The sequence below is a fragment of the Hymenobacter puniceus genome, assembly GCF_014333525.1.
Classification (GTDB): Bacteria; Bacteroidota; Bacteroidia; order Cytophagales; family Hymenobacteraceae; genus Hymenobacter.
Genome location: NZ_JACSCX010000002.1, coordinates 1 through 57,529 on the forward strand (window position 1 = coordinate 1; position 57,529 = coordinate 57,529).

Here is a 57,529-nt window from a genome sequence, read left to right on the forward strand (position 1 = left end):
ACAGAGTCGTTAAGCCCCGGAGCGCCTATGGTACTGCCTTCATCGGTGGGAGAGTCGGTCGCCGCCAACCTTACTGTATTAGTTCGCTGCCCCCGTGCTGCCTCCTTTCTGGGGTCTGGCGCGGGGGCAGCGGCATTTATAATGGATTGGTTAGGCGTGCGCATCGTGAAGGCAACTTGGGCTAGCTGATGAGCAGTGGCCATTTTGATCTGCGGTTGCGTATTGGACTGCTTTATTTTGGAAGTACCAAACGTCTTTTCGAGCGTAACGTTGTTGCGACGTGGATACTTCGGTACAGCTCTGGTTGGAATGTTGTGTTAGCAATGACGCCTGTCACGGAATATCGACTGTTATAAGAAAAAGAAGCCAGCCGCGGTATGCGGCTGGCTTCTTTTTGTATTGGCAGTACAGTTTTACTTCCCGGGCCCAGCTACCGCTTCAATCATGTCGGCGGGCGAAAGGTAGTGCTGAGCTAATATGAGTAGCTCCTCAGCCGTCACTTGGTTCACTTGCTCGATAAAGTTGGAGTAGTAGGTGGCCGGCAGGTTTAGAAAGACAATATTCTTGTATTTATCGCACTGCTCGAACACAGTGCTGAGTTCGTTGGCGAACTTGCCAGTCATATAATTCTTGACAGTCTGGAGTTCGTCTGCCGGGATAAGTTCATTTTGCAATACCTGGAGCTCATGGTGAACTTCCCGGATGGCAGCGTTGGCGCTATCGGCATTGACATCGGTGCCGATGACGAAGGAGATGGCATGCTCGCGAGGCCCGATGCTGGAGTAGATGCCGTAGGTGAAGCCCTTATCCTCGCGGATGTTCTTCATCAGGCGAGAGCCAAAATAGCCACCCAGTACCTTCACGAGCACCTGCAGTTTGTGCGTATCGGGGTGGGTGAAAGCGGGCCACTGCCGGCCAATGCGCAGGGCGGCCTGAATGCTGTCGGGCACCGTGACGTAGTCGTGGGCTGGCTGGCTGGCTAGGGGCAGCGTTTCTCTGGCAGACAGCGGCACTGCAGACGCTTGGGCGCTTCCCAGCAGGTCAGATACCAGATTCTGGTCGGCGGGCGCTACATCACCACACAGAAACACCTCGGCTTTGTCCAGCGAATAGTTGGCGCGATGAAAAGCTTGGAGGGCATCCTGCGCTACTGCGGCGAAAAGCTGCTCGTTGAAGGTGCTGCCGTAGGGGTGCGTGGTGCCGTAGAGGTTGTGGGAGAACCGCTCGGCGGCGAGGTAGCTGGTTTTCTGGCGCTCTACCCGCACGTTCTGGATGGTGCGGTTTTTGAGCAGCTCCAGTTCAGTGACGGGAAAGGTTGGGTTGGTCAGTACATCCTGCACCAACGGCAGCAGGTGGGGCAGATGGCGAGTGAGGCAGTATAGCGTAAGGGTAGCCCGATCGAAACTTTGTTCGCACTCCAGCGAAGCGCCATAGAAAGCGACTTCATCGGCTATCTGGCGGGCGGTGCGGGTGCGGGTGCCTTCGAGCAACATGCGGGCGGTGAGCAGTGATACGCCGGCGGCAGGCTCATACCACTTGCCGGCAGGCAATACCACCTGCAAGCGTACTACGGGTTGCGCATCGTTGCGCATGATGTGCAGGCGTGCTCCATTGGGGAGCAAAAACACGTCAGCCGCTGGCAGCGTTACGCTGGCCAGCGGCTGAACGGGAGGAGCGACTTGGCGGTCGAGCATCGGCAATAGAAAACGGTTAGTTGACAGGAGAGCTGGAGCCGTCGCCAAAGGCTTGCTCAAGCTCGTTGAAATTAAAGTGGAGCGAAATGCGGATGGTTTGCGACAGTGGGTTGGCGCGGGAGTTAGGAACTAAGTAGGCCCCATCGACACCGAATACCTGATAGCGTACACCTAGGCCAAAGCTCAGGTACTGCCGGTCGCCTTTCACGCGGGGTTCGTAGAAATAGCCTACGCGCGCCATCAGCAGATCGTTGTATGTGTATTCGGCACCGGCCGACAGGTTGACTTCGCGCAACTCCTCGCGGAATCCGCCGGGAGCATCGGTGAAGGAGCCTAGAGCGGCGCCTACAATACCTTGGTTGCGACGGCTGGTATTCTCGGCGCGGACGCGGCGGACACGCGCATTGGCACTGGCAGTATCCGTGGGAGTTGGACCATCTTCATAGAAGGGCGTAGGCGTAAGCAGCTTGGCGCCGTCCACGGTAAGCGTGATTTTATTGTAGGCATCCAGTTCCCGGGTAAGGGCGAAACCGAGCTTCAGGCGAGTGGGCAAGAAGTCGGCCTGGGTGGCGCTGGTATAGGTGATTTTGTTGCCAATGTTGGTGATGGTGGCTCCTAAACCCAAGTTATAATCGGCAGCGCCGATGGACAGGTCCTTGTTGTAGTAGGCGCCCAAATCAACGGCGGCGGCATTGCCGGGCCGCGAGTCGGTGCCGCTAGCGTTACCGGTGAGGTTAGAACGGATGTAGCGGGCGGCTACCCCTACACCGAAGTTGTCGGTCAGCTTCTGGCCATACGCCACGCTGAAAGCATATTCTTTCGGATTGTAGTCGCCCCTTGAAACGTTGAAATCATCACGGAAAGAGATGGTGCCAAGGTCAAAATACATCAGCGAGGCCGAAATGGCCGAACGCGCTCCGATTTTGGCAGTGCCCGATAGGTAAGCCAGGCCCATATCGTCGGTGACGTTGCGCAGCCAAGGCGAATAGGATGGGGAGAAGCTGTACTTGGTGGTGACGAAGCCCAGTTTACCGGCATTGTGGTAGCCTGCATTGGCGTCCGGCGACGTGGCTACGCCGGCTTCCCCTAGTGCCGCCGCCCGGGAATCGGGACTGATAGTCAGGATCGGAACAGCCGTGGTGAGCGTATTCGGTTCGGTTTGGGCCGCGCCAATCAACGGCAGGCCAATAAATCCGGAAAGCAGCGCAAAACGCACAGACAGCTTCAATGGGGTCATACAGGAGAAAATGAGGAACGCGGAAAGGTAGGCGAAAATGTCAAAGGGTTAATTCAGAATAACCAGTTTTTCGAACTTGGTGGCGGTGGCCTGGTCTTTTTGCGACCGGACGCTAACCCGGTACACATAGACGCCTCGCGCCAGCTGGTCATTGAATTCGTCGCGGCCATTCCACGACAGCGCAGCATCGGAATAGTTGGCCGGTACGTGAGAAGTGCCCCCGCCCACCGTGGTTTGCAGCGTCCGGACGAGGCGGCCCGAGACGGTGAAAATCTGCACCTGCACATCCAATGGGTCTTCGGGCCGGTTGTGGTCGAAGTGGAAGGTGGTGGTGGTAGAGAAGGGGTTGGGGTAGTTCAGGACGTGTTTCAGGGCCAGCTTATCGGTGGAAGCGGCAATGAACTCCAGGTCGCGGATGGCGGAGTTGTTGTAGGTATCCCAGGCTTTGAGGTGCAGTACGTGCGGGCCGGTAGCCAAGTCCTTGAACAGGTATTCCACCCGGCCCGACTGGAAGCTGTCGACGCTGGCCACGTAGAACGAGTTAAGAATAGTGAGCTTGGTAGGGTCGTTGTCGAGAGTGGCCGTGATTTCGTGGCCGATGCCGGAGCCCGTAGTGTTGATGCCGCTTTCGTCGAAGAGGCGGGCAATGAGCGTGGTGGTATTGCCAGTGAGGCCACCGAACACGAACTTCTCATTGTCCATGAACAACTTGATGCGGGGCGGGATGGTATCAGTGTTAGCCGTGGTAGAAGCACCGCCAACCGGCACCGCCCGGTAGCCATGCGCATCTACGATGGCACCGGAGCGGTTGGAGGCATATAGGCTTACTTTGCCTAAACCTAAGTTATAGTTGATGTCGCGGGGCACGACAAACTGCACCGTAAAGCGGCCGTTCGTGATAGTCGCCTGACCGTCGTAGATGATATTTTCCTGCACCTGAATGGGTAGCGGAATATCCAGCGGCGAAGTAGCCAGCGTGGTGATGGTGTTAGGCTTTTCGTAAACCGTAACCTGAGCCGTACCAGAGAAGGTGGAGTTGATAGAGGAAGTAATGGCGGCCGTATTGCGCACAGAACCTGATAGCCGCACTGTGGATAGGGCGGTAAGCGGCTCATTGAAAGTAGGAGTAAGGGCGACGCCGTTAATGGAATCCAGGGTCATGGCAACGTCAGGGCGGGCCAGCCGGGTGCTGGGGTCGCCGAGGAGCACATAGTTGCGGTTCAGTGGGTCATTGGAACCAATAAATTTGGAATAGCGGGAAGCATCGCCGATGCGGGTAGCTTGGCCACTGCGTACAGACAGCACAGAATCCAGCAGCGGTGTAATCAATAACGTGGAGCCATATACCAAGCGCGTAGTTGTGAATAAGCCCATGGCGCCACCTTCTACATCCGTCAAAGTAAGCTCTCCGGCAGAGGTTTTTTCGGGGTTGTCATAGTAGCTGAAGTCGCAGGTGCCAGTCACCATGAACGTCTGGCGGCTCAGATTCTGCAGACGCAACACTGATTCACGAGTCAGGATTTTCTCGTCAGTGAGGGCATCAGGTCCTCCGTGGCCGTTATAGTTCAGTATCAATGAGCCCTGCTCAAAGGATTCATCCACGGCCCGCTCGGCTTCCGGCGACCGTTCGCCGTTGGCATTGATCTGCGGATACATATCGAGGTAGACCTTGCGGAAATTGAAGGCTGGCTGCTGACGGCTAATTTGGCTGATGAGCGGCTCAGCATAATCGCGCGGGTAAGTACTACCGTCTTGGTCGTCGGCTACAAAAGTGAGGCGGTTGCGCCACTTGCCCAGTGAAGGCCGCAGATCATAGTCCTTGAGCTTCTTCACCATGGCTGCAGCCTGTGTGGTGGAATTAGGCTCTCCAACCGGCGTGCGGACAGGCAAGCGGCCGACAGCAACGTCCATGATGCCGTTGGCCCCAAAACCTTCCAGCCATTCGCCTTCGTTATCATCTAATATTCCAAAGTAGTCATCAGAACAGAATGTCTGGTCGCCGAAGCTATTCACGCGGGGCAAAATCTGGGCGAACGACTCGCGCGACTCGTAAGTAGGCACGTAGTTCTGCGCAATTCGGTCACCGCTGCCGGGCACGCGCTTGGTCCACCAATCGGGCAGGTTGGCAGTATTGGTGAGGTTGGAGGGCTTGGATTTGTAGTCGTAGGAAGCGTCGCCGAACAGCAGCAGGTACTGGTTGCGGCGCGGTGAGTCGCGCTGGTCATACACCATCTTCATCATGTCGCGGATAGCCGACACGTCCTGGCTGCCGCCGCCAAACTCGTTGTACACCTGCGTGGTCGTTACGACGGCTACTTTCAGGCCGTCGTTGGTGCGGCGCCAGTCGGCCAGCTCCTGTGCCTGCGCCCGGAAGGCCGGGTAGGTTACAATCACCATATCCAGGTCGCGAGCCGGATTGAGGGTGCCGTGCAAATCCTGGTTGCTGACGCGGCCGAAGCTGCGGGGCACCGGAAACGAGCCGGCCGGGTCGAAGGCCACAAACTCGCGCAACGAATCGGTAGGGGCTACAAAAGTGCCGGCGCCGTTGAGGGCGCGGGCGCGAGGTCGACGTGGATTAGTAACGTCCCAGACCTGCGTAGTGCTGGTGCTGCCGGCCAGCGTAAACGGGCTGACACTGCCGGCGCGCACGTTTTCAAATGAACGGAATTCCAGAAACGAGCCCGACAGGCGCAACGGCCGGCGGGCATTTACTTCGAGGTAGTCGAGGTAGCCATCGGCTGTGGCATCGGAACTGGTGAAGGACAAGCCGAGCCGCAAGGCCGAACTGGTAGCTGCCGGAACCACTGTCTGCGTCTGGAGGCTGGTAGCCGCGTATTCGGGATAGTCGCTGCGGACAATGGCTGGAATGCCTTGCACCAGTGTGGCGGAACCAACCGTAATGCGAAACGCCTGGCTGGTGGTGGCACGGCCAGCCAGGGAGGCCGTAACCTGCACCGGGGCGCCGGCTACCAGGTCGGTCAGGTCAGTATCGAAGTTTTGCGTTGCGCCGGTGGCGTTAAAACCTTCCCCCAGCCACACCCGGCCCGATTTGGCCAGATTGATCAACTCCCGCTCCCAAAACCACCGGGCAGCATACTGCGTGATGGCCGGAGCATTAGCTGCACCAACAGCCGGAGCAGCCGTTACGCGGCGGCCCGTGCGCGGGGCCGGCGCCACCGTCAGAAAATAGTAAGCAGTATCGGAGTAGATGTTCTGAATGTGCCGGAAGCGCTGGGCGCCGGCCGTGGGGTCGGGTTCCCACACGTGCGGGCCGCGGGCATAAAACAGGAAGTACTCGTTGGCGTCGAGGGTGGCATTGGCGTCGCCGGAAAAGTACACGGCGTTTTCCACTAGGTCGTCGGGGCGGCGGGTGCTGATGGCCTGGGGCAGCAGGCCGGTGGCGTTGCCATACACCTGCAGGCGGCTGGGGTCGAGGTTCTGCACATCGAAGCCCATAGCGGCCAAGGCGGCGCGGTCGAGCTTGAAGATGCCGCTTCTATCGACGCCTATCTTGTACCAGGTACCGGAACGCAGCACCGAGTTGGGCGCGTAGCTGATGCCCTGGCCGCGGCGTACAACAGGTGGTGCCAGCGTGTAGCTATACTCAAACCATACCAGCTTCTCGGGCTGGCCTGACTGCGCACTGCGCCGGATAGTGGGCAGTAAAACCAACGTCACGGGCTGGCCCTGCTCGTTGCCGACAAACGGCGCGGGTGCCGGGCCGGCGTCTTTGAAATTCTTGAGCAGCGCAGCGTCGGAAGCTGAAAACGGCTCATAAACGGCTTTCTGCACTTGCCCTTCGGCTACGGTACCGGGCACTGAAATGACGGCGTAGGCCTGCAGCATACCGCGGCGGGGCTGCATCCCGGCAAACGATGGAATACGGTGCAGCTTGCTATCGGGCCCTACCACTTCGGCCGCTCCCTGCCAGGTGAGCTGCCGCGAAACCGTGCGACGCCCGTCTTGAGCGTACCCTGGCCGCACTAGCCCAAGCAACAAACAGCCGCAGACTACCAGGAAAGTAAAGTAGCGCATAGAGTTTCAGTCAATAGAGGGTTAATGCGTGGTAAGCCGTGGCTCTGCAACAAGCCAAGCCAGGCGCCGGTTCATTGAAGGGCTGCTGAAATGGATTAACTCTCTGAGTATGCAAATATTGTGATGCAGCAGCACAAAAATCAGCGGGTGGCGGGCCGTAGCACCGACAGCAGCACGTACAGCAATACGATGAGCGGAACCGCCGCGGATTGCAGCCCAATCAGCAACGCCACCGACAGCAACAGAAACACGAAACGCAGCGAATTGTCCTGCCAGGTTAGGTTTTTGAACTTGAGAGCAAACAGCGGAATTTCTGCCACCAACAAGGCCGAAAGCAGCACCGTGAGACCCAGCAGCACCCACGGATTCAAAATCAGGGCCGCAACGCCAAACGAGTCGTAGGTGAGAATAAGTGGCAACGAGGCTACTACCAGCGTGCAGGCCGGCGTCGGCAGCCCAATGAAGGAATCTGACTGGCGGGTGTCGTTGTTGAACTTGGCCAGCCGCAGCGCCGAGAAGATGCTCACGGTGAAGGCCAGATACGCCAGCCCAACTGGCAGGCCGTGCATGGGCAGCACCTGCTGGAGCAGCTTGAACAGAATAGCGCCTGGCACCACTCCAAACGACACCATATCGGCCAGTGAATCCAGGTCCTTGCCAATCGGCGATGAAACGTGCAGCGCCCGCGCCACCAGTCCGTCGAGGAAGTCAGCTACGGCCGCAATACCGATCAGGTAGGAAGCTTGCACCAGCGGCTGCCAAATGACCGGCGAGAACATAGCTCCGAAGCTGTTAGACCTGGTCTGGGCTGGGTCCATGCTCAGGATTAAGGTCAGCGCCACGCAGCCGCACAACAGGTTCATGCACGTCAGGGCATTGGGAAGATGTTTTTTCAAGGCGCTTGAGGCTTAGAGTAACTGTCATCCTGAGTTGAGCGAAAGATCTTACCACGTCAGAACGAATACGTTCGATAGCGACTTAGGCGTGCTAGGGTCCTTCGCTCAACTCGGGATGACGGAGAATTTAGGGTAACGGAGGCAGTAAGCCCTCTATTTCAAAAATGGATTGGAACGGCGCTCGGCGCCAATAGTGGTAGCAGGGCCGTGGCCCGGATATACCGTTACCTCATCGGGCAGAGTCAGCAGTTGCGTGCGGATGCTCTCAATCAGGGTAGCATGGTCGCCGCCGGGCAGGTCGGTGCGGCCGATGCTCTGTTGAAACAGCACGTCGCCGCCGATAACCACCTTAGTAGGAGCATGGTAGAACACCACGTGGCCGGGCGCATGACCGGGCGCAAAGCGCACTTCCAGCTCAGTTTCGCCGAAGCGGACGGGCGTACCGGGCGTCAGGAAGCCGGTAGGCTCGGCCGGCGAGTAGTACGGGAAGCCGTAGCTAGGCGCGTAGGCCGGCACGGCCCGCAGCGTGGCCAGGTCGGCCTCATGAATCAGGAACGGCACCTTATAAGTATCCAGCACAAACTGGTTGCCGAATACGTGGTCGATGTGGCAGTGCGTGTTCAGCAGCAATACCACCTGCAGCTGGTGGTCGGTGATGAACGCCTGCAAAGCAGCCTGCTCGGCCCGGTCGTAGCAACCGGGGTCTATTACCACGCACTGGCCGGTGGCATCATGCAGCAGATAGGTATTTTCGGAAAAGGCGTTTAATGTAAACCCTGAAACGGTCATGCAAAAAGGAAAAAAGGACGCGCGTTGGAACTGCGTGGTAAGTTACGAGTCTTATCTGTAGAACGGAGTGGCGCTTCGTTCTACGGCTGAACGGAGCGCCACTCCGTTCTACAGATGCTACCTTGCCCCCCATGACCGACTACGATTACCTGATATTGGGCCACGGCATTGCGGGCGCCACGCTGGCCTGGGAGCTGCGCCGCCGCGGCCGCCGCGTGCTGGTGCTTGATGCGCCCAACCCCAATTCAGCCTCCAACGTGGCGGCCGGCCTCATCAATCCGGTGGCCGGCAAGCGCTTTGCCCTGGCCTGGCGCGCCGACGAAATGATTACGGCCGCCGAGCAGCTCTACGGCAACATGGCTGCTCACTTTGGCGAGCAGTTTTTCGTGCAGCTGCCGGTCTGGAAGCTGTTTTCGTCGGTGGCGGAGCAGAATACCATGCTGGCCCGCAGCGCCGACCACCCGTGGCAGGATTTTGTGGAGAATGCCGGTGCGCCGCTGCCACCGGTACCAGGCATCCGCGACGAATTTGGAGGCCTGCGTATCCAACGTGGCGGCTACGTTCGGCTGCGCGAGCTGCTGACCGCCCTCACCGCCGAAGGCCTCGCTAACGGAACCCTGCAACACGAAACTTTTGATTGGCAACAGCTCGTTATCGGCCCGGCAGGCGTAACGTACGCCGGGCGGATACGGGCACGGCATTTTATTTGCTGTGAAGGTGCCGCCGCGCTGCAAAATCCTTTTTTCAGCTGGCTGCCGCTCACGCCTAACCAAGGGGAAGTACTGGATGTTGATTGTCCGGGCCTCTCGGAGGCGCAGGTGCTCAACAAAGGCGCTTACGTGGTGCCGCTCGGCAACGGGCAGTTCCGGGTGGGCGCCACCTACCGCTGGCCGCCTTTCGCCCAGGGCATCACGCACGAGGCCAGGCAGGAGCTTAGCCAGCGGCTGGCCGCCGCCGTCAGCCTGCCTTTCGAGGTGCGCGGGCAGCGGGCGGGGGTGCGGCCGGCCGTGCGCGACCGGAAACCGCTGCTCGGGCGGCATCCGGAAACGCCGGAAGTGAGTATCTTCAATGGCTTCGGCTCGAAGGGTGTGCTGCTGGCTCCGCGGCTGGCCGTCCTGCTGGCCGACCATCTAGAATCCCCGGAGGCTGAGTTGTGGCCCGAGGTCAATATCCGGCGCTACCAGGCGTTGTATCCAGTAGCTGCTTCGGCGGTTGGTTTTTCTTCCTAGAACCCTCACAACGGACTGCGCACACCGTGGCCCGCCCTCTTACTTACCGATTCTATCTATATGGAGCACAACTTCTTTTTTCGGTGGCTGAAGGTGGCCCGGCAACTGGTGGTAGTAAGTGGTGCGTTGGTGCTGGCAGCAGCTGGCGCCAGCCACGCCCAGACGTCGCAGGAGGCTTTTGGGCGGGTGCGTATTCAGTACAAGGATTTCGACTGGCAGCTGCTCAGCACCCAGAATTTCAATATCTATTACTACGGCGGTGGCGACGTGAGTGCGCGCCGCGCCGCTGAGTATGCCGAGCAGGAGCTGCAACGCATTACGGGGCTGGTAGGATACTACCCGTACTCGAAAACCACCGTGATGCTCTACAACTCGGTGAGTGACCTGCGCCAAAGTAACATCGGCCTCGACCAGGACAAGTACCAGACCGGCGGCGAAACCGATTTGACGCGCATGAGCAAGGTGCAGCTGGCTTTCCAGGGGCAGCAAACGCAGTTCAAGCGCGACCTAAGCTACCAGGTAACACGCGTGCTGCTCAACGACATGATGTATGGCGGCTCGCTGAAGGAAGTCATCCAGAGCACCTATCTGCTGCAGCTGCCCGACTGGTTTGTGGGGGGGGCCTCCGCTTATGCTTCCGAGGGCTGGAGCGTGGAAATGGATGACTATATGCGCGACATGACCCGCCAGTATGAGGGCAACCGCACAGCACCGTTTTTTCTGCGCAACCCGCAGCTGGCTGGCCAAAGTGTCTGGAACTACATTGCCGAGCGCTACGGCTACGCCAGCATCCAGAATATCCTCAACCTCACGCGCATCACCCGCGACGTGGAAGTGGGCATCAGCTCTTCGCTGAATGTGCCCTATAAGCTGTTTCTGAAAGACTGGCTGGCCTACTACCGCCAACTCAACGCTCAGCCTCAAACGGCCTTTGTAGACCTGGATGAGGCCCGCGCCCTCACCGGCAGCAACCGCAAGAACATTCAGTATTCCGAGCCGGTGCTGAGCCCCAACGGCCAGCAGCTGGCTTATGTGAGCAATGACCGGGGCCGCTACCAGGTACTAGTTGCCAACCGCGACGGTTCGGGCCGGCACACGGTGCACCGCGGCGGCTACAAAACGCCCGGCCAACAGGTGGAAACCCGCCTGCCGGTGCTGGCGTGGCGTGGCAACAGCCAGGTAGCCGTGGCCGAAGTAGAGAAAGGCCTGATGAGCTTGCACCTGCGCCCGGCCGATGGCGGGGCCGCCGGGCTGGTGGCGCGCCTGAAAGAGGCATTGCCCTTCGTCGGCGATAAGGGCTCGTCGATTTTCGAGCCTTTTCAGCAAGTGTTGGGACTGAGCTACTCGCCCGATGGCAAGTCGTTGGTGTTTACGGGCGTGGCCAACGGGCAGGGCGACCTGTACGTACTGCGCGCCGGCAGCCGCCGCCCCGAAAAGCTCACCAACGACGTATTCGACGATGTGGAGCCAGTGTTTCTACCGAGCGGCAATGCTATTGCGTTCAGCTCCAACCGCTGGCTGGATTCGGCCGGCACGGCACGGGGCAGCTTCGCGGGCGTCGTCAACAACTATGACCTGTTTCTGTACCACCTAGACGGCCGCACGCAGCCCGTGGAATTGCTGGTGAGCACCATTTCCAATGAGCGCCTGCCCCGGGCCGTTTCCGACGACGAAATCCTGTATCTGGGCGAGGAAAGCGGCATCAGGAGCGTGTACCGGTACTCGCTGCGCACCAAGCAGCGCACGCCGGTCAGCACGTTCCGCACCAACCTCAAAGGCTTCGACTACAACCCGGCCACCACCACGCTGGGCTTCGTGACCACCGACCGCGCCCGCGACTTCGTGTACCTGTATCCGAGCTATGCGCTGCCCGACAACGTGGTGCTCTACAAAACGGCCCGCCAGGAAACGCTGGAGGACCGCTCGAAGCCCGCGCCAACCAAAGCCGTAGCGCCGCCAACTCCGGCCCCGGCAAAAACTTCTGAAACCCAAATTGAGCAGGCGGCCAGCCCGGCCCGCAACACCAATGCGCCCATCAACACCAGCGACTATCAGTTTGATGAGGACCTGCCCGCCAGCCGCACCGGTACTGCCAACCGGAGGCAGCGGACGGCTCCAACCGTAGCAGCGCCCATTGCGCAGGCGCCGCTGGCTGCTGGCCCGCAGACCGCCAACGGTCCGTTCCGCTACGATACGCGCTTCAGCATTGATAATGTGGTGTCGTCGCTGTACTCTGATCCGCTGCTGGGGCTGGGGCTGATTGGACAGGTGAACATGTCGGACCTGTTTGAAAACCACCGCATCCGAGCCGGCATCTTCGCTCTCACGGATTTGCGCACCAGCAACATTTTCGCTGAGTACACCAACCTCAAGCACCGCTACGACTGGAGCATCCGCTACGACAAGCAGGCATACTTCTTCGATATTCAGGCCCTGGGCCGGGTGCGGTTTGGGCGGCACGAAATTGCGCCCACCATTGCCTACCCGCTTACGCACAACCTGAGCGTGCGCGGCGGCCCGCGCTTCGTAAACATCTCCAGCAGCCGCTTCGACGAGCTGTCGGGGGCCAACGACATCAACCGCAACTACTTGGGGGCCAACGGTGAGCTGGTGTTCGACAACGCCGTGTCGACGGGCGTGAACATGCTGGAAGGCACCCGCATGAAAATCGGGGTGCTGAAGCTCAACAGCTTCGATGGCAACAACCAGAATTTCGGCAAAATCTACGTAGACCTGCGCCACTACCAGAAAGTTCACCGCCAGATTATCTGGGCCAACCGCGCCAGCTATGGGCAGTTTTTCGGGCAGAACAAGCAGCAGTTCCGCCTTGGCGGCATGGACAACTGGCTGAATTACGACTACCAGGACCAGCAGCTGTTGCCCACTACGTACTCCACGGCCGAGCCGTCGGACATCTTCTATCAGCAGTTCGTAACTAACCTGCGGGGCTTCAACTACAGCAAGCGGGTGGGCCCGCGTTACGTGCTGTTCAACTCCGAACTGCGGGTACCCATCGTGCAGTATCTGTCGAACAAGCCCATCTACTCCGGTTTCTTCCGCAACCTGCAGCTCACGGCCTTCGGCGACGCCGGCACCGCCTACTCCGGCAACAACCCCTTCAACGAAAACAACTCGTTTAACACGCAGGTGGTCGGCGGCAGTGGCAACGCTTTTTCGGCTACTGTTATCAACTTCCGTAACCCGATGCTGATTGGCTACGGCTTCGGTGTCCGGACCACGCTGCTGGGATTCTACGGCAAAGCCGACCTGGCTTGGGGCCAGGAAGACTACGTGCAGAAAGGGCCCAAGCTGTACCTTACACTCGGCTACGACTTCTAGTATTCTGCTGGTAGCGGGTAGAGAGTATTTGCTACTGAAAAAGCCACCCGGACAATCCGGGTGGCTTTTTTGCGTCGTTTAGTGTACCTTCTTCACTTAATCTCCTGATCGGTACGATGAAAAAAATCTACTTTCTGTTGCTGCTGACTGGCCTGGCTGCTCCGGCCCAAGCCCAATACAGCACTCCGGGCACTGGCCGGCGCTATACGCTCATGCAGCTGGCAGCGGCTTCGGGCGGCTACGTGACGCAAACGGCCGGCACTTGGCTTATCACCGATACCATCCGGCTGGCGGCGCGCGATACGCTCAGCATCACCACCAACGAAACCATTCGGGTGGCCGACCGGGCGCTGGTGAGCGTGGATGGCGTGCTGAACGTTGCGCCGCCTGATTCAGTAGTTTTCACGGCCCAGAGCGCCGCGACGCCCTGGCTGGGCATGCAGCTGAGTGCCACCAGTGCTGGCTCGGTGCTGCGCCGCACCACCATAGAGCGTAGCGGCGGGGTGCGCGTGGTGGATGCGGCCATTGAGGTATCGGACTGCGTGTTTCGGCTGAATGTGTCGACGGTGAGCGGGCGTCTGACCAACAGCAGTGCGCTGGCGCTGTCCGGCAACCGAGCACTGGTGCAGCGCAGCCGCTTTGTGCGCAACGCCCGCGCCGGCATCAACTCGCCCTCCAACCGCCCGACTTCGCCTACTATTCAGAACTGCATTTTCTGGCACAACGACACCGAAAATGGCAACTACCCGCAAATCAACCTCGGCACCGGCGACCCCGCCCAACCCATTCTGATTGAGCGGTGCGTGGTGATTGGCAACCCCGCCACCAACATGGCCGGCGGCATTGGCGTGTCGAATCTGTTGGGTGGTGGCGGCATCACGCGGGCCATTATCCGGCGCAACGTGGTGCGCAACAACCGCTATGGCATTGCCGTGATTGGGTCGAGCATTGCCAGCTACGTGACGGGCAATCTGGTGGAAAACAACAACACCAACCCCAATGCCCAGACCGGCGGCAGCGGCCTCAACTTCCAGGGCAACCAAACCCAGACCGGCGTGGTGAGCCGCAACGTACTGACCGGCAACCTCTGGGGCGTGACGCTGGTGCGCTCGGGCACGGCAGGCGGCCCGGCCATCAGCTTTGGCAACCCCACCGGCCCCGACAGCACTGATGTCGGGCAGAACCGCCTCGTGGGCAACGGCAACGGCGGCCAGATCTACGACTTCTACAACAACGGCCCCGACGCTATTAACGCCAAAAATAACGACTGGGGCTCGGCCTCGGCCACGGTCATCGAAACCCACATCTTTCATCAGCCCGATCAGACCACGCTGGGCGTAGTGACGTTCCAGCCGTTTCGGCAGCCGCTGGCTACCAGGGCCGCTACGCTGGCCGGCGTGCAGGTTTTCCCGAATCCGGCAAATGCCGCGGCCGCTTTCCGCGTGCCTGGCACTGAGTTGGTGCAGCTGGAGTTGCTCGATGCCCTGGGCCGCCCGGTAGCCCAACTAGCCCAGCGCCCAACCAACGGCCAGGTAGTGCTGGACGTACGCGCCATAGCGCCGGGGCTGTATGCGTATCGGCTGCGGCAGGGTGGGGGCGTAGCCACCGGCAAGCTGCTGGTAGACTAGCCAACCAGCCACCGAAAAGCCCTGCGCGCCCCGGCTCTATGAGCCGGGGCGCGCTTGTGTCAGGATGGGGCCTGCTAATCCGGGAGTTGGGTTGTATCTTTGCGGTCCTGTTCACCAGACCCGTTGCCGTGTTGCTCCTGCGTGAGATTTCAACATTGATGATCAAAGACTTCCGCCTGGAATGGCGGCAGCGCGCGGCCCTCAACGGCATGCTGCTCTACGTGGGCAGCACCGTCTTCGTCTGTTACCTGAGCTTTTCGGTGCGCGGCGGCATTCCGCCCGCGCCGGCCTGGAATGCGCTGTTCTGGATCATCCTGCTGTTTTCGGCCGTGAATGCAGTAGCCAAGGGCTTCCTGCAGGAAAGCCGGGGCCGCATGCTCTACTACTACACGCTGGTCCGTCCGCAGGCCGTGATTCTGGCCAAAATAGCCTACAACGCCCTGCTGCTGCTGGGGCTGGGGTTAGCGGGCCTGGGTTTGTATCTGCTGATTCTCGGCAACCCCGTGCAAAATGTGCCGCTGTTTGTGGGCAATGTGGCTCTGGGCGCGTTGGGGTTTGCTTCCACGCTTACGCTGGTGTCAGGTATTGCGGCCAAGGCTTCCAACAGCAATACGCTGATGGCGGTGCTGGGCTTCCCGCTCATGATTCCGATGCTGCTGCTGCTGATTAAGGTTTCCAAGAATGCGCTGGATGGCCTGGAGTTCGAGGCCAGCCAAAGCTCATTGCTCACGCTGGTAGCCCTCAATATGATAGTGGTGGCGGTGTCGTACGTGCTGTTTCCGTTTTTGTGGCGCTCCTGATTTAGTGTTTGGTGCTTAGGCCATGAGCACTAGGCCGAAAAACCATTGTTTGCCCCCAACTGACTGCTCATTTACCTGTTTACTTAGTGCTGCTCTTCACCAATCCTAAGCACTAAGCCCCAAGCACTAAGCTCTGAACAAGCATGAAAAATAACTGGTGGAAAGGTCTGACGGTACTGCTGCTGCTCTATACAGCAGTGGCGGGGCTGCTGGTGCCGGTGCCGCGGCTGGCCATTCTCAACGAAACCATCCGCAACCTCTACTTCCACGTGCCCATGTGGTTCGGGATGACTTTCATCCTGATAGCCTCGGTGTACTACTCCATCCGCTACCTGCGTACGCCTACGCCGGAACTAGATATCAAGTCGCACGAGTCGGCCCGCATTGGCATTCTGATGGGGATAGTAGGGCTGGCGACGGGCAGCATCTGGGCGCGCTACACCTGGGGAACTTGGTGGACCAACGACCCCAAGCTGAACGGCGCGGCCATTGCCATGCTCATCTACGGCGCTTATCTGGTGCTGCGCTCCTCCTTCACCGACGAGCAGCAGCGGGCCCGCATTTCGGCCATCTACAACATCTTCGCCTTTGCCACAGCCATGCCGCTGTTCTACATTCTGCCACGCCTCACCGACTCTCTGCACCCCGGCGCGGGCGGCAACCCGGCCTTCGCCAAATACGACCTCGACAACGCCATGCGCGCCGTGTTTTACCCGGCCGTTATTGGCTGGACGCTGCTGGCCTTCTGGCTGGCGCAGGTGGCCAGCCGCATTTCTCTGCTCAAACTCAAGGTATATGAAAAACAGCTTGCGTAGCTTCCGTACGGGCGTTTTGCTGCTTCTGGCGCTGCTGCTGCCGGTGCTGCACGCCGCCGCCCAAACCGCCGACTCGCCCGAAATGGCCGATACTTTCCGCGCCGATGGCAAGATTTACGTGGTAGTGGCCGTCATAACGGTGGTGCTGGCGGGTTTGCTGGCGCTGCTGGTGTCCCTGGACCGCAAGGTGAGCCGCCTGGAGCGCGAGCTGAAAGACTAGCGGCAGCTGCCTTCGCTGACATAAATCATTGCCGGTCGCGGACATTCTGCGGACTTTTCCGGCTCCTTTTGTTGTTCTGACTGCCCCGGCCCCTAAGGCCATCTGTTGCAACCCATGAAAAAAGCACACATTCTCGTCATTGCTGTCATTGCCGTGGCTATCGGCATCATCATGAGCGCCGCCGGCGACGCCAGCGTGTACGTGTCGTTCAAGGAAGCCCGCGAGCGGGCTTCAGAAGGCAACCTAACCAAGGTGCACGTGGTGGGCCGCCTCCCGCGCGACGGCCAGAAAAACATCCTGGGTTTGGAGTACAACCCCGTGCTTGATCCTAACTATTTCGCCTTCACGCTGGTTGATACCAACCGGATTGCCCAGCGTGTCATCTACTTCAATCCCAAGCCCCAGGACTTTGATAAGTCGGAGCAGGTGGTGATTACGGGGGCTATGCGCAAGGACATCTTCGTGGCCGATAAGATCCTGCTGAAGTGCCCTTCCAAGTACGTGGAGAAGGATATCAAGGGTGCCACGGCGGCGGTGAACTAGAGAGGGAATAGCGCGTCATGCTGAGCTTGCCGAAGCATTTCTCCCGCTGACGTTGCCAGAGTAATTGATTACCACTGCACGCGAGATGCTTCGGCAAGCTCAGCATGACAGTTAGCACTTAGAGTCAAATGCTAAACACTTTCATCGGCGACGCCGGGCACCTGAGCGTAATTGTGGCGTTTGTGGCCGCCACCGTGGCAGCTTACTCGTATTTCATGGCGGCCCGCGGCCGCGCCCTCGGCGACTCCGACGTAGCGTGGCTGCGCCTCGGGCGCGGGGCGTTCATTGTGCACGGCGTGGCCGTAATGGCCGTTATCGGCTGTCTGTTCGGCATCATTCACGGGCACCGCTACGAGTATTACTACGCCTGGAGCCACTCCAGCAACCACCTGCCGGTGTACTACATGATTTCCTGTTTCTGGGAAGGGCAGGAGGGTAGTTTCCTGCTTTGGATATTCTGGCACGTGCTGCTGGGCTTTGCCATCATGCGCTGGAACAAGCTCTGGGAAGCCCCCGTCATGGCCGTATTTGCGGGTGTGCAGCTGTTTTTGACCAGCATGATTCTGGGCGTGGTAACGGGCGGCGTGAAAATCGGCTCTTCACCCTTCATTCTGCTCCGCGACTTCCTCGTAGATCTGCCCGTTTTCAAGCTCAACCCCAACTTCGTGCCCGAAGACGGTACCGGTCTGAACGCCCTGCTGCAGAACTACTGGATGGTGATTCACCCGCCCACGCTGTTCCTGGGCTTTGCCCTGACGCTGGTACCGTTTGCCTTCGCTATTGCTGGGCTCTGGAAAGGTGAGCTGACCCGCTGGGTGAAGCCGGCTTTGCAGTGGAGCCTCTGGGGCGGCCTCGTGCTGGGCGTGGGCATCGTGATGGGCGCCTACTGGGCCTACGAAACGCTGAACTTCGGCGGATACTGGAACTGGGACCCGGTGGAAAACGCCGTGTACATTCCGTGGCTGGTGCTGGTGGCCGGTATTCACGCGCTGGTTCTCTGGGACAAGCGCCGCACCGCGCTGCGCACCAGCTTCGTGCTGGTGGTAGCCACCTTCCTGCTAATTCTCTACGCCACCTTCCTCACCCGCTCGGGCGTGCTCGGCAACGCCTCTGTGCATTCGTTCACTGACTTGGGTTTGTCGGGTCAACTGATGATTTACCTGGGTGCCTTTGTGGTGCTGGCCATCGGGCTGCTGGTGTACCGCTGGAAGTCCATTCCGATTTCCGAGAAGGAGCTGACCACCTACAACCCCGAACTGTGGGTGTTTGTGGGCGCTACGGTGCTGTGCCTGGGTGCCTTCCAGGTGCTCGTGACTACCAGCATTCCGGTGTATAATTCCTTCCTAGGCTTCATCGGTATCAAGTCCAACCTGGCTTTGCCCGCCGACCAGATTGCGCACTACTCGAAAATCCAGCTGTGGATGGGCGTAGGGGTAGCCCTGCTTTCGGGCTTGGCGCAGCTGATGTGGTGGCAGCGCAACGACAAATCCACGGTTATCAATGCCGTGGGCACGCCGCTGGTGCTTACGCTGCTGGGTTCGGCCCTCGTGATTCTGCTGCTCCGCTACAACGGCCATGAGATTCAGCCCGCATACATTGCCTTGCTCACCGCCGGCCTGTTTGGCGTTCTGGCTAACATCAGCACCATTGCGCAGCTGATTCTGCGCCGCGTGAATCTTTCGGGTGGCGCGGTGGCCCACCTGGGCATTGCGCTGATGCTGCTGGGCGTACTTGGCTCGGCTGGCTACTCCAACATCGTATCCAAGAACGTGTCGGGTCTGGTGTACTCCAAGGAGTTTCCTGAAGACCTGAACCGGGACAATGTGCTGCTGTGGCGCAACGACTCGGCCCCGATGGGACCCTACGACGTGAGCTACACCGGCCAGTATATTGATGTGCCCGGCGTGCCCGGCTACGTCAACAAAGACTTGCTGTTCCGTACCGCCGACGAGTACAAAGCCCTGGCCCGCGCCGACATCAAGCGCGCCGACAAGGTGTACTACAAAGCCGGCGATACAGTGGAAATCCTGCCCGAAAACACCTACTACCGCGTCGAGTACAAGGACCGCGAAACCGGTGAAGCTTTCACGCTCTACCCCCGGGCCCAGGTGAACGAGGAAATGGGTGGTTTGCTGGCTTCGCCTGATATCAAGAAGTTCTTCAATCACGATATCTACTCGCACATCAGCTCCGTGCCTGACCCCAGCAAAGAGAAGGATTGGAGTGAGGTGAAGGAAAGCCAGTTGGCCATCGGCGACACGATTTACCTCAACGACTACTTCGCTGTGTTCCGCGGCGTGGAGCCGGCCCAGCAAACCGCCGGCCTCGGCCTGGCCAAAGGCGACCTGGCCATTCAGGCCGACATGATGGTGTACGGCGAGAAAAAGCAGTACCACGTGCATCCGGTGTTTGTGGTGCGCAACAAGATGATTGGCCGCGTGCCCGACGAAATCGAGGACCTTGGTCTGCGGATTTCCATGAATGCCGTAGACCCCACGGCCGGCAAGTTCACCTTCGGGGTGAGCACCACGCAGAAGGACTATATCATCCTGAAAGCGGTAGAAAAGCCATTTATCAACCTGCTGTGGAGTGGTACGCTGCTGATGGCACTGGGCTTTGGGCTAGCGCTGCGCAATGGTATCCGCCGCAAGCAGCCTGCGTCAATTGCCAAACCTGTTCCGAGCCGGGTAACCGCCCGCCAGGCCCGCCCGGAAGCAGTAGCCTAATTGTAACACGACGCAAAAAAGCCCTGACAACGTGCTGTTGTCAGGGCTTTTTTGCGTCGTAGCAGCTAGCCTGTTTCAGAATGCTACATAAGTTATTGTTCTACCACCACTCGCTTCACCACTACTCCGGATGCAGTGCGCAGGTGCAAGGTGTATACTCCCGCTGCCAGTTCGGCCACGGAAAATTGCGCCTTAATGCCGGTAGCAGCGGCCGGCAACGTGCATAGCTGCTGCACCTGCCCGATACTGTTGCGCAACACAGCCTCCACCGATTGCTGGCTGAGCGCAGCCGGCAGCTGCAACGTGAAGCTGTGCCGGGCCGGCGTAGGATAAAGCTCGACGGCCGCCGCCAGAGCAGAAGCACGAACCGGCAGCACTTGGTCGATGACGAGCGTGTAATCTTCGGTTTCGCCGTACTGGCCCGGCGTAGGAGCGCAGGCCCCGGCGGCCGTGAACTGGTTGCCAGCCAGCGCGCTGCGGACCCGCAACCCCACCAGTCCCGGCGTGGCATCAACCGGAACAGTAAAAGAGGCCACACCCGCCGTTACGGGCGACGAAAAGCCTGGCACGGCGGTATACTCGTTGGCGTCGAACACGCCATTGCTATTGAAGTCAATCCAGAACGCCACGTTGCTGTTGTTGCCGCCGGGGTTGCTGCCTGTAATCACCCGCAGCTGGTAGGTTTGGCCCCGCACGAGGGTGGCGGTGCGGCTGGCACTGGTAGCGGCTACGCCTGTGTAGGCGCCATCGGCCGAGCCAAAACAGCCTTCCGAGTGATTGAGCGTGGTATTGACGATCTGCACGTTGCCGATGCTGCTGAACAGACAGTTGCCGCCCAGCGCCGTGGTGCAGTAGCGCGAGGCCAGCGGCGTGCGCAGAACCAGCGGCGCCGCCGGTGATACTGCACCAGTAGCGGTGCAAATATTGGCCAGCGTTGCGCTGTAAACCGTGTTTTCCGTCAGGCCGGTAAGCACAATGGGCGAGCCGGCAAACACACGTGTAGTCTGAACATTACCGGGTGCTGTGAGTACCAACTGGGCCGGAATGTTGGGCAGGTAGCTAATGGTAGCCGAGGTAGGAGTATAGCGAATGGCCGCCTGATTAAGCATAGGCTGTTGCTGGCAGGTAGGAATGGCGGTTTCACGCCGGCAAATAGAAAACGTGCCCCCAGCCGAATTGGCATCGAAGCCTCCCACCCGCACGTACAGCAACGCCCCCGGCACCGGGCGCATGACGATGTCGGGGGCCGCCAGGTTGGGGCCGCTGGCCCGGCTGCAGGCCAGCTGGGCCAAGGTGGTCTGCGAGCAGGACGACTGGTTAAGCACCTGAAACACCCGAACATCACTGGCCGCGCCGCCGAACACCGAAATAGTTACCTCAACGTTGGTCGGCCAGCCGTTGGAGAAGGCCATGGCATACCACACGTCCTTCACCGTCGCAACCGGGTCGCAGGCACCGACGGATGAAGTGACGTTGATACTGCTGCTGGTGGCCCCCAGCGTATTGCCACCAATAGTACTGCAGTCGGGCCCATTATAAGTTAGCGGTAGTGCCTGGCAGGGTTCGTCGTTGGAGGGCGCCTGGGCGTGGGCAACGCTAACCTGGCCGAGCACAGCACCCAGCAACACGCACGCCACGCTGTTGCGCCGCGCCTGCCGTAAACCGGCCATCAGAATTTGCTGACCGAGGCGAAGGAAGAAGAGTAACCGAGGAATCATAAAGCAATGATAAAAAGCTGCAAATCAGCCGAACTGCTCTCCTGCCCATCCAACGGGGCACCGATAATAGCATGCGGCAAAAACAAGAATAGGAAAAATAGTCGTAATGGTTTGTCTGACAGCAATAACCAGCTGAACCATTATGGTAAGTGGGCAAAAATAGTATCAGAGGCTATTGTCAATGAAACAGGGATTTGAAGCACCAAAAAAGGGCAGCCACCAGGGCTGCCCTTTTCAAAAGCTAAACGAGGAGTAGCCCTACTTGGTGATGGTCAGCTGGCGCACGGTGTAGTCGGCGCCGGTCTGCACCTTCAGCAGGTACATGCCGTTGGCGAGGCTGGAGAGGTTCACTTCGTTGGTGAAGTTGTCCTTCAGCGTTGCGGTGTGCACCGTCTGGCCCAGCATATTCGTCACGCTCACCTGCAGGTTGCCCTTGGCGTTGGCACCGCGCACGTCCAGTTTCACCAAGCCCGTGGAAGGGTTAGGATACATGGCAATAGCGCGGTTCAACGCTTCCGAAGTGCCTTGCACGATAGAAGTTTGCGCTTCCATTACGTACGGAATGCCGGCTTCTGCCAAAGTGCCACCGGCAGCTGTGAAGGGCGCAATAGTGTAGAAGGTGGCAGTGCGTGCCGGCGACTCAGCATAAGTAGCTAGTGGGAAATAGCGTGCACCACCCGTTGGGGCTGCCGTTTGCACGACGCCTACATAAAAGTTGCCAGCGGGTGTGGCTACTGCTGTCTGCAGAGGCAGCGTTTTCAGCGTATTAATATCAGCCGTTTGTACTACATAGTCGGCAGAGCGGCCCAATACTGCACCTGCGGCGTTAACCACAATGCTGTATATAGTACGGCCCACTGTGTTGGGGTCAGCTAAGCCAGCGCCTACAGCCGTGATGGTACGCGGAGCAGGCGTATTGAATTTCGTAACGAAAGCACCGGTAGTAGCTGCCGTGAAACCTACACTCTGATTGGGGTCGAACGGCGTATTGTTGGCATAGCTGAACGTGTTTGCCGTTACAACCTGCGTATAAATTTGTGAGTTGTTGGTATTCACTGCATCAGCTGGCACCGATACCACCAGCGTGTTATTGCCGGTGGCATTGGGAGTGAAGGCAGTGAAGGAAACTAGGGTGGAAGTGCCAGGGGCTAGCGTCGTGATGATCTTCGCATCGGAAAACGTGTTAGCACCAGTCACATTCAATGTAACGGGCAAGTTAGTTAGGGCAGTAGAGCCCGTGTTGCTTATTAATGCCTGAACCACCTGCGGGCTACCAACCGGTGCTTTGCCTAGCGAATAAATAATCTGGGCAAAGGCATCATTGGCAATAGCCTGTGTGAAACGGTAGGTGCGGCCAGCATCCGGCAGGAACGTGTTGCGCACAAAATGAGGCGGAATTAGCCCGTTGGATTCGGTTACGAACACCGTAGTAGACCAAGGCGTCGCGCTGGATGCTTTCTGCGCAAACAGGCGGTCAGTTGTGGCAGCGCTGGAGCCTTTCAAGCCTACAAAAAAGCCTGCACCCAAGGGAGCAGCAGTGCCGGCAGTCCAGGTTCCGTATACAAATTCAATTCTGTTGCTGGTCTCGTACAGCTTGATCTGAAATTGCATTGTAGCAAACTGCGAAGCCCCCGCTACTGGCTTATCTGCAACGTTTTTGAACTGAATGGTGCACACCCGGCTGCCAGCACTACCAGTCGTAACCACCCGGTACTCTGTGGGAGAAGCTGTCTGGTTGGAAGCTCCCACAAGGTCGATGCCCGAGGCTGGAGCTATGATGTTCATATCAGACGCCGCAATGTAGTTTGTGGTAGCCGGATCCGAAATGTCTGTGGTGCCAAGCTTAATGAAGCCGTTGGTATTCAAGACAAAGTCGGTAAACGAAGCGCCATTGAAGCTGAACGTGAAACCGATGGGAGTAACAGCCGAATTAGCGTTGTCTGTGTTGGCCGTACTGATTGGGGCGCCAGTTGTGCCCAGGTCGCTGTAAGTGCCTACTGTATTGGTAGCGCCGAACTGATTGTAATTCAGGGCCTGCGCTTGAGCAGCTGTGGTGCCAGCCAGGCCCAGCAGTGCAGCCAGAGCCAGCTTGCGCCAAGGCGCCGTGTACGAATGTGTCATACGGGTAGAGGTGTTGGAAATGGTGGAGGGGTAAAGGGGAAAGAAGATGAATATGACCTCAAAACGATATTGGAGGGCACTTCTTGAGCTTACAAGTTGACTACTTTTTCTGAGAACTACACAAGTCCCATCCGCAAAGCCATGTTCCTGCCCGTACTTTACACCATCCATTCATCTCTGTTTACAATCATGACTTCCGACCCGGCTCTTTCTCTGCGCATTGTGCTGTTGGGGGCAGGCCGGGTGGCCAGCCAGCTGGCGCCAGCGCTCCACCAGGCTGGCCATCAGGTGGCCGGCATCTGGAGCCGCAGCCCCGGCACTGCCGCCGCCTTGGCCGCTACCTTGCCCAATGTCCCTAGCCTGCCCACACTCGACTTAACCAGCCTGCCATCCGCTGATGTATACCTGCTGGCCGTGCCCGATGCCGCTATTCCGGCAGTGCTGGCGCAGGCTCATTTTCCGGCAGGCGCGCTGGTGGCTCACACATCGGGCGCGGTGCCGCTTAGTGTTTTTGAAAGTACGGCAGGTATTGTGGGGGGCGTATTTTACCCGCTGCAGACTTTCAGTGCCGAGCGCACCGTAGACTGGCGCACTGTACCGCTGTGCGTGGAGGGTGCTACGCCCACCGCCCAGCTTACACTGTTGGCGCTGGGCCACACGCTGAGCGGCAGCGTGCAGCCAGTCGGCACGCCGCAGCGGCAAGCCATTCATATCGCAGCTGTGTTTGCCTGCAACTTCACCAATCACCTGCTGGGAATCAGCCACGCCTTGCTGCAGCAACAGCAGTTGCCACTGGCACTACTGGCCCCATTGCTGCAGGAAACAATGGAAAAAGCATTGGCTCACCCGCCTTTTACTGTGCAAACCGGTCCGGCTGCCCGGCACGATGCGCCCACACTGGCTCGGCATCGGGCTGCCCTGGCTTCTCATCCGGCTTGGCTGGATGTATATAACTCTCTGACCAGTAGTATTCAGGAACAACTGGTGCCCTCGCTCATAAACAACCAAGGGGGGGTAGAGCTTTGAATCCGGTAGAGGCGTGCGTACCTTCGTGCCTCCATTTTTTGCCTTGTCAGAAGATTTTTTGTGAAAGCTGTTAACATCACCTTCCAATTTCAAGACGGCCAGCCCGAGCAGACCCATGTGGCCGCCGAAGGCGAGTCGGTGCTGGACGTGGCCTTGAATAACGGCATCCAGCTGCAGCATAACTGCGGCGGCGTCTGCGGCTGCAGCACTTGCCACGTATATGTGCAGCGCGGCGAAGCCTACCTGCCCGAAATCAGCGACAAGGAAGAGGACTTCATTGACCGCGCCGTAAACCCGCGCATCAACTCGCGCCTGGGCTGCCAGTGCGTCGTGCAGGCTTCCAGCCAGGATCTGGTTATCCTCATTCCCGCCCAGGAGTTTCTGGGGCACTAGTTTTAATGTGCCGATTATTGGATGTGCGGATGTGCTGAGCACGTCCGCCTGCTGCGCAGTTTATTTGCGCGGCAACACACCCAACCATCAGCACATAAGTTTACTCAACAATCAGCACATTTCCCTATGGCCCATTTTGAGCCCCCCATCCATTGGAACGACCACGAAGATGTGGCCATTGCGTTGTACGAAAAGTTCGGTGACGATTTCTCCGAAGCCAAAATATACCGCATCCGCTTCACCGAACTGCTGGACTGGGTGTTGGAGCTGCCCAATTTTGAAGGAACCCGTGAGCAGGCCAACGAAGGCCACTTAGAGCAAATCCAGGCCAAGTGGGTGTATGAGTGGCGCGACAATCAAAAATAAGCCGGCCTTTGCCAGCTGGCATCTCCGACTTTATTCTTAGTTTCTGCCTCGAATCCTTCTGCTATGTCGCCGGATTTATCTGTTATTAAGGCGTTTATTCTTGATGTGGATGGTGTGCTCACAGACGGCACACTGCTGGCCTTTAATTCGGGGGAGCAGGCTCGCGCTTTCCACATTCGCGACGGCTACGCCATCCGGCACGCGCTGCGGCAAGGATACCGGATTGCCGTGATTTCGGGCCGCGAAGAAGAAGGAGTTCGTAAGCGGCTGGAGTCGCTGGACGTGCGTGACATGTATCTGGGAGTTGATGATAAGATGAAAATCTTCAACAACTACATCAACACCTACCGCCTCGACCCGGCCAACATTGCCTACATGGGCGACGACATGCCCGATCTGGAAGTAATGCGCCGCTGTGCCCTGGCTGCCTGCCCCGCTGATGCTGCCACCGATGTGCGTGCCATCAGCACCTATGTCTCGGCACTGCCTGGTGGGCATGGGGCCGTGCGCGAGCTGATTGAAGCCGTGATGAAGCAACAGAAGACGTGGTAATTAGTTGCCTGGGTGCGTTTTAGGCTAGTTTTCGTAACAGTGGGGCTCTGCCCAAGCCAAGTTGCGTTTTTCCGAATTACCTCTATCTTTACCCACTCATCCATTCAACATTTTCTTCTTTTTTCATGAAAACAGGAACCGTAAAATTCTTTAATGAGGCAAAAGGCTACGGCTTCATTACGGATGATGTGACGAAGGAAGATTTCTTCGTGCATATTACCGGCCTGAACGGCGGCCAGGTGCAACAAAACGACCGAGTGGAATTTGAAACGCAGGAAGGCCGCAAAGGTGTGAATGCTGTGAATGTGAAGAGGGTATAGATTCCGGTTCCGACTTGCTGTATAAGCATCAGGTAAGCCTCTCCTTAACTGGAGGGGCTTTCTTTTTGGCCAGTGGTATCGGTTTGACACCCACTGTTATTGGATATTATAGTGTGTTGGATGTCAGTAGTTAAAGTCGTGAAGGCCGACATGCCGGGCTGCAGCCAGCGCTGCTTGTAGTGTGTGGCCGGAGGCCCGGTTTCCGTAGCTGCTTCCGGACTTCGTACTTTGCGGCCCTATGGCCGGAGCTGCTCCTTTTTCGTCTGCTGATGCGGCCCCCGAGCCGGCAGAACCGCACGGCGAAGCCGGGCTGTGGCCATTGGCCCAGCTGATCCGGCTGCCCAATCTGCTGATGATGCTGCTGTGCCTGGCGCTGGTGCGCGCGGGGTTGCTGCAGCCCACCCAGCCGCTCCAGGCACTGCTCAACTGGCGCTTCGGGGTGCTGGCACTGGCGGCTCTCTGCGTAGCGGCGGCCGGCTACATCATCAACGACTATTACGACGTTAAGATTGACGCCATCAACCGCCCCAAGCGCTTGGTGGTAGGGCGCGTGGTGAACCGCCGCCGGGCCATGCTGGCGCACATGCTCTTATCTGGAGTAGGCGTGGTGCTCAGTGGGTTACTCTCACCGCTGCTGGGGCTCGTGAATCTGGGCTCGGCATTGCTGCTGTGGGGCTATTCGGTGCGGTTCAAGCGGGTGGCGCTGGTTGGCAATGTCAGTATTGCTACCCTGACGGCGGCGCTGGTGCTGCTGCCGGAACTGCAGCTCCAGACCGGCGTTGTGAGTGTGTGGCAGTATGCGCTGGCAGCGTTTCTGCTAACCGTAGTGCGCGAAATTGTGAAAGACGTGGAAGACATGCGCGGCGACGCTCAGCACGACTGCCGCACGCTGCCCATTGCGTGGGGGGTGGCTCGTACCAAGTGGGTGGCCGGGCTGTTCCTGACGGCATTGGTGGCGCTGGTAGCCGGCGCCAGCGGCTATGCGCTTATCCACGGGCGTGTGGTGCTGGGCGTGTGGTTGCTGGCCACCGTGCTGGGGCCGTCGTTGTGGCTGGGGTATTTGCTGTTTCGGGCCGACCGCCGCCGGCATTTTGCGCACTTGAGCAGCTGGTGCAAAGGCATTATGCTGGCCGGCGTATTGTCGATGTTAATGGTTGAGGTTATCCGGTAACCGTAGATGACTTCATTGCGTTAGTGCAACCAGACAAGCCGCTGGCACCCCGGAATATCCGTTGCCCGGCAGCTGGCTGCCCACTTCTATCTTCTCCCTCACAAAGCTCTTTATGCGCTTTCTCTACATGCCGCTGGCATTATGTCTGCTGGCCCGGGTTGGTAATGCCCAGGTAGTTACCGACAGCGTTTCGGCACCTGCTCCCGGCCTCAGCCGCCCCGCCGATGCGTCACCTAAAAAGTCCATGTTTGCGCCCAGCGACAAGCCTAGCTTTATTCCGGTGCCAATTGCTTTCTATCAGCAGGAAACCGGCTTTGCAGCCGGCGCCGCTATTTTGCCGGTGTGGCGCTTCGGCACCGATACCACAGTGCGTAAGTCCAATGCTCGCCTGATTGCCTGGTACTCGCAGGAAAAGCAAAGCACCATTCAGCTGACGCATACCATCTTCACACCCGGCGAAAACTACTTCTTCACCGGCGAGTTGAGCCGCTACGACCAGAAGCTGTTTTATTACGGCCTTGGTAATGATAACTCCACCGACAACGAGTCAGATCTGGCCTACACGCTCATCATCTTCGATCAGAAGGCCATGAAGCGGGTAGCGCCCAACCTGTTTGCCGGCGTGCGCTACCGTTTCACCAATACCACCGACATCGAGCCGCAGGGTACCGCCGACAATGGCGCCGACAACTACTTCACCCGCGACCCGCGCCTGACGGACCGGGAACGGCAGGACACCCGGATTTCGGGTGTGGGTCCGGCGGTGCTTTTCGATGGCCGCGACAATGTGCTGGCTACCTACCGCGGCTCGTTTGTGGATGCCCACATGCTTTTCAACGGTGACGGTATCGGCTCCGACTACAAGTTCACCCGCTACCAGGTCGATGCCCGTCATTTCCGGCCGCTGTTTGGGTCCAACAATACCATTCTGGCCCTCAACTACCTTGGTTCATTTCACTCCGGCACCGTGCCCTTCCGGGAACTGGGTGGCCTGGGTGCCAACCTGGGCGGCGCGCTCTACAACAACGCCGGCCTAATGCGCGGCCTCTACGAAACCCGCTTCCGCGACCGGCAGATGATGACCTTTCAGGCTGAGCTGCGGCAGAAACTGTTCTGGCGTATTGATGGTGCCGTATTTGCCGGCGCCGGCCAGGTAGGCTACAAACTATCCGACTATGCCTTCGACCAAACCCGCTATGCCGGGGGGGCAGGCCTGCGCTTCCGCTTCAACCGTCGCGACCGGCTCAACATCCGCTTGGACTACGCCGGTGGCACCGATACTCCTCCGAGCATCTATTTTGCGGTGGGCGAAGCCTTCTAGCAAGCATTGCTCCAAGCAGAAAGCGCCGTTCGGACTTCCGTACGGCGCTTTCTGCTTGATAAAACTTTCGCTGGCGCCTGGAAAAAGGTGGTTCAGCTACGAATACGCCAAGCAGCCCATCTTCTGCTTCAGATTTGCGTAAAAGATGGCCTGATGAACCTCGCTACCGCCGTATTATCGCCCCCATTATCCGTTCAGGCCGGTTCTACGGCCAGTTTGTGGAAGCATCTCGCTCCACCAACTGCTACGCTGTCGGTCTGCGTGATTATTCCAGCTAAAGATGAAGCCAGCCAACTGCCCGAAACCCTGGCAGCGCTGGCCAACCAGGTAGATGAGCAAGGCCAGCCGTTGCCATACACCAGCTATGAAGTGCTGGTGCTAGCCAACAACTGCCACGACCATACCGCCGCAGTAGTGCGCAACTTTGCCCACGCCAATCCCCTTATGGCGGTGCAGGTAGTGGAAGCTACACTTGTGGCTCCTGAGGCTCATGTGGGCCGGGCCCGGCGCCTGCTCATGGATGAAGCCTGCCGTCGGCTAGAGCAAACAATTGGTGCCTGTGGCATTATTGCAAGCACCGACGCCGACACGCGTGTGGCCGCCACTTGGCTGGCTGCCATTCAGGAGGAAGTGAAGGCCGGTGCCGACGCAGTAGGCGGGCGAATTTATCCCGAGGCAACTTCTGAAGAGGTCTGCGTACGGCGCACGCATTTGCAGGATGCTCGTTACCGTCTGCTTCGGGCCCGTCTGGAAACGCTCGTTGACCCGGACCCTGCTGACTCGTGGCCACGCCATCATCAGCACTTCGGGGCCAGCCTAGCGCTTACTGTAGCTGCGTATCGCCAGGTTGGCGGGCTGCCGGTGGTGCCTTATCTGGAGGATGAAGCACTCTGGCAAGTGCTGCGCCGCCACGACCTACGCCTGCGCCACAGTCCGAAGGTGTGCGTCAGCACTTCGGGGCGGCACCAGGGGCGGGTGGAAGTAGGGTTGTCGTGGCAGCTACGGGAATGGGCAAGCATGCTGCACCAGCAGCGGCAGCCATACGTGGAAAGTGGTGCCAGCCTGGCCGCTGAGTGGCAGGCGCGCCGGCAGTTGCGGCAGTTATGGGCCAATATTCGGGCGCATGCTGTACGGGTGCCGCATTGCGTGCAGTTGGCAGCGGCGCTAAGCGTGCCAGCCAGTGGCTTAGCGCGGGAGTTGGTTGCCGCGCCCTCTTTCGGAGCGCTGTGGGAATGGGTGATGCACCATCGGGCGCGGTGGCGGCGTCAGCGGCTGGTGCCACTCACGCAGGCCATTGCAGAGCTACGGCAGCTGGTGGAGCGCTACGAGTTGGCAGCAGCAACCCAGTTATCGTCGGTGGCAGCATCTAAACGTTAGGTTCTGCTTAGCAGATCAAGTCGATACTGCTCTGCCCGATGCCCATGCACGTGTGTTAGCGGTAAGCCGGGGCCAGTGTGCGACAAGAAGAACTCATGCACTTCATCGCCGGTAAGTGGGTAATCATGTACGGCTGGTGTCCAGTGCACCAAAAGCAGATGCCCGCCCGGTTGCAAAGCCAGGAACAGGTCTGAGGCCACGCGTTGCAGATCGGGCAGGGCCCAGTAGTAGCCCACTTCCGACAGCACCACCAGATCGAAGTGGCGGTCTGCCGGGAAGTCGTTGGGCAATGTCAGGCGCTGAAATTCCACCTGCGGCAAGTGCGCGCACCGTTGCCGGGCCCGCTCCAATGGTGCCTCTGCCACATCAATTGATAGCAGGTGTTGGCACTTGGGTGCCAGCATTTCGGTTAGCACCCCCAATGAGCATCCCACCTCAAATCCGCTTGCGTAGTGCCGCTCCTGCGGCAGCGCGGCTAGCGTATCAGCATACTTGGCATGTTCGTAGGGGCTGGCCTCAAAATTCCACGGATCAGTATTGGCGCGGTACACGGCTTCGAAATAATCGGGTGGCAGCGTGTTGGGTTGCTGAGAGTTCATGGCGGAAGGCAGCGGCAGAAAGGGTGGGTGGAATCACCAGTGAATGAAGTATGCAGACTAGCTGCTCAATGGCGCATAAGGTGCCAAGTGGCACACTAGCCGGCCATTTCTATGTACGCCTCATAGGGCAGCCGGAAATGGGCGAGCATACTCTCCGCCAGCAAAAAGCCTGTGGGGTCATCATCGAAGATGCCGGGGGCCAGCTGCGAGCGGTGCGCGGCAATGGCTTGTGCCTTCTGCTTCAGTACCGGCTCTATATCGAGGCGCCAACCAGTAGCTTCGTTTGCATGTGGCAGGTCGGCCGGGATGGCACGCTCCCAGGCCCACACCAGGTACTCGATGAGCCGAGGCAGCGGCGTAAGTTCAGCCAATGCAGCCCGCACGAGCAGGTTGGTGGCGCGGTGGTCGGGGTGCGGGTCGCGGCGCCAGGGAACCAATACCGTAGCTGGCCGCGTGCGCCGGAAGAAATCAGTTAAGCGTTTCACGGTTTCAGCACCGGCAGGTGTGTCGGGGGTAGGTACGGCGCCATCGGGCAGTCCTAGCGGCAGCAGCATCTGCGCACCAACCCCCAACTCAGCCAGCGCCATCTGTAGCTCTTGCTCCCGGATGGCTTGCCGGCGCGGGCCCGGAAATTTCTGGGAATTTGGGTGCGACATGGCGCCGTCGCTCACCAGCACGCACCATACCGGCAGGCCAGCCTGGGCCAATAGGGCAAGCAGGCCCCCGCACCCCAGGCTTTCATCGTCGGGGTGGGGCGCTATAACAGCCGTGGAACCAAGCGAAGCCGCGTAACTGGCTGGCCGCAAGGGCAGCGCATGAAAATCAAGAACTGCGGCGTCAGACATTCCAAAGGTGATAAGCGGGTTCCGGCCGGCTCAAAACAAAGCGGCCGACATCAGCCTGAGCAGCATCGGGGGCGGGCTGGCGCAGGTAGTGGGTTAAGTCGCGGTGCAGGCGCTCGAAAGGCTCAGGCTGCAGCAGGCCGCGGGCCCCTACGCAACGCTCAGCGAGCTGCAGTGTGCGCAGGCAAATTTCTTCAATGGCTGTTCGCATCATGTTTGCATATGCTACGGTTGCCTCGGCGTCGGTTTCGGCGGTAGGGCGCGTGGCGTGGTCGGCGGCCCCACGCAGCCACAGGTTGCCAGATTCTATCAATACACTCATTTCGCCGAGCCGCTGGCGTTGGTAGGGGTCGTCGGTACGGCCCAGGCGCTGCAGAAAGCGCCGGGTTTCGTCGTACACGGCCTCGGCTCCACCCAACTGCACCGCAGCAAACCGAATGGCGCCGCCGCTGAAGGCTGGCTGCCGGTAATAGTCACCGGGTTTGCCCACCAGGTCTTCTGCGCCAATCTCCAGGCCCGTGAAGTCAGCCCTGAAGCTGGCCGAAGCCCGCATGCCCAGCGGCCGCCAGAAGCTGGCATCCAGCGCGGGCTGCTGAACATCGGCGGGTAGCATCAGCATCTGCCAGCCACCATCGGGCAGTGCGGCCGTCAGCAGAGGCCGCGTGACGTGGCCCGCGCCGGAAGCAAAGGTTTTGCTGCCCTGCAGCCGGTAACGACCATTGGGTAGCACTTCCAGCTTCACGCCATCGTGCGCCTCGGTGTTCCAGACGCCAAACAAGTGCCCATCCAGTGCATCGGCAGCCCAGCCAGCCACTTGCTCGGGCTCACCAAAACGCTGCATGAGCTGCAACGCATTTACATGGCCCTCATATACGCGGCCCACCGCCAGATTACCGCGGCCAATATGGCGCAATACACGCAGTAGCGGCAGGGTTTGGTTGGCGTCGGCGAGGCCGCTACCGCCCAGGCTGGCCGGGAGTGGCGCCTGCAGCAAGCCCGCTTTGCGCAGCCAGCTGAACTCCTGCTCAGGAAATCCACCCAGCTGGTCGGAGTGAGGTGCCTGAGCTAGCAGGCGGGGCACTAGGGACGCGGCTTCAGCTTCCAGCTTAGACAAGGAAAGTGAGGGGGCTACAGGCGCCGCCGAGGGTGAGTGCTGGAGTGGGGACGGCAACGATGAAACAGCAGAGCAAACAACAGACATGGCAGGTAGTATGAGCTACTACCTACTAGATATAACTGGTTTGTGTTTAAATAAAGGAGGAAAATTGTTGACCTGCAGATAGTTGAGTTCTGCGCATTTGCGAAATCTACGGGCGGCTTGACGTTGCATCGACACTGATGCACGCGTTGTAGCTATTTACCAGATAAATCAAGTTGGCTTGATCAAAGCGGCCGGTAGCAGCCAGTGACGGACAGTTCTGGAACAGCTGCTTGAAAAGTGGTCTGAATGATTTGCTGGTGAGCTCAATAGGAGGGCCTTGGCCTTGTTTGATATAATAAAACACATTTTCGTAACTGCTGCCGCCGAGTGCCGATGCATCTGATACTCTCACGTTGTAGTCTAATCGAAACAAGTGAATAGGCCCTTTGATGGTAAGAGGCTGGAAAAGGACGCGTAACGTGTCTTTGCCGAGAATAGGCTGCAGCTTCTGTATAACATAGGTTTTGTTGCCCAACAATTCTACGCCTTTCAGCTGCTTAAGCGGATACCGTATCTGAGGGGTTTCGATGGTAATCTGCTGCCGGAATATAATTGCCTGCGCCATAGTAGAAGCCGTAGGCGCCCGTACATAGCCCCGGACAGTATCACCCTGCACTGTGATGAGGTACCCTTCTACATATTGAGCCCTGGCAGTTATGGTATTTAGCATTAGTAAGCTCAATGCCAGTACTATTTTGATGGTGCTCATTCGGTAAGACAACGTGTTAAAGACAAAAATCAGGGAAGCAATATACGCTTGCAGCAGGTGGATCTACGCTCAGGCCAAGTCTGCATAATAATTCGGTAACACCGCTGCTTTCGCTGTCCGCCCTACCTTCGCGGTGCGTTTCACCTTTACCAACTCTTCGCCACTATGTCGCAGCCCATTCGCTCCGCCCTCGTTTCTGTATACTATAAGGACCGCCTCGAACCGCTGGTGGCCCTGCTCAAGCAGCACGGCGTGACGCTGTACTCTACGGGCGGCACGCAGCAGTTTATGGAAGAGCAGGGTGCCAAGGTAACGGCGGTGGAAAGCCTGACGGGCTTTCCGGCGGTGTTTGGCGGCCGCGTAAAAACACTGCACCCCAAAGTATTTGGCGGCATTCTGCAGCGCCGCCACGAAGCCGGCGACCAGCAGGAAGCCAGCCAGCACCAGATTCCGCCCATCGACCTGGTGATAGTGGACCTCTACCCGTTCGAGGAAACCGTGGCCTCTGGTGCCGCGGAGGCCGACGTCATCGAAAAGATTGACATCGGCGGCATTTCGCTGCTGCGGGCCGCCGCCAAAAACTTCCGCGACGTGCTGGTAGTCAGCTCCCGCGACCAGTACGCGGCCGTAACGGAGCTGCTGACCCAGAAGAACTGCGCCACCGACCTGGAAGACCGCCGTGCGTATGCTGCTGCTGCCTTCGAGGCCACCTCGCACTACGACACCCGGATTTTCCAATATATGGCCCAGGACACCGCGCTCAGCGGCTCGGCCCTTAAAGTGAGCGAGAAACCGGCCACCGCCCTGCGCTACGGCGAAAACCCCCACCAGGCGGGCACCTTCTACGGCGACCTGAACGCCCTCTTCGATCAGCTCCACGGCAAGCAACTCAGCTACAACAACCTTGTGGACGTGGATGCTGCCGTATTGCTGATGCAGGAATTTGATGCCCAGGGGCCTGCCGCTTGCGCTATTCTCAAGCACACCAACGCCTGTGGCATCGCCCAGGCCGATACGCTGCACACGGCCTACCTGAACGCCCTCAGCTGCGACCCGGTGTCGGCGTTTGGCGGCGTTATCATCGTGAACAAGCCCGTAGATACGGCTACGGCCGAGGAGCTGAGCAAGCTATTCTTCGAGGTGCTGATTGCACCGGAGTTTGAGGCCGACGCGCTGCCCATTTTGCAAAGCAAGAAAAACCGGATTCTGTTGCGTCAGAAGCCCGTGCAGTTTCCGGCCAAACAAGTCAAAACGTTGCTTAATGGCATGATCGAGCAGGACTTCGACCGCCAGGTGGAAGGTGCCGCCGAGTTCCGCACCGTAACGGAGTCGGCGCCGACGGCTGACGAGGTAGCGGCGCTGGAATTCGCCCTCAAAGTGTGCAAGCACACCAAGAGCAACACCATTGTGCTGGCGCGGGCCGGCCAGCTGCTGGCTTCCGGCGTGGGCCAGACCTCGCGAGTGGATGCGCTGCGCCAGGCTATCGAGAAGGCACGCAGCTTCAACTTTGATCTGCAGGGTGCCGTGATGGCCTCCGATGCTTTCTTCCCGTTTCCCGACTGCGTGGAAATTGCCGGCGAGGCTGGTATTCGGGCGGTGGTGCAGCCCGGCGGTTCCATCAAAGACCAGGATTCCATCAACGCCTGCAATACGCTCGGAATGGCTATGGTTCTGACCGGCGTACGGCATTTCAAGCACTAGCAGGCCACAAGCAAGCACAAAAGCCCCGCTTACTCGGCTCTCACAAATGGGGAAGCTGATAAGCGGGGCTTTTAGCTCGCAGAGTTGTGCGCCAACGCTACGGCACGATGGTAACAGGCTTCGTGGTGCTGGAAGATTTGTCGTCTCCTTTAGCCGTGAGTTTGATAGTGAAAGTACCCGCCGCATTGTACTTATGCTTGGTCTTGAGGCCAGTTGTGCTGGCGCCGTCGCCCCATTCCCATACATAGCTGTCGGCGTCGGAGCTGCAGCCAGCATTCACTTCCACTTCGTCGTTGATTTTAGAACTGGGAATACCTTTTTCAATGGTGAAACAAGCTTCCGGCTCTTTGGAACAAGAAGCTAGCATCAAGCCAGCCAGCAGGAATGCGGTGGAAGTGCAAAATGAGAGAAGGTTTTTCATATATAAATGCAAGTTTGCTTGAAAAGATACAATAATTTTATTCTCGACTAGCTAAGTGTCTGCTGCTAGTTGGAAGTGACGCGCACAAATAGGGGGCGCTAAGATTTGTCTAAAAATGCCGCAACGCCCGATGAGGCAGGACGTGCCCGGTAGAGTTAGAATACTTTCCAGATGCCGCCTAGTTGAGTATACGTGCTGCCAGACAGCCCACAGTGGAGCTGCCTTCTGAAAGAGTTATCTATTGTGCTTGCTGAAAGCGCATTCAGCAGAAAATATCATATTTCAGGAGGTGCTTCGTTACAGAGCTTGGCTTGTAGTAGCCTTGAGGTATTGGATGCCTACCTTCGCCGAAACTTGCTTACTTTTGCCCCCACTTTTTGTGCGGGTGCAAATGCCCCGTGCTCATTCACTTGCCGCCGTTAACCAATGGGTTTCTTTAATTTCCTCACCAGCGATATTGCCATCGACCTGGGAACGGCTAATACGCTCATCATCCACAACGACAAAATCGTGGTGGACGAGCCGAGCATCATCGCCAAAGACCGTACAACCAATAAGGTAATTGCCGTGGGCCGGCAAGCGCAGCAGATGCACGAAAAGACCCACGATAATATCAAGACCATCCGCCCGCTCAAGGACGGCGTAATTGCCGACTTCCACGCCGCCGAGGAGATGATCAAAGGCATGATCAAGATGATTGACACGCGTAACCGGTTATTTCAGCCGTCGCACCGCATGGTCATCTGCATTCCGTCGGGCATCACCGAGGTGGAAAAGCGCGCTGTGCGTGACTCCGCCGAGCACGCCGGCGCCAAGGAAGTCTGGATGATTCAGGAGCCCATGGCTGCTGCCATCGGTATCGGCATTGATGTAGAGCAGCCCGTAGGGTCGATGATTATCGACATTGGAGGTGGTACCACTGAAATTGCGGTGATTGCCCTGTCGGGCATTGTCTGTGACCAGAGCATCAAGACGGCCGGTGACGTGTTCAACCAGGATATCCTCGACTACATGCGTCGCCAGCACAACCTGCTGATCGGGGAGCGTTCGGCAGAGCGCATCAAGATTGAAGTAGGAGCGGCCCTCACCGAGCTGGACCAGACGCCGCCCGACTTCGAGGTGCGCGGCCGCGACCTGATGACCGGCATTCCGAAGGTTATCAAAGTAACGTCGTCGGAAATTGCTATTGCCCTCGACAAGTCGGTGGCCAAGATTGAGGAAGCCGTGCTGAAGGCGCTGGAGATTTCGCCGCCCGAATTGTCGGCTGATATCTATGAAAACGGCATTCATCTGACCGGCGGCGGTGCCCTGCTGCGTGGCCTCGACAAGCGCCTGGCCGCCAAAACTAAGCTGCCGATTCACATTGCCGAAGACCCGCTCCGCGCCGTGGTGCGTGGCACCGGCGCCGCCATCAAAAACATCCAGGCCTTCCGCAGCGTGCTGCTGACCTAGCGTCAATTAAGAATTAAGAATTGAGAATTAAGAATTGGCTGTTCGACTGTGTGGCCCTCCGGGTGTTCAGGCAGTTAAAGCAGACAGTCCATAATTCTTGATTCTTGATTCTTAATTTTTAATTGAAATGAGAAACCTGTTCGCCTTTCTGTTTCGCTACCGAGGGATGCTCGTGTTTGCGTTGCTGGAGGTGGCCAGTTTGTATCTGCTGATTCGCAACAGCACCTACCAGCGGGCGGCGTTCTTTAATTCGGCCAACGCCTATGTGGGGCAGGTGCTCGACGTGCGGACGCAGATTTATGATTACTTCCGGCTGGTGAGCATCAACCAGGGTTTGGTGCAGGAAAACGCCGCGCTGCGCCAGCAGCTGTATTTGGCCGATGTAAGCCGCCGCGAAGCGCGCCGCCTGCCGGTGCAGCAGGATAGCGCCTCGCAGGTCCGCCTGGCCGGCCTGGCCTACCCCGATTCGTTGCTGCTGGGGCTGCGCCCGCTGCCCACCCGCGACCCCGACTACCCGCTGATTCCGGCCCGGGTGCTCAATAATACCCTGCGCCGCGTGGACAACTACCTAACCCTGAATGTGGGCACCCGTCAGGGGTTGCGGCCGGGCATGGGCGTGCTGGCGGCGGCCGGTGTGGTGGGGCGGGTGAAAGTAGTGAGTGAAAACTACGCCACCGTCACGTCGGTGCTGCACTCAAAAACGTTCATATCGGCTAAAATTCTGCGCGACAACACGTTCGGCAGTATCCGCTGGCTTGGCGACGACCCCACGCACGCGCTGCTCGACAACATTCCGCGCCAAAACAAGCTGGTGCGCGGCGACACCATCGTGACGTCGGGCTATAATGCCGTGTTTCCGGAGGGCGTGCTGATTGGCACTATCGACGGGTTTGTGAAAGAGCCCGACAAGAACTTCTGGACGGTGCGGGTGCGGCTGGCCGTCAATTTCTCCAACCTAACCTACGTGTACGTGATAAACCCGCGGCCCAAAGCCGAGCGTGATACGCTGGAACTGAAAGCAGGCATGAAGCCGGAAGGGGAGGAGCGGCCATGAAGGGAGTAGGGGCGTTGCTGATTCAGGTGCTGCGGTTCGGGTTCTACCTGGCCGTGCACATGCTGCTGGTTAGCAAGCTGGTGCTGTTTGATCTGGGCTGGTGCTTTTTCTACCTGGGCTTTCTGTTGTTTTTGCCCATCGGCACGCCCATCGTGCTGCAGCTGGTGCTGGGCTTCGTCACGGGTTTGCTCATGGACATGTTCTATGACACCGGCGGTGTGCACGCAGCCTCGGCGGTGCTGCTGTGCTACCTGCGGCCCTGGGTGCTACGCCTGCTCACCCCGCGCGACGGCTACGAAGCCCAGGATTCGGTGAACGTGCATCAGATGGGCGGGCAGTGGTTTGTGGTGTACATGGCGCTGCTGGTAGGGCTGCACCACGCAACCTTCTTCTTGCTGGAGTTGGGCAGCTTCCGGGCTTTTGGCCTTACGCTGGCAAAGATTGTGGTCAGTACTCTGTTTACGGGCCTGACGCTGCTGATCATCCAGCTGATTTTCTTCCCAACCAAGCGGCGCGGGCGGTAATCCTTCCCCAAAAGGCAGGGGCTCTAGCTCTAAAATAGCAATGACTACTTTTTTCTAAAACCAGAGCCTCTGCCTTTTGGGGAGGGGTTGGGGTGGGGGCAATCGGTGTTATCTTTGTGAATCCGGCCCGTTGGCCGTAAGTGCTTTTCTCTCAGAACACACGCTTTGCAATACCTCGAAGGACGCCGGTTTGTGGTGCTGGCTATTTTTCTGGCCGTAGCCATCACCTTCGGCGCCCGGCTTTTCTACATTCAGGTGCTCGATGGCAGCTACAAGCTGGCCGCCGACCGCAACACGCTGCAGCGCATTGTGCAGGTGCCCTACCGCGGCCTCATCTACGACCGTAAAGGCCAGCTGCTGGTGCAGAACATGCCTGTGTACGATTTAATGGTGGTGCCGCGCGAAGTCAAGCAGCTGGATACAGCCCGCTTCTGCCAGCTGCTGCAGCTGCCGCTGGAAGAGGTGCGCCTGGGTTTGCAAACGGCCCGCGCCTACTCCCGCGTAAAGGCTTCGCCGCTGGTGCAGAACCTAAGCACGCCCGAGTTGGCCGCCATCCAGGATAACCTTATCGACTTTCCGGGCTTCAGCATCAAGGCCCGCATGGCGCGCTCCTACCGCACCGAAAACATGGCCCACGCCCTGGGCTACGTGGGCGCCATCACGCCGGCGTTTCTGGAAAAGGAAAAGTACGCCAAGTACCTGCCCGGCGACTTTCTGGGCATTTCAGGGCTGGAATCGTTCTATGAGACGCAGATGATGGGGCGGCGTGGCGTGCAGTACCGCATGGTGAACGTGCGCGGCATCGAGAAAGGCTCGTTCCGCGACGGCGAATACGATACGCTGTCGGTGGCGGGGCAGGATTTGCATACCAGCATCGATATTGAGCTGCAGAAATACGGCGAGATGCTGATGCAGAACAAGCGCGGCTCCATCGTGGCCCTTGACCCTAAAACCGGCGAAATCCTGGCCATGGTGTCGGCGCCGGGCTTCGAGCCGTCGGTGCTGACCGGCAAAGGCATGGGCAACCGCTACATGGAGCTGCTGCAGGACACGGCCAAGCCGCTGTTCAACCGCCCGCTGATGGCCACCTACCCGCCTGGCTCGGTATTCAAGCTGGTGAATGAGTTGGTGGCGCTGCAAATGGGCGTTGTGACGCCCCAGACGCCATTTGACTGCAACTGGAAGCTGGTGCGCTGCACCCACCGCCACGAGTATCCGCGCGACGTCAGCATTGCCATCAAGAACAGCTGCAACCCGTATTTCTACCAGGTGATGCGGGCGGCCGTGCTGCGCGGGCGCTCCACCAACCGTTTTGAGGACGCCCGCCTGGGCTACAGCGAGTGGCGGCGCCAGGTGATGACCTTCGGGCTGGGCGACAAGCTGGGCGTGGACATTTCGCAGGAGAAAAAGGGCCTCATCCCAACTTCCGACTTCTACGACAAAGCCTACGGCTTTCACCGCTGGAATTTCCGCACCATCTATTCACTATCCATCGGGCAGGGCGAAATGGGCGTTACGGGCCTGCAGATGGCCAACATGCTGGCTATTATTGCCAACCGCGGCCATTACTACACGCCGCACTTCGTGAAAGGCATTGGCACGGGCGGGCCGCTGCCGCAGTACCTGCAGCGGCACGTTACGGCCGTCGATCCGCAGTATTTTGAAACCATCGTACCGGGCATGCAGGCCGTAGTGGACGGGCGCGGCGGCACCGGCAACAATGCCTCACTGCTGGATGTGGGTATATCGGTGGCCGGCAAAACGGGCACCGTGCAAAACCGGCACGGCGCCGACCACGCCACTTTCGCTGCTTTCGCGCCCGCCGAAGACCCCAAAATTGCCATTGCGGTGTTCATTGAAAATGCCGGCTTTGGCGGCGCCTCAGCCGCGCCTATGGCTGCGCTGATGATGGAAAAATACCTGCGTGGCAACGTGGCTCCCTGGCGTAAGCGCTGGGAAACTTGGTTGCAAAGCCCCGCCGAGAAGTTTATCCGAAAACGTTGATTCAACACACTGTTAAAAAGAACGTCCTGCTGAGCTTGCCGAAGCATCTCGCCCGCTTCGTTGCACTGGTATATAAATAGTCAGCGGTAGAGATGCTTCGGCAAGCTCAGCATGACATTCTTTTAGTCCTCTCCCATGTCCGCCTCACCCGCCAGATATTCGCGCAGCATTGATTGGGTTACCGTGGGGATTTATTCCCTGATGGTGCTGCTGGGCTGGGTGAGCGTGTACGCGGCCAGCTACTCGCCCGACGCGCCCACCAATGGCAGCCTATTTGGTAACCTAAGCTTTCAGCAGCTTATGGCTTTCGATTGGTTTAAGCAGATTCTGTGGATTGGTACCGCCGTAGTGCTCATTGTGGTGCTGGTCGTCATCGACTATAAAGCCTACGACACGTTTGCCTTCGTGCTCTACGGCGGCATGATTCTGCTGCTGATTGTCACGCCATTTATTGCCCGGCCCATCGGCGGGTCGCGCTCCTGGCTGGAGCTGGGGCCGATGCGGCTGCAACCGGCCGAGTTTGCCAAGTTTGTGACGGCCCTGGCCGTGTCGCGCTACATGGCCAGCATCAACCTGCGCCAGCAAAACTTCCGCGACCAGGCCGTGCTGGCTGGCCTTACGCTGCTGCCCCCGGTGCTTATTCTGGCTGCCAACGAAACCGGGCAGGCGCTGGTGTTTGCCGCCTTCCTGCTGGCGTACTTCCGTGAGGGCATGTCGCCGCTGATTCTGGTGATTCTGGCCGCTGCTGCCGTCATTCTGATTCTGGCGCTGCTGGTGCCCAAGCTGTGGCTGGTAGTGGCCTTCACCGCTATTCTGGGGGCAGTGCTAGCCCTGAACCCCAAGGTGCTGCGCCACCATTTACCGGTGTCGGTGGCGGTGTGGGGTGTCGTGGTTGGAATGGTGTTTGGGGTAGATTTCTTCTTCAATAATGTGCTGCAGCCACACCAGCGCAAGCGTATCGAGGTGCTCATCAATCCCTCGGCCGACCCGCTGGGCGTGGGTTGGAACGTGACGCAAAGCAAGATTGCCATTGGCTCGGGTGGCTTTACTGGCAAGGGCTTTCTGCAGGGCACCCAAACCAAGTTCGACTTTGTGCCGGCTCAAAGCACTGACTTCATTTTCTGCACCATTGGCGAAGAATGGGGCTGGCTAGGTACCACGGTGGTCATTATCTTGTTTATGGCGCTGCTGGGCCGGGTGGTCTACGTGGCGGAGCGCCAGAAATCGGTGTTTGGGCGTACCTACGGCTACTGCGTGGCCAGTATTCTGTTCTTCCACTTCGCCATCAACATCGGCATGACCATCGGGCTGGCGCCGGTCGTAGGCATTCCGCTGCCGTTGTTCAGCTACGGCGGCTCGTCGTTGTGGTCGTTCACCACGTTGCTGTTTATCCTGCTTGGTATTGATGCTTACCGCAAGCAGGATCTGGAGCGGTACTAGCGCTGCCTGTGGCTTTTTCTGGTTGGTGGTTAGCTGATAGTAGCAATAAGCAGTAGCGCGAAGCAGCCGCTGCGCGCTACTTTCGTTTCTAAACCAAGCACATGCGGCACCGCCAACCAGTTCTCAGCAACTCACCAGCAGCCCACTCCGAGTTGGGCGTGGTGCTGCTGCTCACGCTGCTAGCCTTGCTGCTGCCCACCCGCAACTCCACGCCCGACGCCTGGTACTACGCTGCCTGCGTGCGCCACGGCCACGAGCTGCTGCTGCCGCACCATCTGCTCTACAACGTGGTGGGCTGGCTTTGGTGGCAGCTGCTACCAGCTTCGCTGGATACGCTGGCGGCCCTTAAAGTTCTGAACACGCTGGCTTTTGGAGGCTGCCTGCTGGTGTTGCGGAGTCTGCTGCGGCGTATCGGAGGCGTTATGGCGCCGGTGGCTGGTTGGCTGCTGCTGGTGGGTAGCTCGTTTGGGATGCTGCGCTTCGCCACCGAAAACGAAACATACATCCTGCCACTGCTGCTCTCGCTGCTGGCCAGCCGCAGCTGGTGGTACGCCGCCACTGGCGAAACCGGCCGCCGGGGCTGGCTGGCGGCAGGTGCGTGGGCCGCCGGGGCGGCACTGCTGCACCAGATTCATGCGTTCTGGTGGCTGGGGCTGCTGATGGGGGTGCTGTGGGCGCATCCTGCTAGGCGCTGGGTTATGGCCGCGTTGTACTGTCTGCCGGCGTTGCTGGTGCCGGTGGCCTATGCGGCGGCGCTGCCGTCGTGGCAGCTGCCGTTTACACTGTCGGCTTTCTGGCAATTTGTGTTTTATGAGCTTTACCACGGCCATGCTGGCGCCGTGCCCTCGGGCCGGACACTGCTGCTGATGGGCGTGAGCGTAGTGCGCACGTTCGGGCAGCTGCATGGCAGCACGCTGGCGCTGCTGCAGCGCTGGCCGCTGTTAGTGAGTATGGTGCTGCTGTGCATTGGGCTGATGCTAAGGGCAGGCTGGCAAATCTGGCGTAGTTATCGGCCCCGGTCAACTGCCCGCCGCTTGCAGCACGCTGTTGCGGAACCTGAGTTACCAATGCCAGACGGCACCGGCGCTATGCTGCCAACCGGGCCATTTCGCACGTTCCACCGTACGCACCTGCTGATTTTGCTGCTGCATCTGGCCTGTGCGCTGTGGGCAGCCGGCAACGCCGAGTTTCTGGTGATGCTGCCGGCTCTGGTGGCGCTGCTGCTGGTGCGGCAGGTGTGGCCCGGCCGGGCGCTGGTGCTGGCAGGAGCAGCGCTTTTGATCTGGAACCTGACATTTGGTTTGCTGCCGGCACATCTGCTGCGCTTCACCAACACAGCCCCGCTGCTAACCCGAATCCAGCAGGAGCCTACTGCCTTCTGGCTGCTATCCGACCCAAACCTAGTGCTAAACCAATTGCACTACCGCACCGGCCGGCCGGTAGGGCCGCTCAATATCCTGCCGGCTCCAACTCTGCTGTTGCAGCAGCCCGGGCAGTCGGCGGCCAAGCTGCGGGCATGGCTGCGGCAGCGCCAGGCCGCCGGCCAGCCCGTCTACACCGATGCGCTGGATGGCCCGCGCCTGCTCGACCGCGCCCGCCTCACCCAGGGCGACGATGCCACCCAGCGCCAGCTGCTACGGGGCTTTCAGCTCGTACGCGTCGATTCGATAACTACTTCGTTTGGGTGGGTCTATCTGACGCGGGTGCAGTAGCGGGTGTCTCCGGCGGGCTTTGCAGCCACGGCTTCTGGGTGATTATCAACGCAAAGGCTACCGCAAATACCGGTGCGCTCAGGTAGCCCATTCGGCCCAGGTCGCCGGACAGGAACATGTGCACTAGCACTACAGCTACCAGCCCGGCGGCCGGCCAGCCCAGCGGCTGCAGCCACTGCCTCCGCACGGCGCCGCGCCAGCCGCCTACTAGCACCAGCCAGAAGAAACCGAAGATGCTGAACAGCTCCCCGATGCCTTTCACCGACAGCAGCCGTTTCAGCGAGTATACCAGGTTGTGCACGTGGTCTAGGGCATTGCCCACGCTCTCCGCGGGCGGCGCCCCAATCTGCGCGTCAATCCAGAGCCGGACCCCGAAGGCCACGGCCCCGCCCACAGCCAATGCGCCCAACTGTTTCGGCCAGCTGAGCGCCGGACGCCCGAACACCAGCAGCCACGGCACCAGAAACACAAACGACTCCTTGGCCAGCGGCCCCAGCAGCAGCACCGCCGCCAGTGCCCCCGCCGACTTCGCCCGGGGCGCATAAAATGCCAGCGCAACTACCAGCATGTACAGGCTATCCACGAGCGGTAGGCCGGCTATATACACGGCCCAGCGGCTGCACAGCACCGCCACCACGGCCAGCGCGGCGGCGGCTGGCGTGGCTCCGTAGAGCCGGCAGGTTTCGAAAATCACCAGTCCTGTTGCGGCTAGCAAGGCCATATTCACCACGTAAAACGCCAGCTGCAGCGGCCAGTCGGAGGTGGCGCGCTGGGGCCACACGCGGGCATACACCTGCTGCAGCGGCCACGCCACTGCGGCGGCCACGGCCGGCACCAGCACCCGGTAGCGCCGCGTTACGCTTACGCCCTCAAACTGCCCGCGTGCCATGCTCAGGTAGCTGCGCGTGTCCAGAGAGTGCGAAAAATCATAGTGCACGTACATCGTGTATGCCGGCCCGGCCAGCACCCCCAGCGCCAGCAGATACACCAGGGTCATTCGTCGCCAGCGCGAAAGAAGCGGGGAGAAGTTGGGCATAAGGTTGAGAGTGGTTAGCAGGATAAAAAGAACGTCATTCCGAGCGGAGCGAGGAATCTTGCCAGCGTGGTATGGTTACTACACTAGCAAGATTCCTCGCTCCGCTCGGAATGACGTTCTTCTTGGGAATGATGGTCGGATGCTCTGTAAGCCGTTCTAACTCAGGCAAACTTCCGGTCAATCAGCTTGAGCAGCTTGCTGACGTGCTCGTCTTTGCGGGTCCAGTCGTGGGTGTTGGCCAGGTCCTGAGTTACATAGCGCTTGGCGCTGTCGGCATCGGGCAGCGTATCGAGGTGCTGAATGGCGGCGTGATATTCCATGTTTTCGCCGCTAAACAGCTCATTGATGAAGCTGAACCGCTGATTGATGGATATGGCCTCGCGCAACGTTTCCACCTTGGGAGCCTGGTCGGCGAGGGTGGAAGCGGGCCGCTCGGGGCGTAGCGTCTCGCTGAGCGAAGTAGCGGCCGGCTGGCCGGCTTTCAGCTTCTCGTAGAGCGGTACCGCAGTCGGCTCGGCACTGGCCGGAGCTGCATTGATAAACGCCTGAGCAGCCTCTACAGGCGCCACAATGCGGGCAACCGCCGGTTCTGGAGTTGCTACCGGCGCGGCAGCCGCTACCGCCATGGTGGGGGCAGCCGGAGCAGGCACCACCGGCGCTGCGGCCGCTACTGGCACTGCTTCCGGAACTGGCGGGGGAGTGCTGGCAGCTACCCCGCGCAGCTCGTCTTCGGTCAGCGGCAGCAGCTCGTTGAATTCCGCCACCAGCTTTTCCAGCGGCTGATGATGCTTGTAGTTGGCTTCCTGATAGAGCGCAAACCGTGTGAGCAGCGCGGCCCGGTCCTGCGAAGTGTCAGCCGGCAACGAGTCCAGAAAGTCCTGGTAGAAAACCTTGTCCAGGTCGAGGTAGCGCAGCGGCTCCTTGAGCTGCGCGGCTGTAGCGGCTGGCTGGGCTCCCAGTAGCTTGTCCTCGAACGTGCCGGCCGGGTCCAGCAGTATGGCCAGCGTATCGGTAATGGCGCGGGCCAGCAGCGGCTCGAAAACGGGCCGGGCCAGCTTGATGCGCCTGGATAGCGTGTTCATAAACTGCGTGAGAGCCTGGCGCACATCGTCGGCCTCGAAATCGAAGTAGGGGCTGCGCAGGCGCGCCATTTCCTGGGTCCATTGCGCCAGTAGCTGCTGCACCACAAACAGGTTCACCTGCCGGATGGGCGTGAAGCGCAGCACCGCGGGCCCGTCGAGGGTGGCCGTGGGGCGGGCGCCGAAGTGCTGGTCGCAGAGCTGGGCGGCCAAACGGCGGCCGTATTGTTCGCGGAAGGTCGCGCTATCTTTGTCGTTCATCGAAAACACCTGATTCAGGCCAGAAAGTTAAGGAAAATGCCTACGCTCACCGTGCAAAACCTACCTGCGGCTTCGGCCGTACCCGTGCCAGCCGGCGCCACGCTGCTCGCGGCCCTGCAAGCCGCCGGCCACGACTGGATGCATGCCTGCGGCGCCAAAGGCCGCTGCACTACCTGCCGGCTCCTCGTCACCAGCGGCCTCGAGGCCCTAACGCCACCTACTGCCGCTGAGTTGCGCTACCGGGCTGCTGGCCGTCTGCTCGAAACCGAGCGTCTCACCTGCCAGGCCCGGTTGCCGGAAGGGCATATAACGGGCCGGGTGCCCGAAGAATTGCAGCTGCCGCACGTGCAGTACGTGGAAGATGGTCAGTAAGCCCGAGTTTAAACCCAAGCCTGAGCACTGGGCACTCTATAGCCAAGTGGCTTTTATGGAGCCGGCCATAAGTGTGGTACAAGGCATGAAACGGCTGTTAGGCATTGGCCTAATAACGCTTGCCATTGTGCTGCTTGTACCTTTTCTGCCTTCCCGTCGGCCGGCTGATCATCTGCCGTCTACAGTTGAGGAGTATGGGCAGAAGCTGCCGGTTAGCATATTTTTAGGGATAGTTGTCTTCTGCTTTGGCGTGTCCGAATGGTTGGTGAAGCCGCGCTACAACCAGCGCATGGGCTATCGATTGGTCGGTCAGTTTCAGGTGCGGATCAAAATGAAGGTATTGGGCTTTACATGGCTGGAACTTGCCCCTGATGAAACCCATAGAGTTGGGGTGACCAATGAGTTGTATGATGCAATAGAAAATGGTGATGTGGTGGAGGTAACCTATTCGGCTTCGAAGGACTTTATCAGTGTCCGCAAAATAAGTCAGCCTTCGCCAACCGATTGATTATGTGATGGTAGATGTGAAATATGGTATTTCCGGTTTGAGCCTACCCAGCGAAACCCGTACTTTAGATGTTACGATACCTGCCGGACCTCTGGCAATTGGCAACCTGCAACCAACAACTCTGTGTTTATTGAACCCCGTGTCGGCAATGGCCGCGACGCCGCCCGCCGCGGCTGGATTGAAGTGGTGTGCGGCTCGATGTTTTCGGGCAAAACCGAGGAGCTGATCCGGCGGCTGAACCGGGCCAAAATTGCCCGCCAGCAGGTGGAAATCTTCAAGCCGGCCCTCGATACCCGCTACCACCAGGAGGATGTGGTGTCGCATAATGCCAATAGCATCCGCTCTACGCCGGTGCCTGTGGCCCAGGAAATTCTGCTGCTGGCCAGCGGCTGCGACGTGGTGGGCATCGACGAAGCGCAGTTCTTCGACGACAGCCTCGTGGACGTGTGCGTGCAGCTGGCCAACCGCGGCTCCCGCGTTATCGTGGCCGGCCTCGACATGGACTTTCTGGGCAAGCCCTTCGGCCCTATGCCCGCCCTGATGGCCGTGGCCGAATACGTGACCAAAGTGCACGCCGTGTGTGTGTGCTGCGGCGAAATTGCCTCGTACTCGTTCCGCATGGCCGCTTCCGAAGACAAGATTCTGCTCGGTGAAACCGACGTGTATGAAGCCCGCTGCCGGCCCTGTTTTCTGGAGGGAATGCAGGACAAAGCCCTGCACGAAACCTCAACCGCGCACAAGCACTAATTGCGGGCGGCAGGCGTTATGCAGCCGGTCGTTTTCTTACTCTGCTATCCTTGAGCCCATGATTCGTTTGCTACGCACGTTAGGTTCCGGCGCCTTATTCCTGACCGGGCTTTTGCTGGCCGCTCCGGCCGCTACCCGGGCGCAGGGCGTAGGCTACGGCGACTGGCAGCTGCACCTGCCCACCAGCAGCTCGCGGGTACTGGCCGACACCGGGCCGCGCATCTATGTAGCCGCCGAAAATGCCTTTTACTACTTCGATAAGGAAACCAGCACCACCACGCTGCTTTCGCGCCGCGACGAGCTCAATGGTGTGGGCGTGCAGAACATAGCCTACGACTCGGTGAGCCAGCAGCTGCTGGTGGCGTACCGCGACGCCAACCTCGACCTGCTCAGCCCCGATGGCAGCCGGGTGCGCAACGTCAGTGACATTCAGCGCAAGCAGCTGGCCGGCGCCAAAAACATCAACCACATCCATTTTAACGGTGGCCGCGGCTACTTGGCCTGCGACTTTGGGCTGCTGGTGCTCGACATGAACCGCCTAGAGGTGCGCGACACCTACGCCAACATCGGGCCGCTGGGCGTGGTGGTGAAGGTGTACGCCAGCACCACCGTGGGCGGCTTCGTATTTGCCGCCACCGACAAGGGCCTGCTGCGGGCCAGCCTCAGCGCCAACCTCGCCGATTACCGCTCCTGGAACCTCGATGTGCCGGCGCCGGATGGCACGTTCCGCACGCTTGTCACGCACAACGGGCAGGTGCTGGCCGGCCGCAACTTCGGCAACCTGCTGCGCTACCGTTCCGGTACCACCTGGGAGCCGGTGTTTTCCGTGTACGCCGACCAATACCGCAGCCTCACTTCCACCCGGGCCGGCCTGCTCATCACCGACGGCCGCCAGGTATCCTTGCTGAACACCACTACCAACGCGCTGACGGTGCTGCGCAACGCGGCCGTGCCAATACCCATTAATGCCCTGCGCAGCCGCGACGGCGCCCTCTACGTGGCCGATGAGCAACGCGGCCTGCTCCGCACCACCGACCGCACTACGTTCGAGCAGTTCATGCCGAACTCCCCGCAAAGCAAGGAGGCCTTCGGGCTGCTGGCTGATGCTCGTTCCGGTACCGTGGACGTATTTACGGGAGGCTTCAATACATCTTCCTACGTGCAGAGTGAGCTATTCCAGGGCTTCTACGAGTTCAGGGATGGCCGCTGGACCAATATCACCAAGGAAAACTACCCCAACCGCGCTGACTATCCTAATCTTAAAGACCTGACCCGCGGCGCCCGCACTTCCGACGGCACGCTCTATATCGGGAGTTATGGCGACGGGCTGCTGCGCTGGAAAGGCCCCGGTGACTTCAAGCAATACACGCCCGGCAACAGTCCGCTGGTAAGCGCCATTCCTGGTGCACCCTACACCCGCGTCACCGACGTGGCAGTGTCGGCGGAAGGCAATGTGTGGGTAGCTTCGCGCCACCCCGAGCAGCCGGGCCGCTCGGGCCTGCACGTGCTCAACCCCACTACCGACACCTGGCGCACCATCCCGTTCTATCCCGGCTTCGACAACCTCGACCGGCTGGCGCTCGACGACTTTGGCGGGGTGTGGGTGGCGCAGGCCCGCAAAAGTGGCACCGGCCTGATGGCCTACGACGATGTGAACAAGGGCGTGCCCGTATATTTCTCGCAGGGCAATGGGCTGCCTTCCAACACGGTATTTGCGCTGGCCAAAGACCGGCGCGGGGCCATCTGGGTTACCACCGACAAAGGCGTGGCCTTCATTGATGATCCTAGTGCAGCATTTTCCACTCCCAACCCGGTTTTTGCCACACCGTTTCTGAATGGCTTTCCTACCCTGAACGAGGAGGTGGTGCGTGCCATAGCCATCGACGGCGCCAACCGCAAGTGGTTTGGCACCGACCGGGGCCTGTGGCTGTTCGATGAAAATGCCACTAAAATGCTGCTGCACTTCACCACCGACAACAGCCCGCTGCCCAGCAACCAGATTACAGACGTGGCCGTGAACGACAAAACCGGCGAGGTGTTCGTGGCGACGCCGGGCGGCGTGGTATCGTACCGCGGCTCGGCCACCATCACGGAAGGTGCGCCCAAGGACTGCGCCAAGGTGTCGCCAAATCCGGTACGCACCAACTTCACGGGGCAAGTAGGTGTGTCGGGGCTGGCCAACAACGGCATCGTCAAAATCACGGATGTAACGGGCAAACTGGTTTACCAGACCACGGCCACCGGCGGCACTGTCATCTGGAATCTGGCCGATTACAACGGCCGTAAGGTGCAGTCGGGTGTGTATCTGGTGCTTTCGTCGGATGCCGACGGTAAGAACGGCTGCGTCAGTAAGATTGCCGTAGTGGAGCAATAGAAACGAAAGGACAGAGCTGCGGAAAGGCCGTCATGCTGAGCGAAGGCGCAGCCGCAGTCGAAGCATCTATCTCGTAGTACCAACCAAATTACATTCTCAGCGAAGCGGTAGAGATGCTTCGACTGCGGCTGCGCCTTCGCTCAGCACGACGTTCTAATAGACGAACTACCTATGCTCATCAAAACCCGCGGCATCGTTCTGAGCTACATCAAATACCGCGAAACCAGCATCATTGCGCGGGTGTACACCGAGCGGCTGGGCGTGCAGAGCTACGTGGTGAACGGGGTGCGCAAAGCCAAGCCGCCCGGCCGGATTGCGTTGTTTCAGCCGCTCACGCAGCTGGAGCTGGTGGCCTACACCTCGCGCACCGGCGGCCTCACGCGCCTCTCCGAGTTCCGCTGCGCCGAGCCTTACCGTAGCATTCCGTATGATGTGCAGAAAAGCAGTGTGGGGCTGGTGCTGTCCGAGATTTTGAGCCACACGGTGCAGGAAGAAGAGGAAAACGAGCCGCTGTTCCAATTTCTGCACGACAGTCTGCTAGCGTTTGATCAGCAGGAAAGCGGCACTGAAAACTTCACGCTCACCTTCCTGCTCGATCTGGCGCGCTACCTGGGGTTTGGGGCCGAGCGGGGTGAGGAAATTACCACGCAGGTGGCTTTTGCGGCCACCGTACCCACCAGCCAGAGCAGTGGCCCGGCCGTACTGCGCCTGCAGGAGTTCGACCATTACTTTGACGAGCTGCTGCGCGACCCGGCACAGGCCGCTATTCCTAATGGCCGCATTCGGCGCGAGCTGCTGGCTGTGCTCATCCGCTACTACCAGCTGCACGTCGAGCACTTGGGCGAAGTCCGGTCCCTGGCTATCCTGTCAGAAGTGCTGGCGGAATAAACGGTTGTCATTGCGAGGAGGCACGACGAAGCACCCGTAGGACAGCGCAGCTAATCCTTCCTCTCGCTGAGCCGAGCCTGAATTGAGAAGAAAGCCCTCCGGACCTAGGTTCATAACCTGCTGCCGGAGGGCTTCTCTGTTAGGAAATTATCTGCCACGAGAGGAAGGATTAGCTGCGCTGTCCTGCGGGTGCTTCGCTTTACTCGCAATGACACCGTATACTACTTCACATCCACCAGCTCCACGTCGAAGCGCAGGATGGCGTGGGCCGGAATGTCGGGGCCGGCGCCGCGGGAGCCGTAGGCCTGGCTCGACGGAATAAGCAGGATGGCTTTGCTGCCTTTGGGCAGCAGCGGAATGGCCTGGTCCCAGCCCGGAATCACTTGGCCGGTACCAATCGGAAACTCAATCGGCTGGCCACCATTCTTTTCCGACGAGTCGAATACTTTGCCGCTCAGCAGCGCGCCTTTGTAGAGCACCGAAACCGTCTGGCCTTTCAGGGGCTTGGCGCCGGTGCCGCGCTTCGTGATGACGTAGTGCGTGCCGGCGGGCGTTTTCAGCAGCACCAGCTTGTTGCGCGTGGCATAGGCCTGGATGGTAGCAATGTCCTTGGTGAGGCGCTGGCCGGCTTCGGCCGCTTCTTTCTTCTTGGCTTCCTCGGCCATCCGAATCTGCTCGGCGCGGGCGCCTTCGGCCGTCAGAATCTTGTTGGCTTTCACCAGCATTACCAGCACGTTGCCCCCGGCCCGCACGGGCGGCGGAACCGGCTGCCGGAACGACTTGCGAAACACCGAATCGGCCTGGAACCGGAACGTGGCCGAGTCGCCGGGCTGCAGCAGCGCCATGGCTTCTTCCATGCCGCCCTTGGTTTTCACTTCGGGCAGCGGGAGCAGAATGGCCGTGCGGAGCTGCTTGCGTGAGCTGAACAGCACCGAATCCTTGCCGGTACGGTACTGAATGTGCGCCGACAGCACCTTGCCGATGCGGCGCGCGTAGGCGGTGTCGCCGGCGGCTACTACGTCGGTGCGGAGCGTGTAGCGGCCATTTTGCTGGCGGTAGATGCGGTACTCGATGCCCGAAGCCGTGCGGCCAAACGGCGCCGGCGTGCCCTGCTGAGGGGCGGCAGCGGCCAGACCCGGCAACAGCAGTAGCAAGCAATAAATCAAATGAGACATAAGAACGAGGAGGAAGGTAAGGAGTATGGCCCGGATTTTAGTCCGTAGCCCGGCGGTACTGCAGCGCTGGGCTACGGGCTGAAGTCCGGGCCACGGCTACTTAGCTGGCAGCAGTTCAATATCAAACCGCAAATCAGTATTGGGCGGAATCAGGTACTGCGTATCGTCGTCGGGGTGGCGCACACCTTGGGCACCGTAGGCGAGGCGGGCCGGAGTCCAGGCTCGCACGCGGCTGCCGGGGGGTAGCAAGCCCAGCAGCTCGTCCCAGCCCCGTATAACCTCGCCGCGGCCTACGCGCAGGCGTAGCGGTTTGGCCGGCACCAGCGTACTGTCGAAAACCCGGCCATCGGGCAGAAAGCCGCGGTAGTACACGGCTACGCGCGTGGAGGGCACGCCACTGCCGGGATGCAACACCACGTAGCGCACGCCACCGGTGGTAGTAAGGCTGCTGGCTGGCGGAATGGCGAGGCTGGAAAGCGAATCGGCGGTAGCCGGGCCGGTTTGGGCCCACGCTACCGCCGAAATCAGCCAGCAACTCAGCAGCAGAATGCTTCGAATTGGGCGCATGTCAAAGGGAAAACTACCGTACGTCCAGCACTTCCATATCGAAGAGCAAAGGCTCATCGCCAGGTATGGTGCCACGGCCGGCCTGGCCGTAGCCTAGGTAAGATGGTATCAAAAGCAGTTTCCGGTCGCCCTTACGCATCTTCAGCAAACCTTGGTCCCAACCTTTGATTACCTGGCCGGCACCTACCGTTACGCTGAAGCAGCCGCAGGGTACACGCTGGTCGGTGGAGTTGTCGAATACGGTCGTCTCGTTGGTTTCGCGCAGGAAACGGCCGATGTATTTGATATCCGCCTGCTTGCCGTTGGTGATAAGAGGATTGGTGGCTGGGCCGTCGCTCAGCTTCACCAGGTACAAGCCATCATTCTCGGCGTCATTGAGGCGAACGTACTGGTTCACACCGTCGCCGGCCGTGATGCCCTTGCGGGTCAGGTACGCCTGAATCAAGGCGTCATCTTTCACCTTGTACTCGTTCTGGCGGTCCTGCTGCTGCTGGGCAAAATCCGTATTGTCGCAGCCCGACAAGGCGGGAGCGGCTACGGCCAGCAACAGGGCGGCCATGCGCACCAGCACCGAGTTTTTGAATCCGAGTTTCATATGCGTACGCAACTAAAAAGGGGTAAAAAGCCGCGGCCGAAAGAGGCCGCGGCCGGAAACTTTACTTCACGTCCACCAGCTCCACGTCGAAGCGCAGAGGCGCGTCGGCAGGAATGTCGGCACCGGCGCCGCGCTGGCCGTACGCCAACGACGACGGAATCAGCAGCGTAGCCTTGCTGCCTTTAGCCAGCAGCGGAATGGCTTTGTCCCAGCCCGGAATCACCTGGCCCACACCAATTGGGAAGTCGATAGGCTTGTTGCCCATTTTCTCCGACGAGTCGAATACTTTGCCGTCGAGCAGCGAGCCTTTGTAGAGCACCGAAACCGTCTGGCCCGCCTTGGGCTTGGCGCCGGTGCCGGGCTTGGTCACCATGTAATACACGCCCGAAGCGTCTTTCTGCATGGTGAGGTTGTTTTTCTTCACGTATTCCTGCAGAATCACGTCGTCTTTCTTTAGCTGCTCTTCGGCATGTGCAGCCATTTTCTGCTGCTGCTCCATCATCATCTTCTGCTGGTCAGCCTGGGCTTCCTCTTTGCTTTGCAGCTTCTGCGCCTTCACAAACATCGTCATGTACACGGGCTCGGTGCTTGGCTTGGCATCCTTGCCGGCAACTGGCTTCATGAATGCCGGAACCGGCTGGCGGAAGCTCTTAGCGAAGATGGTATCCACATTGAAGCGGAATACACCCGAGTCGCCGGGCTGCAGCAACGACAGCGCCTCTTCCAGGCCGCCTTTCACTTTCAGCTCCTGCAGCTCAATGCGCATCGGAATGCCCTGCTGCTTGCGCGAGTTGAACAAAACCGAGTCTTTGTACGAACGATATTCCACGTCCAGAGCCAGGATTTTGCCGAGGCGGTCCTTGTAGGTAGCGTCGCCATCGGGGCCGATTTCGCGGGCTGAGTATTTCGTGCCGCCGTCGTTTTTGAAGAGCTTGTACTCGATGCCCGTTTTGGTTTTGGCAAAATCGCCGCCGCCTTTGTTGCAGGAAGCCAGGCCCAGGATGCCGGCCGCCAGGGCCAGGCTCAGAATGTTGCGATGCAAGTGCATGAAGCAGAGAAGGGGTGAAAAGGAAATTTCAGGCAAGTTACGCGGAAGGCGGCGCAACTGCCAGCGGGGCCGTCACCAGTCGGTTTTGGTAGTGAGGCAATAAGTCGAGGAAACGTTGCACGGTAGGCTCCAGCCGCTCGTAGCTGATGCCGCCGGCGGCGTTGTGGTGGCCGCCACCCTGGAAATGGTCGCGCGAGAAGCTGCTCACCGAGAAGTCGCCGACGGAGCGGAAGGAAATCTTGATGGCCTGCCCACGGTCAATGAGCACGGCCGCAAACACGATGCCCTCGATGCTGAGCGCAAAGTTGACGAGGCCTTCCGTGTCGCCGGTTTTCGAGTCGTATTCCTTGAGCTCGGCCTGCGTAATGGCAATATAGGCCGTGTTGTATTCGCGCAGCACGGTCAGTTTATCTTTCAGCACGAAGCCCAGGAAGCGCAGCCGCTGCTCGGAGTGCGAGTCGTAGATGCGGCGGTGCACGTCACTGAGGTTGATGCCGGCGTTGAGCAGCTCGGCAATAATCAGGTGCACGTTGCGCGAGGTGCTGGGGTGCCGGAACGAGCCCGTATCGGTCATGATGCCCGCGTACAGGCACTCACCGATGCCTTTGTCGATCAACGCCTGGTCGCCCAGGTCGCGGATCACCTCAAACACCAGCTCGGCCGTGGCGGCCGCCTTGGAGTTGGAGTAGTCGAGGTCGGCAAAAGCCTCCGGCTCCTGGTGGTGGTCGATGAGCACCTTGGTGCCCGGAGCGTGCCGAATGTACTCGCCCATCTCGTTGATGCGGCCCAGGCAGGAAAAATCCAGACAGAACAGCACTTCGGCGGCGTTGATGATGTCGCGCACCTGGGCATCGTTTTCGCGGCGCTCATACACTACTACCTCCTCGTTGCCGGGCATCCAGGCCAGGAAGTTGGGGTAGTCGGAAGGCGTCACAACCGTCACGGAATGACCTTTCTTGCGCAGGTAGCCCGCCAGTCCCAGCGACGAGCCCAAGGCATCAGCGTCGGGCTTGTGGTGGGTGGTGATGAAAACCTGCCGGGGCTGCGACAGCAACTCCTTTAACTCAGATATTGTGGACATTGCCTACGGGGTAGGTGACTGAATTTCGGTGTTTTAAGCCGCGTACAAAGGCGGCAAAAGTCGGAAATAATCCGGGTTCCAACAACACGCCCCTGGGTTTAGTGCGCCAAAGCACAGCGGAAATAAGGGCAAATACAGGAATTAGTAAGCTATGCGCCGGGCCGGAGTTGGTGGAATAAGGCGGCGGCGTTCGGCACAGCCCCTTTTACTCCGTCTACCGCAGCTGGAAACAGCGAAGCGCCGTTGTTAAATTATTTTCCCGCTACCGCACATTTCCAGCGCGGCTGCACTATTGCGGGCAAATCCCGCTACTTTTGTGGCCGCAAATACTTCACTGGTTTGCTGCGCGCTAAATTTCTTCATCCCTAACGAGTAAAACCCAATGGCTACGAACCGCACGTTCACCATGATTAAGCCCGACGCCACCCAGGAAAACCACATCGGTGGCATCCTGAGCATGATTGAGGAAGGTGGCTTCCGTATTGTAGCACTGAAAAAAGTGCAGCTGACACCCGAGCGTGCTGGCCAGTTCTATGAAGTGCACAAAGAGCGTCCTTTCTACGGCGACTTGGTGAAATACATGTCTTCGGGCCCTATTGTGGCTGCCATTCTGGAGAAAGACAACGCTGTAGCTGATTTCCGCACGCTGATTGGCGCTACCAACCCCGCGCAGGCTGCGGAAGGCACTATCCGGAAGAAGTATGCCAAGAGCATTGAAGCCAATGCCGTACACGGCTCTGATTCCGACGAAAACGCTAAAATCGAAGGTGACTTCTACTTCACTGCCGACGAGCAGTTCTAACCGTAACAGCTTCCCTTATTCCAAAAAAGCCGTTCTGCTTGCTGCAGAACGGCTTTTTTGCTTGTGCTGTTTTTTTACTGTACTTGTGCCTTTTTTATACTCTATGGTTTACTGACGGCTGCCAAAGCCGATGGGATTAGCTGTTCTGCCTACTCCAAATTCTGGCTCCTCCCGGTTATATATATCAGCCAGAGCAGTAGGGGCACCCAATGGCATACTGTGCCCAAGGCTGCTGGCTAACGCTTCAGACTTCGCCTCGCTCAAGGGTTGAAAGTGGTAGGCGGCAATTAGCCGGCCCTTGCGCAGGAGCGCGCTATCAATCCGGGAGAGGTCAGTGTTGAAAGTACACACAATCTGGATATGAAAGCAGTCGGCTAACAGCCCGTCGGAGAGGTTGAGCAGGTTGCTGACGGCGCTAGGGCCACCACCAGCGGCGTCGCGCTTAACCAGCAGCGCCTCCGCGTCTTCGATGATGAGAATAGAGTTGGTGTTGTCGTGAAGCAGATTGATGAATTCCGGGTCGGCAATGCGGGCCGCCAGATTGGGTGGTATGAACAGTTTGGGCTTGTCGGTGAGGCCGCAGAGGTGACGGATGTAGCTGGTTTTGCCGGTGCCAGGTGGCCCGTGCAAAATAACAATGCCTTTATCTTGGGGCTGCTGCAGCCGCCGCACAATAGTGTTGTGAGCAGGCAGTAAGTCGTCGTTGTAATGAGTGCTTAGGTCCAGCGCCGGAATTTTTATGTCGAGCGGAGTAAACTCCAAGTCGTTGTAGGCCAGGCGCAGGGCATGGATTCGCTGCCGCTCTTGCTGCCCGGTTTCAACGTAGGCCGTTAGCAGCGCACGTAGGGTGGCTAGCTCAGTGGCATCGGTAGCGGGGGAGTAGAATACCTGAACGCCTCGCTCGCTGTAAGACTCCCGGTCGCCGACCAATAAAAGCAGGTGTGGGGCCAGATGTAGCGCCCACACGTTTAGCTCGGGTTCCTGGCCTGGTTTCTCGATGTATACGGAGTGGGCGACAGTC

At 59.3% G+C, this 57,529-nt stretch carries 49 protein-coding genes (1 of these 49 cut by a window edge); 29 read left to right on the top strand and 20 right to left on the bottom strand.

The features are described 5' to 3' along the window. Window positions 1-413: 413 nt before the first annotated feature. From H8B14_RS05010 to H8B14_RS05030, 5 genes are all read right to left on the bottom strand, one after another. On the bottom strand, window positions 414-1,694 hold the full coding sequence (locus H8B14_RS05010; RefSeq protein ID WP_187314541.1) for a M16 family metallopeptidase: 1,281 nt from the start codon (window positions 1,692-1,694) through the stop codon (window positions 414-416). Between the two features lie 16 nt (window positions 1,695-1,710). Beyond that, window positions 1,711-2,931, bottom strand: coding sequence for a type IX secretion system outer membrane channel protein PorV (porV, locus tag H8B14_RS05015; RefSeq protein WP_187314542.1), 1,221 nt, complete (start codon window positions 2,929-2,931; stop codon window positions 1,711-1,713). A gap of 48 nt (window positions 2,932-2,979) precedes the next feature. Further along, a complete protein-coding gene (gene porU, locus H8B14_RS05020) occupies window positions 2,980-6,966 on the bottom strand; it encodes a type IX secretion system sortase PorU (RefSeq protein ID WP_187314543.1) in 3,987 nt (1,328 codons plus the stop codon). 140 nt (window positions 6,967-7,106) lie between these two features. Continuing rightward, window positions 7,107-7,862: a CDP-alcohol phosphatidyltransferase family protein gene (locus H8B14_RS05025; RefSeq protein ID WP_187314544.1), complete on the bottom strand. Its 756-nt coding sequence runs from the start codon at window positions 7,860-7,862 to the stop codon at window positions 7,107-7,109. A gap of 153 nt (window positions 7,863-8,015) precedes the next feature. Further along, the gene (locus H8B14_RS05030) at window positions 8,016-8,651 is read right to left on the bottom strand and encodes an MBL fold metallo-hydrolase (RefSeq protein ID WP_187314545.1); all 636 of its coding nucleotides are present in this window, start codon (window positions 8,649-8,651) and stop codon (window positions 8,016-8,018) included. A 131-nt stretch (window positions 8,652-8,782) separates the two neighbouring features. Between H8B14_RS05030 and H8B14_RS05035 the strand changes: the two genes are divergently transcribed. The 8 genes from H8B14_RS05035 to ccsA all read left to right on the top strand — a co-directional run bounded on the left by H8B14_RS05035 (window position 8,783) and on the right by ccsA (window position 19,951). Continuing rightward, complete coding sequence (locus H8B14_RS05035) at window positions 8,783-9,880, top strand: NAD(P)/FAD-dependent oxidoreductase (protein ID WP_187314546.1); 1,098 nt, start codon at window positions 8,783-8,785, stop codon at window positions 9,878-9,880. A gap of 60 nt (window positions 9,881-9,940) precedes the next feature. Continuing rightward, complete coding sequence (locus H8B14_RS05040) at window positions 9,941-13,219, top strand: TolB-like translocation protein (protein WP_187314547.1); 3,279 nt, start codon at window positions 9,941-9,943, stop codon at window positions 13,217-13,219. A gap of 116 nt (window positions 13,220-13,335) precedes the next feature. Then, window positions 13,336-14,847, top strand: coding sequence for a T9SS type A sorting domain-containing protein (locus tag H8B14_RS05045; protein WP_187314548.1), 1,512 nt, complete (start codon window positions 13,336-13,338; stop codon window positions 14,845-14,847). 158 nt (window positions 14,848-15,005) lie between these two features. Further along, on the top strand, window positions 15,006-15,647 hold the full coding sequence (locus H8B14_RS05050) for a heme exporter protein CcmB (protein ID WP_187314549.1): 642 nt from the start codon (window positions 15,006-15,008) through the stop codon (window positions 15,645-15,647). A gap of 143 nt (window positions 15,648-15,790) precedes the next feature. Then, entirely contained in the window at window positions 15,791-16,462 is a 672-nt protein-coding gene (locus tag H8B14_RS05055) for a cytochrome c biogenesis protein (protein WP_187314550.1), read from the top strand. Then, window positions 16,443-16,682, top strand: a complete 240-nt coding sequence (locus H8B14_RS05060) for a CcmD family protein (protein WP_222840552.1) — start codon at window positions 16,443-16,445, stop codon at window positions 16,680-16,682. Before H8B14_RS05055 ends, H8B14_RS05060 begins: the two co-directional genes overlap by 20 nt. 114 nt (window positions 16,683-16,796) lie before the next feature. Beyond that, window positions 16,797-17,225, top strand: coding sequence for a cytochrome c maturation protein CcmE domain-containing protein (locus H8B14_RS05065; protein WP_044014356.1), 429 nt, complete (start codon window positions 16,797-16,799; stop codon window positions 17,223-17,225). Window positions 17,226-17,353: 128 nt separating this feature from the next. Then, complete coding sequence (ccsA, locus tag H8B14_RS05070) at window positions 17,354-19,951, top strand: cytochrome c biogenesis protein CcsA (protein WP_187314551.1); 2,598 nt, start codon at window positions 17,354-17,356, stop codon at window positions 19,949-19,951. A 92-nt stretch (window positions 19,952-20,043) separates the two neighbouring features. Here the strand turns inward: ccsA and H8B14_RS05075 are convergent, their stop codons facing one another. Together H8B14_RS05075 and H8B14_RS05080 are read right to left on the bottom strand one after the other, a co-directional pair. After that, complete coding sequence (locus tag H8B14_RS05075; RefSeq protein WP_187314552.1) at window positions 20,044-21,669, bottom strand: GEVED domain-containing protein; 1,626 nt, start codon at window positions 21,667-21,669, stop codon at window positions 20,044-20,046. Between the two features lie 258 nt (window positions 21,670-21,927). Further along, window positions 21,928-23,790: a T9SS type A sorting domain-containing protein gene (locus H8B14_RS05080; RefSeq protein WP_187314553.1), complete on the bottom strand. Its 1,863-nt coding sequence runs from the start codon at window positions 23,788-23,790 to the stop codon at window positions 21,928-21,930. Window positions 23,791-23,979: 189 nt separating this feature from the next. Between H8B14_RS05080 and H8B14_RS05085 the strand changes: the two genes are divergently transcribed. The 8 genes from H8B14_RS05085 to H8B14_RS05120 all read left to right on the top strand — a co-directional run bounded on the left by H8B14_RS05085 (window position 23,980) and on the right by H8B14_RS05120 (window position 30,316). Then, entirely contained in the window at window positions 23,980-24,816 is an 837-nt protein-coding gene (locus H8B14_RS05085; protein WP_187314554.1) for a Rossmann-like and DUF2520 domain-containing protein, read from the top strand. 60 nt (window positions 24,817-24,876) lie between these two features. Further along, complete coding sequence (locus tag H8B14_RS05090) at window positions 24,877-25,209, top strand: 2Fe-2S iron-sulfur cluster-binding protein (protein ID WP_187314555.1); 333 nt, start codon at window positions 24,877-24,879, stop codon at window positions 25,207-25,209. Between the two features lie 126 nt (window positions 25,210-25,335). Beyond that, complete coding sequence (iscX, locus tag H8B14_RS05095) at window positions 25,336-25,575, top strand: Fe-S cluster assembly protein IscX (RefSeq protein WP_044014350.1); 240 nt, start codon at window positions 25,336-25,338, stop codon at window positions 25,573-25,575. A 63-nt stretch (window positions 25,576-25,638) separates the two neighbouring features. Continuing rightward, window positions 25,639-26,127 (top strand): KdsC family phosphatase, encoded by a 489-nt coding sequence (locus H8B14_RS05100; protein ID WP_187314556.1) that lies wholly within the window; start codon window positions 25,639-25,641, stop codon window positions 26,125-26,127. A gap of 125 nt (window positions 26,128-26,252) precedes the next feature. Further along, complete coding sequence (locus H8B14_RS05105; RefSeq protein ID WP_044014346.1) at window positions 26,253-26,447, top strand: cold-shock protein; 195 nt, start codon at window positions 26,253-26,255, stop codon at window positions 26,445-26,447. A 238-nt stretch (window positions 26,448-26,685) separates the two neighbouring features. Then, a complete protein-coding gene (locus H8B14_RS05110) occupies window positions 26,686-27,618 on the top strand; it encodes a geranylgeranylglycerol-phosphate geranylgeranyltransferase (RefSeq protein ID WP_187314557.1) in 933 nt (310 codons plus the stop codon). Between the two features lie 112 nt (window positions 27,619-27,730). After that, window positions 27,731-28,939, top strand: coding sequence for a BamA/TamA family outer membrane protein (locus tag H8B14_RS05115; RefSeq protein WP_187314558.1), 1,209 nt, complete (start codon window positions 27,731-27,733; stop codon window positions 28,937-28,939). A gap of 216 nt (window positions 28,940-29,155) precedes the next feature. Beyond that, complete coding sequence (locus tag H8B14_RS05120; RefSeq protein ID WP_187314559.1) at window positions 29,156-30,316, top strand: glycosyltransferase family 2 protein; 1,161 nt, start codon at window positions 29,156-29,158, stop codon at window positions 30,314-30,316. Here the strand turns inward: H8B14_RS05120 and H8B14_RS05125 are convergent. The 4 genes from H8B14_RS05125 to H8B14_RS05140 all read right to left on the bottom strand — a co-directional run bounded on the left by H8B14_RS05125 (window position 30,313) and on the right by H8B14_RS05140 (window position 33,667). Next, complete coding sequence (locus tag H8B14_RS05125; RefSeq protein WP_187314560.1) at window positions 30,313-30,915, bottom strand: class I SAM-dependent DNA methyltransferase; 603 nt, start codon at window positions 30,913-30,915, stop codon at window positions 30,313-30,315. The two genes, H8B14_RS05120 and H8B14_RS05125, sit on opposite strands and share 4 nt — an antisense overlap. A 95-nt stretch (window positions 30,916-31,010) precedes the next feature. Then, window positions 31,011-31,760, bottom strand: coding sequence for a PIG-L deacetylase family protein (locus H8B14_RS05130; protein ID WP_187314561.1), 750 nt, complete (start codon window positions 31,758-31,760; stop codon window positions 31,011-31,013). Further along, window positions 31,753-32,871 (bottom strand): acyl-CoA dehydrogenase, encoded by a 1,119-nt coding sequence (locus H8B14_RS05135; RefSeq protein ID WP_261989910.1) that lies wholly within the window; start codon window positions 32,869-32,871, stop codon window positions 31,753-31,755. Before H8B14_RS05135 ends, H8B14_RS05130 begins: the two co-directional genes overlap by 8 nt. 193 nt (window positions 32,872-33,064) lie before the next feature. Continuing rightward, window positions 33,065-33,667, bottom strand: coding sequence for a hypothetical protein (locus H8B14_RS05140; protein ID WP_187314563.1), 603 nt, complete (start codon window positions 33,665-33,667; stop codon window positions 33,065-33,067). A gap of 165 nt (window positions 33,668-33,832) precedes the next feature. Between H8B14_RS05140 and purH the strand changes: the two genes are divergently transcribed. Beyond that, a complete protein-coding gene (gene purH / locus H8B14_RS05145) occupies window positions 33,833-35,368 on the top strand; it encodes a bifunctional phosphoribosylaminoimidazolecarboxamide formyltransferase/IMP cyclohydrolase (RefSeq protein WP_187314564.1) in 1,536 nt (511 codons plus the stop codon). 97 nt (window positions 35,369-35,465) lie between these two features. Here purH and H8B14_RS05150 read toward each other — a convergent pair whose 3' ends face one another. Next, on the bottom strand, window positions 35,466-35,789 hold the full coding sequence (locus tag H8B14_RS05150; protein ID WP_187314565.1) for a PKD domain-containing protein: 324 nt from the start codon (window positions 35,787-35,789) through the stop codon (window positions 35,466-35,468). Between the two features lie 426 nt (window positions 35,790-36,215). Between H8B14_RS05150 and H8B14_RS05155 the strand changes: the two genes are divergently transcribed. The 6 genes from H8B14_RS05155 (at window position 36,216) to H8B14_RS05180 (ending at window position 43,975) form a co-directional block, all read left to right on the top strand. Beyond that, window positions 36,216-37,241 carry a rod shape-determining protein gene (locus tag H8B14_RS05155; RefSeq protein WP_187314566.1) on the top strand — a complete coding sequence of 342 codons (1,026 nt, stop codon included), beginning with the start codon at window positions 36,216-36,218 and terminating at the stop codon, window positions 37,239-37,241. 127 nt (window positions 37,242-37,368) lie between these two features. Further along, window positions 37,369-38,295 carry a rod shape-determining protein MreC gene (gene mreC, locus H8B14_RS05160; RefSeq protein ID WP_187314567.1) on the top strand — a complete coding sequence of 309 codons (927 nt, stop codon included), beginning with the start codon at window positions 37,369-37,371 and terminating at the stop codon, window positions 38,293-38,295. Beyond that, a complete protein-coding gene (locus tag H8B14_RS05165; RefSeq protein WP_187314568.1) occupies window positions 38,292-38,819 on the top strand; it encodes a hypothetical protein in 528 nt (175 codons plus the stop codon). The genes mreC and H8B14_RS05165 overlap by 4 nt, the downstream gene beginning before the upstream one ends. 165 nt (window positions 38,820-38,984) lie before the next feature. After that, window positions 38,985-40,823: a penicillin-binding protein 2 gene (mrdA, locus tag H8B14_RS05170; protein ID WP_187314569.1), complete on the top strand. Its 1,839-nt coding sequence runs from the start codon at window positions 38,985-38,987 to the stop codon at window positions 40,821-40,823. A gap of 135 nt (window positions 40,824-40,958) precedes the next feature. Further along, window positions 40,959-42,263 carry a rod shape-determining protein RodA gene (gene rodA / locus H8B14_RS05175; RefSeq protein ID WP_187314570.1) on the top strand — a complete coding sequence of 435 codons (1,305 nt, stop codon included), beginning with the start codon at window positions 40,959-40,961 and terminating at the stop codon, window positions 42,261-42,263. Between the two features lie 101 nt (window positions 42,264-42,364). Next, on the top strand, window positions 42,365-43,975 hold the full coding sequence (locus H8B14_RS05180; protein WP_187314571.1) for a hypothetical protein: 1,611 nt from the start codon (window positions 42,365-42,367) through the stop codon (window positions 43,973-43,975). Here the strand turns inward: H8B14_RS05180 and H8B14_RS05185 are convergent. Both H8B14_RS05185 and H8B14_RS05190 read right to left on the bottom strand, forming a co-directional pair. Beyond that, a complete protein-coding gene (locus tag H8B14_RS05185) occupies window positions 43,935-45,011 on the bottom strand; it encodes a hypothetical protein (RefSeq protein WP_187314572.1) in 1,077 nt (358 codons plus the stop codon). The two genes, H8B14_RS05180 and H8B14_RS05185, sit on opposite strands and share 41 nt — an antisense overlap. Window positions 45,012-45,172: 161 nt before the next feature. Beyond that, window positions 45,173-46,351 carry a hypothetical protein gene (locus H8B14_RS05190; protein WP_187314573.1) on the bottom strand — a complete coding sequence of 393 codons (1,179 nt, stop codon included), beginning with the start codon at window positions 46,349-46,351 and terminating at the stop codon, window positions 45,173-45,175. A 36-nt stretch (window positions 46,352-46,387) separates the two neighbouring features. Between H8B14_RS05190 and H8B14_RS05195 the strand changes: the two genes are divergently transcribed. From H8B14_RS05195 to recO, 5 genes are all read left to right on the top strand, one after another. After that, a complete protein-coding gene (locus H8B14_RS05195; RefSeq protein WP_187314574.1) occupies window positions 46,388-46,723 on the top strand; it encodes a 2Fe-2S iron-sulfur cluster-binding protein in 336 nt (111 codons plus the stop codon). Then, window positions 46,713-47,231 carry a hypothetical protein gene (locus H8B14_RS05200; RefSeq protein ID WP_187314575.1) on the top strand — a complete coding sequence of 173 codons (519 nt, stop codon included), beginning with the start codon at window positions 46,713-46,715 and terminating at the stop codon, window positions 47,229-47,231. Before H8B14_RS05195 ends, H8B14_RS05200 begins: the two co-directional genes overlap by 11 nt. A 123-nt stretch (window positions 47,232-47,354) precedes the next feature. Beyond that, on the top strand, window positions 47,355-47,978 hold the full coding sequence (locus H8B14_RS05205) for a thymidine kinase (RefSeq protein WP_187314576.1): 624 nt from the start codon (window positions 47,355-47,357) through the stop codon (window positions 47,976-47,978). A 58-nt stretch (window positions 47,979-48,036) separates the two neighbouring features. After that, window positions 48,037-50,352: a type IX secretion system anionic LPS delivery protein PorZ gene (gene porZ, locus H8B14_RS05210; RefSeq protein ID WP_187314577.1), complete on the top strand. Its 2,316-nt coding sequence runs from the start codon at window positions 48,037-48,039 to the stop codon at window positions 50,350-50,352. 171 nt (window positions 50,353-50,523) lie between these two features. Further along, window positions 50,524-51,240 (top strand): DNA repair protein RecO, encoded by a 717-nt coding sequence (recO, locus tag H8B14_RS05215; protein ID WP_187314578.1) that lies wholly within the window; start codon window positions 50,524-50,526, stop codon window positions 51,238-51,240. A gap of 221 nt (window positions 51,241-51,461) precedes the next feature. Here recO and H8B14_RS05220 read toward each other — a convergent pair whose 3' ends face one another. From H8B14_RS05220 to H8B14_RS05240, 5 genes are all read right to left on the bottom strand, one after another. Next, a complete protein-coding gene (locus tag H8B14_RS05220; protein WP_187314579.1) occupies window positions 51,462-52,415 on the bottom strand; it encodes an FKBP-type peptidyl-prolyl cis-trans isomerase in 954 nt (317 codons plus the stop codon). Window positions 52,416-52,511: 96 nt separating this feature from the next. Then, window positions 52,512-52,982 carry an FKBP-type peptidyl-prolyl cis-trans isomerase gene (locus H8B14_RS05225; protein WP_187314580.1) on the bottom strand — a complete coding sequence of 157 codons (471 nt, stop codon included), beginning with the start codon at window positions 52,980-52,982 and terminating at the stop codon, window positions 52,512-52,514. 13 nt (window positions 52,983-52,995) lie between these two features. Beyond that, window positions 52,996-53,577 (bottom strand): FKBP-type peptidyl-prolyl cis-trans isomerase, encoded by a 582-nt coding sequence (locus H8B14_RS05230; RefSeq protein ID WP_187314581.1) that lies wholly within the window; start codon window positions 53,575-53,577, stop codon window positions 52,996-52,998. Window positions 53,578-53,638: 61 nt separating this feature from the next. Next, on the bottom strand, window positions 53,639-54,625 hold the full coding sequence (locus tag H8B14_RS05235; protein WP_187314582.1) for an FKBP-type peptidyl-prolyl cis-trans isomerase: 987 nt from the start codon (window positions 54,623-54,625) through the stop codon (window positions 53,639-53,641). A 37-nt stretch (window positions 54,626-54,662) separates the two neighbouring features. After that, on the bottom strand, window positions 54,663-55,706 hold the full coding sequence (locus tag H8B14_RS05240; protein WP_187314583.1) for a DHH family phosphoesterase: 1,044 nt from the start codon (window positions 55,704-55,706) through the stop codon (window positions 54,663-54,665). A gap of 382 nt (window positions 55,707-56,088) precedes the next feature. Here H8B14_RS05240 and H8B14_RS05245 point away from each other — a divergent pair, with 382 nt between their 5' ends. After that, entirely contained in the window at window positions 56,089-56,508 is a 420-nt protein-coding gene (locus H8B14_RS05245; protein ID WP_187314584.1) for a nucleoside-diphosphate kinase, read from the top strand. A gap of 108 nt (window positions 56,509-56,616) precedes the next feature. Here H8B14_RS05245 and H8B14_RS05250 read toward each other — a convergent pair whose 3' ends face one another. Continuing rightward, on the bottom strand, window positions 56,617-57,529 hold the 3' portion of the coding sequence (locus H8B14_RS05250; protein WP_187314585.1) for an AAA family ATPase. It continues 203 nt past the right edge of the window; only the last 913 of its 1,116 coding nucleotides appear in the window; its start codon lies off the right edge, out of view — the gene reads right to left on this strand; it ends in the stop codon at window positions 56,617-56,619.

Excerpts from the sequence above, each read along its gene's own strand:
- H8B14_RS05220 (WP_187314579.1), bottom strand. The coding sequence starts at position 52,415 with ATGTCTCATTTGATTTATTGCTTGCTACTGCTGTTGCCGGGTCTGGCC.
- purH (WP_187314564.1), top strand. The coding sequence starts at position 33,833 with ATGTCGCAGCCCATTCGCTCCGCCCTCGTTTCTGTATACTATAAGGAC.
- H8B14_RS05150 (WP_187314565.1), bottom strand. The coding sequence starts at position 35,789 with ATGAAAAACCTTCTCTCATTTTGCACTTCCACCGCATTCCTGCTGGCT.
- H8B14_RS05185 (WP_187314572.1), bottom strand. The coding sequence starts at position 45,011 with ATGCCCAACTTCTCCCCGCTTCTTTCGCGCTGGCGACGAATGACCCTG.
- H8B14_RS05100 (WP_187314556.1), top strand. The coding sequence starts at position 25,639 with ATGTCGCCGGATTTATCTGTTATTAAGGCGTTTATTCTTGATGTGGAT.
- H8B14_RS05165 (WP_187314568.1), top strand. The coding sequence starts at position 38,292 with ATGAAGGGAGTAGGGGCGTTGCTGATTCAGGTGCTGCGGTTCGGGTTC.
- H8B14_RS05180 (WP_187314571.1), top strand. The coding sequence starts at position 42,365 with ATGCGGCACCGCCAACCAGTTCTCAGCAACTCACCAGCAGCCCACTCC.
- H8B14_RS05035 (WP_187314546.1), top strand. The coding sequence starts at position 8,783 with ATGACCGACTACGATTACCTGATATTGGGCCACGGCATTGCGGGCGCC.
- H8B14_RS05125 (WP_187314560.1), bottom strand. The coding sequence starts at position 30,915 with ATGAACTCTCAGCAACCCAACACGCTGCCACCCGATTATTTCGAAGCC.
- mreC (WP_187314567.1), top strand. The coding sequence starts at position 37,369 with ATGAGAAACCTGTTCGCCTTTCTGTTTCGCTACCGAGGGATGCTCGTG.
- H8B14_RS05225 (WP_187314580.1), bottom strand. The coding sequence starts at position 52,982 with ATGCGCCCAATTCGAAGCATTCTGCTGCTGAGTTGCTGGCTGATTTCG.
- H8B14_RS05240 (WP_187314583.1), bottom strand. The coding sequence starts at position 55,706 with ATGTCCACAATATCTGAGTTAAAGGAGTTGCTGTCGCAGCCCCGGCAG.
- H8B14_RS05130 (WP_187314561.1), bottom strand. The coding sequence starts at position 31,760 with ATGTCTGACGCCGCAGTTCTTGATTTTCATGCGCTGCCCTTGCGGCCA.
- H8B14_RS05115 (WP_187314558.1), top strand. The coding sequence starts at position 27,731 with ATGCGCTTTCTCTACATGCCGCTGGCATTATGTCTGCTGGCCCGGGTT.
- H8B14_RS05105 (WP_044014346.1), top strand. The coding sequence starts at position 26,253 with ATGAAAACAGGAACCGTAAAATTCTTTAATGAGGCAAAAGGCTACGGC.
- H8B14_RS05230 (WP_187314581.1), bottom strand. The coding sequence starts at position 53,577 with ATGAAACTCGGATTCAAAAACTCGGTGCTGGTGCGCATGGCCGCCCTG.
- H8B14_RS05245 (WP_187314584.1), top strand. The coding sequence starts at position 56,089 with ATGGCTACGAACCGCACGTTCACCATGATTAAGCCCGACGCCACCCAG.
- H8B14_RS05040 (WP_187314547.1), top strand. The coding sequence starts at position 9,941 with ATGGAGCACAACTTCTTTTTTCGGTGGCTGAAGGTGGCCCGGCAACTG.
- H8B14_RS05140 (WP_187314563.1), bottom strand. The coding sequence starts at position 33,667 with ATGAGCACCATCAAAATAGTACTGGCATTGAGCTTACTAATGCTAAAT.
- H8B14_RS05110 (WP_187314557.1), top strand. The coding sequence starts at position 26,686 with ATGGCCGGAGCTGCTCCTTTTTCGTCTGCTGATGCGGCCCCCGAGCCG.
- H8B14_RS05060 (WP_222840552.1), top strand. The coding sequence starts at position 16,443 with ATGAAAAACAGCTTGCGTAGCTTCCGTACGGGCGTTTTGCTGCTTCTG.
- porZ (WP_187314577.1), top strand. The coding sequence starts at position 48,037 with ATGATTCGTTTGCTACGCACGTTAGGTTCCGGCGCCTTATTCCTGACC.
- H8B14_RS05200 (WP_187314575.1), top strand. The coding sequence starts at position 46,713 with ATGGTCAGTAAGCCCGAGTTTAAACCCAAGCCTGAGCACTGGGCACTC.
- H8B14_RS05190 (WP_187314573.1), bottom strand. The coding sequence starts at position 46,351 with ATGAACGACAAAGATAGCGCGACCTTCCGCGAACAATACGGCCGCCGT.
- H8B14_RS05075 (WP_187314552.1), bottom strand. The coding sequence starts at position 21,669 with ATGATTCCTCGGTTACTCTTCTTCCTTCGCCTCGGTCAGCAAATTCTG.
- porU (WP_187314543.1), bottom strand. The coding sequence starts at position 6,966 with ATGCGCTACTTTACTTTCCTGGTAGTCTGCGGCTGTTTGTTGCTTGGG.
- porV (WP_187314542.1), bottom strand. The coding sequence starts at position 2,931 with ATGACCCCATTGAAGCTGTCTGTGCGTTTTGCGCTGCTTTCCGGATTT.
- H8B14_RS05010 (WP_187314541.1), bottom strand. The coding sequence starts at position 1,694 with ATGCTCGACCGCCAAGTCGCTCCTCCCGTTCAGCCGCTGGCCAGCGTA.
- rodA (WP_187314570.1), top strand. The coding sequence starts at position 40,959 with ATGTCCGCCTCACCCGCCAGATATTCGCGCAGCATTGATTGGGTTACC.
- H8B14_RS05050 (WP_187314549.1), top strand. The coding sequence starts at position 15,006 with ATGATCAAAGACTTCCGCCTGGAATGGCGGCAGCGCGCGGCCCTCAAC.
- H8B14_RS05235 (WP_187314582.1), bottom strand. The coding sequence starts at position 54,625 with ATGCACTTGCATCGCAACATTCTGAGCCTGGCCCTGGCGGCCGGCATC.
- recO (WP_187314578.1), top strand. The coding sequence starts at position 50,524 with ATGCTCATCAAAACCCGCGGCATCGTTCTGAGCTACATCAAATACCGC.
- H8B14_RS05195 (WP_187314574.1), top strand. The coding sequence starts at position 46,388 with ATGCCTACGCTCACCGTGCAAAACCTACCTGCGGCTTCGGCCGTACCC.
- iscX (WP_044014350.1), top strand. The coding sequence starts at position 25,336 with ATGGCCCATTTTGAGCCCCCCATCCATTGGAACGACCACGAAGATGTG.
- H8B14_RS05030 (WP_187314545.1), bottom strand. The coding sequence starts at position 8,651 with ATGACCGTTTCAGGGTTTACATTAAACGCCTTTTCCGAAAATACCTAT.
- H8B14_RS05065 (WP_044014356.1), top strand. The coding sequence starts at position 16,797 with ATGAAAAAAGCACACATTCTCGTCATTGCTGTCATTGCCGTGGCTATC.
- H8B14_RS05085 (WP_187314554.1), top strand. The coding sequence starts at position 23,980 with ATGACTTCCGACCCGGCTCTTTCTCTGCGCATTGTGCTGTTGGGGGCA.
- H8B14_RS05080 (WP_187314553.1), bottom strand. The coding sequence starts at position 23,790 with ATGACACATTCGTACACGGCGCCTTGGCGCAAGCTGGCTCTGGCTGCA.
- H8B14_RS05045 (WP_187314548.1), top strand. The coding sequence starts at position 13,336 with ATGAAAAAAATCTACTTTCTGTTGCTGCTGACTGGCCTGGCTGCTCCG.
- H8B14_RS05055 (WP_187314550.1), top strand. The coding sequence starts at position 15,791 with ATGAAAAATAACTGGTGGAAAGGTCTGACGGTACTGCTGCTGCTCTAT.
- ccsA (WP_187314551.1), top strand. The coding sequence starts at position 17,354 with ATGCTAAACACTTTCATCGGCGACGCCGGGCACCTGAGCGTAATTGTG.
- H8B14_RS05155 (WP_187314566.1), top strand. The coding sequence starts at position 36,216 with ATGGGTTTCTTTAATTTCCTCACCAGCGATATTGCCATCGACCTGGGA.